Below are 57,671 nucleotides of genomic sequence, written 5' to 3' on the forward strand. Positions count from 1 at the left end.
TCTGCTGCGAGAACGGTGTGTCCGTTTTCTGCTGCGGGAACGGCGCGAACATTTTTTAGAAACCGGTTCTTGGTATAAATACTCCCCTAAACCTTCTCTTTCCGCAACGGCAACTCCATGTTCAATTTCTTTAACAGAAATAGCGTTCAATTCTGTTCACCTCCCTTTTTCTTTACAACATAACGTATGAAATGAACCCCTCACGTGTATAAGCTTATCTCTCATATGAGCGAGAAATAGTCATTTATACAACAAAAAGACCCGTGGGAACGGGCCTTTTGCAGGCATTTTGCCGGGAACAAACGCAAACTTAAGATCGATTTATTTCTTCCTCTCGCTCTCCGGCTCGGGGTGAATCATTACCTGTGCTTGTTTGAATTCATTCGTAATATCTCTTTCAATGCGGTCACACAGGTCATGCACGTCTTTAATCGTCACGTGAGAGGCTACGACCAGATGAAAATCAATATACTCCTGCGGGCCGGAGCGTCTTGTACGAAAATCGTGAATTTCAATAAATTCCTGTTGAAATGTTTCAATAATCTTTAAAATTGTTTTTTCTTCCTCTTCCGACAAACGGGTATCAATCAGCGGCGGGAATGCTTCTTTCATTAACTTAAACGCTTCATATATGATATACACCGCCAGCACCATACCTATAATGGGATCAAGTATGTACCACTCCGTTACGGTAACGACCAAAAGGCTTGCCGCTACGCCTAATGATGTGTACACGTCAGTCAGTAAATGCAGGGCATTTGATTTCATTGCCACGGAATTAACCTTTTCGGCTTCTCTTTTTACGAACTTCGAAACGATCAAATTAATGAGAGCCCCCGCAAGCATCACAACAATTCCCAATACAGGCAGATGAACCGGCGCCGGGTTCACCAGTTTTTGAACGCATTCATATATCATCCAAATCCCTGCCGCAAAAATCAGAATCGTCTCGATAGTCCCCGACAGATTCTCGACTTTTCCATGACCGTACGGATGCCCTGTATCAGCCGGCTTTTTTGAAATCCTGACGGAGATAAAGGCAATGAAGGCGGCGATCAAATCTAAAAAAGAATGAATGGCTTCAGAAAGTATCGCGACAGATCCGGTTATGATCCCCACCACTATTTTGAGCATGACGACCAGGGAATTGCTTATAACCGATAAAAAAGCGATTTTAGAGGTGTTTTCCACCGTGATCCTCCTCTTTTTAACTTCTTGAATTTATCGTATCAAACGGCATTCGTGTGGGTCTACGGCAACGTTTTTCACAAAAGCCATACATGTAACTCACCATAAACTAAGTTGGAAAGCGACAAAACAGGCGCACCTTTCTTTCAGCACTCAAGTCCCATTGACAAGATATAACCGCTTACATTATAGTAGTTTCATGAATAACCACTACGGAGGATGTTTATGGAGGATGTTCTGAAAGAATTACAGAAGTTTGGATTTTCTCAATATGAATGTAAAGCATATATCGGCTTGTTGAAACACTCGCCTGTTACCGGATATGAAATCAGCAAAAGGTCAGGCGTCCCCCGCTCAATGATCTATGAAGTATTGGGGAAATTAGTTGATAAAGGCGCTGTCCATATTGTGCCGTCTGATCCGGTTACATATGCTCCGCTTGCCGGAAAGGAATTAATCGACCGGCTCCGGCACGATTTCGAGAGCTCATTCGGCTACCTTGAGGAAAAGTTATTGGCACTGGAAAGCGAGCAGGAGATGAATGTCATCCGCCGCATCAGCACGAATGATCATGTCATCAATGAGATGAAGGATATGATTGAAAAAGCCGAGGAAGAGTTGTGGCTGTCTGTCTGGGAACAGCAGATTCCCTTTATTCAAGAAGCTGCTAACAAACGCGCCGCCGAACAATTGCCCGTCTTTTCGATTGTGTTCGGCCCTCCGGAAGTGAAGCTCGGAAATACGACAAATCATAATATGTCACCTGAAGTGGCGGAGAAACGGATGGGCGGAAGATTAACGATAGCTGCCCGCGATAATAAAGAAGTCTTAATCGCCAATTTTTCTCCGCAGACGAATGCCTGGGCCATTAAATCAGAAGATCCCGCTCTCGTTCTCGTGGCCATGGAATATATGAGGCACGATCTGATGTTCGCGGAGCTTGTGAAAGAAGTCGGGGCTGAGAAAGTTGAAGGCCTGATGAAACAAAACCATTCGTTATTTCATGTCGTCACCGGAAATCGGTTCATATAAATGTGAACCGTATTTTCTTTGATTTTTTCATTAGTCGTTATCATTATAATCTCTATGAAAGGAGTATAAAAAATGATTAACACAGAAGTGCAAAAAACCGCCGTTTCCCGGGAAATGAACGATACGTTTTTACAGGGGGTGCGGGATTGTGTGCCTACGCTGCTGGGCTATATGAGCATCGGTTTTGCTTTCGGCATCGTTGGCGTTGCCTCTCATCTAAGCATTCTTGAAATTTGTTTGTTATCTTTGTGTGTCTATGCCGGCGCCGCCCAATTTATTATTTGCTCGCTCCTTGTTTCCGGGAGTCCGATTTCCGCCATTATTTTAACGACGTTTATCGTCAATCTGCGGCACCTTCTGCTGAGCCTGACCATCGCGCCGTATTTCACGAAATACTCTTTGGCGAAAAATATCGGCTTCGGGGCTTTGCTTACTGACGAATCTTTCGGGGTAGCGGTGAACAAAGCGGCTCAGAACGGCAGGTTATACGATAAGTGGATGAACGGCCTCAATATAACCGCTTACATGTGCTGGGTTATTTCCTGCGTGATGGGCGGGCTTCTCGGACAATGGATATCTGATCCTTACGCGCTCGGCCTGGACTTTGCTTTGCCCGCTATGTTTGCGGCGCTGCTTGTGCTGCAATTGCAATCGTCCACTTCGGAAAAGCTGAAGCACAACCTATCCTTAATACTCTATATGATCATTTTTATGGTCTTGTTATCGTATTTCGTCCCGTCACACATCGCGGTCATCGTCTCAACCGTGATTGTGGCAACGATCGGGGTGGTGACGGACAAATGAGCATCAGCACACAAATGATCTGGATTATACTCGGCTGCATGATTGTTACACTTGTGCCGCGCATTGTTCCGTTTATATTTGTCCGGAACATTCAGATGCCTGAGTTGGCTTTAAAATGGCTCTCCTTTATTCCGCTTTGTATTTTGACGGCTCTGGTAACGGAAAGCATGATTGTGAAAACAAACAGCACTTTGACCTTTGATTGGAAAGCAATGATCGTTCTCATCCCGACATTGCTTTGCGCGATACGGACAAAAAGCTTATCCATCACGGTCATCACAGGAGTCGTGCTGATGGCCGCCGTCAGGCTGATATGGTGACAATCAAAAGCCTCCATTCCGCAGAATGGGGGCTTTCCCTTTATGATGTCGGATTTTCTTCTTCCGTCTCTGATTCCTCGGCTTTGGCTTCGGCGTTTATGCTTTGCTGCTGTTCCCAATGATCCCGCTGCAATCTTTCTTTTGCGATGGTAAACATGAAATTCACGGCGCAGCACCCCTTCCCTGTTTTGCTTATACTATGTACTGTACTCATTTCCCCGTGCAGTATTCACAAAACATAAAAAAGCAGCCTGCCGCATTGAGCGGCCGGACTGCTTTTTATTTTCAGTACGTGATCAGGAAGTATTTTTTCTTTCCGCGGCGCAGTACGGTAAATTGATCTTCAATGCGGTCTTCCGCAGTCAGAAGATGCCCGATGTCCGTCTGGCGCTCGCCGTTAATGTAAACAGCTCCGTTTTGAATGTCTTCGCGGGCCTGCCGTTTTGAAGGCGACAATTTAGATTCCACAAGCACGTCTACTAAAGACAGTTCTTCAGAGCGGTCTTTTTCAAACGAAGGTACATCTTTAAATCCTACCTTGACGTCTTGAGCGGAAAGCTCTTTAATATTGCCGCTGAACAGCGCCTGGGAGATATGAACGGCCTGCTCAAGCGCTTCGCGGCCGTGTACAAGAACAGTCACCTCTTCAGCGAGACGTTTCTGCGCTTCTCTTTTCTCAGGAGCCGTCTCCGTTTTTTCAGCATAACCTTCAATTTCCTCTTTTGATAAGAAAGTAAAGTATTTTAAGTATTTGACGACGTCGCGGTCATCTGTATTGATCCAGAACTGGTAGAATTCGTACGGCGATGTTTTTTCTTTATCAAGCCAAATGGCGCCGCCTTCCGTTTTGCCGAATTTCGTGCCGTCAGCTTTTGTGACGAGCGGAATGGTAAGACCGAAAGCTTTCGCCCCTTCTTCTTCTGATTTTCTGATCAGTTCAAGACCGGCCGTGATGTTGCCCCACTGGTCACTGCCTCCGATTTGGAGTTTGCAGTTCTTTTCTCTGTACAGATTCAGAAAATCGTAGGATTGCAGGATCATGTAGCTGAATTCCGTGTAAGAAATTCCGGTTTCAATTCTTGAGCTTACAGTATCTTTCGCAAGCATGTAGTTAATTCCGAAGTTCTTTCCGACGTCACGGAGAAATTCAATAATGCTCAGCTTTCCGATCCAGTCAAAGTTGTTCGCTATGACAGCGGGGTTTTCTCCGGCCTCGAAATCTAAAAATCGGGAAAGCTGATTTTTAATTTTTTGCGACCATTCGACAACGATATCCTGAGTATTTAACGTACGTTCCGCTTTTTTGCCGCTCGGATCGCCGATCAGTCCCGTCGCGCCGCCTACAAGCGCAATCGGATGGTGGCCTGCAAGCTGGAAACGGCGCAGTGTCAATATCGGCAGAAGGTGTCCGATGTGCAGGCTGTCAGCCGTCGGGTCAAACCCTGAGTATAAACGGATTTTTTCTTCGTTCAGCTGTTTATTCAGTCCTTCTTCATCCGTCATTTGCTGGATTAAGCCGCGGAATGATAAATCCTCTAATAAGTTAGTCATTTTGTCTGCTCCTTTGTTTATGAAAATAAAAAACGCCCCTTCGTTTAAAACGAAGGGACGATATAATCGCGGTACCACCCTACTAATAAAAGCATAAAAAAGCTTTTATCACTCTTTTTGATAACGGACCGTGTCCGTTCTTTCACTACTGAAAGCCTTGGAATAGCTTTGTTCGCAAAAGCGGTTCATGAGTGTATTCGGCATATCTTATGTGCTGATTTTCACCGGCCATCAGCTCTCTTGAACAATCAGATATCCTACTTGTCTCAATCAAAACCTTTTCGTATGAAGCTTACTCATTTTTAACATAAATAAGATACGATGTCAACGCCGTCTTTAATCTTCCATTGTGGACAGGTCGCCTGCCGGCAGGTTCAGCTCCCACGCCTTCAGCACACGTCTCATGATTTTTCCGCTCCGTGTTTTCGGAAGTTTATCTTTGAATTCAATTTCCCGCGGTGCGGCATGCGCGGCAAGCCCCTGTTTTACAAAGAGGCGAATGTCCTCCTTCAGCTGATCGGATGGCTCATGCCCTTCTCTGAGCGCGATAAACGCTTTAATAATTTCTCCCCGGACAGGGTCCGGCTTTCCGATGACGCCGGCTTCGGCAATCGCCGGATGTTCAACAAGTTTGCTTTCGACTTCAAACGGGCCGACGCGCTCGCCGGATGTCATGATGACATCATCGACTCTGCCTTGGAACCAGAAATAACCGTCTTCATCCATATAAGCAGAATCTCCGGAAACATACCAGCCGCCCGGCATGAAATAAGAATCATATTTCTCTTTATTGTTCCAAATGGAATCCATCATCGACGGCCAGCCCTTTTTAATGGCGAGATTTCCCATTCGGTACGGCGGAAGCTCATTTCCCTGATTGTCAACGATCGCCGCTTCCACTCCCGGAATCGGTTTCCCCATTGAACCCGGCTTGATCTCCATGCAAGGATAATTGCAAATGAGCTGTCCGCCCGTTTCTGTCATCCACCACGTGTCGTGGATGCGCTTGCCGAATACTTTATGTCCCCACTTGATGACCTCGGGGTTCAAAGGTTCTCCGACACTCAGGACGTGACGAAGTGAAGTAAGGTCAAATTTGGATGCCATTTCATCTCCGGCGCCCATAAGCATTCTGAAAGCCGTCGGAGCGCTGTACCAGACGCTGACACCGAGCTTCTCGATCGTGCCGTACCAGTTTTCCGGACTGAACCTGCCGCCGATGATCACATTCGCCGCTCCGTTCAGCCACGGCGCAAATATCCCGTACACCGTCCCGGTCACCCAGCCCGGGTCCGCAGTGCACCAGTAAATATCGTCTTCTTTAAGATCAAGCACCCACTTGCCGGTCTGGTATTGCTGAATCATGGCTTCATGAACGTGGAGCACACCTTTAGGCGTTCCGGTAGATCCTGATGTGTAGTGAAGCAGGTAGCCGTCTCTTCTGTCCATCCATTCGATATCAAGTCTCGTGCTTTCTCCCTCAGCCGCTTTATCATAATGAATGATTTTATCTCCCGCTTCTTTGCTGCCGCCGACAATGAAAATATGCTCGAGGTCGGGCAGGCTGTCCGCCGGAATCCGTTCGGCCAGTTCAGGTGTTGTCACGACAACCTTTGCCTGGCTGTTCAAGAGGCGGTCTTTGACGGCGCCTTCCATAAACGCTTCAAATAAAGGACCGGCGATCGCACCGATTTTAATTGCGCCGAGCATGATAAAGTAAAGCTCCGGCGAACGCGGCATGAAAATAAAAACGCGGTCCCCTTTTTCCACGTTTCCATACCGTCTCAGTACATTTCCCGCCCGGTTCGATTCCTCCATCATTTCTTTAAATGTGTATTTTTCATCCCGGTTTGCGTCCTTGTAATATAGCGCTACTTTGTTTTTTCGAAATGATTCGGCATGACGGTCAATCGCTTCGTACGCCGCATTCAGCTTCCCCGTCTGATGCCAGGAAAATGCCGCTTCGACCTCTTTCCAATCGAAGCTGCGGTACGTTTCCTCATAATTTCGCAGATGATAATTCCCCTTTTCCGCCGGCAACGCTTTCAAATTCATGCAACATCCCCCTTTGCTTATCTATAGACTAATTATAGTAGATGTTCACAGTTTTCTCAATTTTTAAAATATAAATTACAACACTATTGAAAACGCTTTATATTTTGTTATGCTTAAAAGAGATGTGTTTTTATTAAGAACCGACAGGCGGTGAATCAGTGAAACATCATAAAACGTACCATTCTTCATCAATTCAGACAGCAGCCGGCCCTCTTTTAGTAGAAGGGCCCGTTCCTCCAGGGGATCTAGCACAGTATGAGTTTCATGAAGGCCTGACAGCCTTTCGCCTTCCTCATGAACAGCACAAAGCGTTAATCGAGATCGCCGGGCTTCCTGAAGGTCGGATCATTATTGCCAGGGACGGACAGACGATTATCGGCTATGTGACGTATTTATATCCTGATCCGCTTGAACGATGGTCTGACGGAAATATGGAAGACCTCCTTGAACTCGGGGCGATCGAGGTCGCTCCCGGCTACAGGGGCTGTTCTGTCGGAAAAACTTTGCTGACAGTCAGCATGATGGATGAACAGATGGAACGGTACATCATCATGACGACGGAATATTACTGGCATTGGGATTTAAAAGGAATGAAAAAAGATGTGTGGGAATACAGAAAGATCATGGAAAAGATGATGAATGCCGGGGGTCTTGTCTGGTTCGCAACGGATGAACCGGAAATCAGCTCTCATCCGGCCAATTGTCTGATGGCCCGCATCGGCAGGCACGTCAGTCAGGAGTCAATTGAACAGTTCGACAGGCTTCGTTTTTATCAGCGATTTATGTATTGACTGACATACAAAGGGGATAAAAAGATGATTGCAGAACAAATCATGAAACGGGACGTCATCACCGTCTCAAAACACGACTCCATTGAAACAGCCGTCCGTAAAATGAAGATATATCATATCCGCCATCTCCCTGTCATCGACGACGAGCTGCACGTCATCGGTATTGTCACAGACAGAGACATTAAACAGGCCGGCCCCGGCAGCTTTGAACAAAAGGAACGCGGCGCGTTTCTGACAAACAAAGTGGAGACCATTATGAAGCGCAATGTCATCTGCGCCCATCCGCTTGACTTTGTGGAAGAAATATCCGCTTCCTTTTATGAGCACGGCATCGGCTGTCTGCCGATTACGGTAAACCATAAGCTGACGGGCATTTTAACGAAAACCGACGTGCTCCGGACTTTCGTCAGCCTGACAGGCGCGGCCCAGCCGGGATCACAGGTGGAAATCCTGGTGACGGATATGACAAAAAGCCTTGCTGATCTCAGCTGCATGTGCCGTGATCTTCAGCTGCAAATCCTGAGTGTGCTCGTCTATCCCCATGAGTCCGCCGGGTCGAACATTCTCGTCTTCCGGGTGAAGACGATGAATCCGCTCCCTTTTATCCGTGCCGTTCAAGAAGCCGGATACAATGTCTTATGGCCGAAACATTTGAGGGATCAGCCATGAGAGACAGCGTTTTTGTTTACTCGCCTTCTTATCAGACGTATCAATTTCATCAGGAACATCCGTTCAATCAGCGTCGTGTGCTTTTAACATACGATCTGCTTCAGGCGGCGGATGCGTTTGACGAAGGAGATATCGTCACACCGCGCGCGGCCGCTAAAGAAGAGCTGGCTCTCGTTCATACGGAGGATTATATACAGGCGGTGGAACTAGCGGGTGCGGGCCGGCTCCCTGCCGCAGAAGGAGAAAGCTACGGTCTCGGAACGGAAGACACCCCCGTTTTTGCCGGCATGCATGAAGCCGCGTCACTTCTGGTGGGCGGCACCTTAACGGCGGCTGATTATGTCATGACGGGACAAGCAAGGCACGCCTGCAATTTAGGAGGCGGCCTTCACCACGGCTTCCGCGGCAGGGCCTCAGGCTTTTGTATCTATAATGACAGCGCCGTGGCCATCCAATACATCCAGAAGAACTACGGGGCAAAAGTGTTATACATTGATACAGACGCTCATCACGGCGACGGCGTTCAATTTACGTTTTACGACAGGTCTGATGTCTGCACTGTTTCTTTTCACGAGACCGGGCGTTATTTATTTCCCGGGACGGGACAGGTACTGGAAAAAGGAAGCGGGCAAGGCTACGGCTATTCTTTTAACATTCCGCTGGACGCTTTCACAGAGGACGATTCCTTTCTTCACGCTTACAATACGGCCGCCTCAGAAATCGCGGCTTTTTTCAAGCCGGATGTGATTCTTACCCAAAACGGTGCGGACGCCCATTATTACGACCCATTGACACACCTGTCCAATACAATCTCCATTTATCAGGAGATCCCGCGGCTCGCTCATTCATTAGCCCATCAATATTGCAGCGGCAGATGGATCGCGGTCGGCGGCGGAGGATACGATATTTGGAGAGTCGTCCCGAGAGCATGGAGCCGCATTTGGCTTGAGATGAAAGGGATTGATCCCGGGGAGCGCATACCGCAGAAATGGATTGATAAATGGCAGAAGCACTCCCCCTGCACGTTGCCCGCTTTTTGGAGTGATCCTGAACAATTATATCCTCCGATTCCCCGCAAAGAAGAAATTTCAGAAAAAAATGCCCAAACCGTGGAAAAAGCACTTTTTGCCATCCGGTCTGAGCAGCGGTATAAGACTAAATAAAAAACGACCTTATGAGGAGGTCGTTTTTTTGATCACAATTTCTACACGGCGGTTTTCTTTCATATGTCCGGGACTTTTGTTGTCCTTCACAGGTTTCGTATCCGCATACCCGGCAGAGATAAACCGTTTGGCGGAAAAGTCTTCATTCGCGGTAAAATACCGGATCACACTCGCCGCTCTTGCAGACGACAGCTCCCAATTTGACGGAAATTGATAGGTGGAAATCCGGCGGCTGTCCGTATGGCCTTCTACCTGTATGTCATTCGGAATTGTTTTTAAAAGCACCGCGATCTGATGCAGAACCGGCTCGGCGTTTTTCAGCACATCCGCTTTTCCCGTCTGAAACAGAACGGCCTCCTGCAGCACCAGAACCACTCCGCGCTCATCGCGCTTCGCCGTCAATTTCGAACTCAAATGATGCGCTTTTATGTATGTCTTCACGTTTTGTAACAGCAAATCCTGTTCTTTATTTTCGTTTGCTTTGTCTGATGACGCCGGTTCACCCCCGCTGCCGTTTGTATGAATCGATGAAACGGCAGATTGAAATTTTTCCGCGTCTATTTGCGACATCGAAAAAAGCAATATAAAGAACACGAGAATGAGCGTGATCAAGTCAGCGAACGTCACCATCCATCTCGGTGAACCGCCGGAATGTTCCGGTTTGTTTCTTCTTTCAAAACGCTCTTTTCTAAGCTTCATGGACAGCGCCCTTTTTCTTGTTCGCAGGCTGTCCTTTACGCCAGTCTTCTCTTGAGCTGAAGACGACGAGCTGACTTTCGAGGTTGCGGGGATTTTTGCCCGATTGGATGCCGACAACCCCTTCGATCATGACCTGTTTGATGAAAATTTCACTTTCCGTTTTTTCTTCAAGCTTTGCCGCGATTGGGATAAACACCAAGTTGGCAAGCAGCGCTCCGTACAGCGTCGTCAATAGCGCAACAGCCATGTTCGGTCCGAGGGTATGCGGGTCATTTAAGTTTTTGAGCATGAGAACGAGTCCGACGAGCGTCCCGATCATTCCCCAGGCGGGTGCGAAATCACCGGCTTTTTCAAAAACGCGTCTTCCTTTTCTGTGTCTTTCTTCCATCGCGGCGATCTCAGAATCCATCACCAGCCGGATCGTTTCCTCGTCCCAGCCGTCAATCGCAAGCAAAAGCCCTTTTTTAAAAAACGGATCCTTGATCTCACGCGCCTGGTCATCCAGAGACAGCAGCCCCTGCCTGCGCGCCTGCTCCGAAAGGCTGACAAATACTCTGACAAGCTCTTTCACATTGTCATCCTGACGGGAGAATACCTGTTTCAGAACAGAAGGGGTTTTCTTTAAATCCCTCGGCGGAAAGCTGATAAAGATCGCCGCAGCAAGGCCGCCTGTGACGATTAAAAAAGAAGTCAGATCTAAAAATGAACTGATTCCCGCCAGTCCCGTCCCTGACAGAATACCGATTGCGACAATAATACAGCCTAACATAAAGCCAACGGGCGTCAGATAATCAAAACGTTTCATATCTTCTCCTTACTCAAGTAAAAAAGCAAGATTCCACCCCTCAGAGTGAAGCTTGCTTTTCCGTTTTTTTATGACTTGGTTGATTGTCTTAATTCGATGCGGTGAGGCAATTCGACGATATGCTCTTCAACCGGCTCTTTGTTCATCAGTTTTGTCAAAAGTCTCATCGCCACGGCGCCGATATCGTACGTAGGCTGCACGACTGTTGAAAGCTGAGGGCGGACCATCAGGCTCAATCTCGTATTGTCAAAACCGATAATATCAAGATCATCAGGAATCGAAAGACCTTGATCTTGGGCCGCATGGATAATGCCGAGGGCCATTTCATCCGTCGCAGAAAGAATCGCCGTCGGTTTCCGGTCAAGGCCCATCAAGCTTTGAAGCGCCTCCATACCGGAATCATAGGTGTAATCGCCTTCCGCTACGAATTGCTCGTTAAACGGAATCGCCGCTTCTTCAAGCGCCCGTTTGTACCCTTGCAGTTTTTTCGAACGGTTGATCGGCTCTTGCATCGGTCCGGAGACGAGTGCAATATCGCGATGCCCTTTATCAATGAAAAGCTTAACGGCATCATAAATCGCCTGTTCATAATCAATGGCGACAGAAGGCGTCTCGCCCTGTTCTTCCACTGATGCCGCCAAGACGATCGGCACAGGAGAGCGCTTAAATTCTTCGACATGCTCGTCCGTAATGTTGCCGCCCATAAATACGATACCGTCCACTTGTTTGCCAAGCATCGTATTTAACAGATGCAGTTCTTTCTCAAGATTTTGGTCCGAGTTGCTTAAAATAATATTATATTTGTACATCGTCGCGATATCTTCAATTCCACGCGCAAGTTCAGAGTAGAAAATGCTTGAGATATCAGGGATGATGACGCCGACCGTAGTCGTTTTTTTGCTTGCAAGCCCTCTTGCCACCGCATTCGGGCGATAGCCGAGCCGATCAATGGCTTCCAATACTTTTTTTCTGGTCGTCGGTTTTACATTCGGGTTGCCGTTCACGACGCGGGAAACAGTCGCCATACTGACATTTGCTTCTCTGGCCACATCGTATATCGTAATGTTGCTCACTGAAACCACTCCTTTTACTGGATACACTTATCCTTATCTATAGCATAAACACTTTATGTAAAGAAATGTCGTACGATTTCGCATTCTGTCGTTTATGATTGTAAGCGTAAGTCAGTAGTGTACATTATTTTTCATTATTCATCAAATTTAAATATCTCTCATGAAATTATACACGTTTTTCCCAGTGATGAAAACGTTCACTTTCATTTTATAATTAAATAAAATGAAGATACGAAAAAAAAGCCGCGCGTGGCGGCCTTTAAAGAGCGGAACGTTGTATTATGCTTTTACTTTCAGCATTGGCTTTAATTCGTTCAGCCATTTCTCGAATTCAGGTATATCCATCTGCTGCGCAGAGTCTGAAAGGGCAACGGAAGGATCAGGGTGAACTTCGGCCATCACGCCGTCAGCGCCGATCGCAAGCGCCGCTTTTGCTGTCGGAAGCAGGAGATCGCGGCGGCCTGTTGAGTGTGTGACGTCAACAAACACCGGCAAGTGAGTTTCCTGTTTCAAAATCGGCACGGCAGAAATGTCGAGTGTGTTTCTCGTTGCCGTTTCGTACGTTCTGATTCCGCGCTCACAAAGTATGATCTGGTCGTTTCCTTGTGACATGATGTATTCAGCTGCATTGATGAACTCTGAAATTGTTGCAGCAAGACCGCGTTTTAACAATACCGGCTTTTTAACGGAACCGGCGGCTTTCAGCAATTCAAAGTTTTGCATGTTCCGCGCGCCGATCTGAATGACGTCAATGTAATCAATCGCTTGCTCAATGTGGGCGGGCGTTACGATTTCACTGATCACTGCGAGGTCATATTCATCAGCGACGCGTTTGAGAATTTGCAGGCCTTCTACGCCGAGACCTTGGAAATCATACGGACTTGTGCGGGGTTTAAACGCGCCCCCGCGCAGGATTTTAATGCCTTGTTTTTTCGCTGCGGCCGCGACTTCGGCAACCTGCTCATAGCTTTCGACGGCACAAGGTCCGACGATGAATCTCTGATCGCCGTCACCGATTTTTTCACCTTTAATATCAACGATCGTATCTTCTGCTTTTTTCTTCCGGGAGACGAGCAACGCTTTGCTGTGATCCTCTTCTTGAAGTTCAAGTCCGGCTTTGAAAATTTCTTTGAAAATATGCTGGATCGTTGAGTTTTCAAATGGGCCGTCATTGCTTTCAATTATGCGGTTAAGCATTGTACGCTCTCTGACAGGGTCAAATCGGTTGACACCCTGTGCTTCCTTTGCTTTACCGATTTCTTTTACAACGGCTCCGCGTTCATTGATTAATTTAAGGATTTCTAAGTTTAGTGCGTCTGCCTGCTGTCTTAGGCTCTCTAATTCCTTGTTGCTCATCTTTTTCATCCCTTCTATGCTATGTTTTATTTTAATGGTTAACATGCATCTTACTACAGTTATGCGAAAATAGGAATATGAAATAATAAATTTTTTCACATTCGGCTTTATCACCAAAACGCTTTTAAGCTTTTATGCGTTGAAGCAGTATATATTGATATCCTACATGATCCGGCTGAAATGATCAATAGTTTTTTTCAAAAAAAAAAACCGCCGGTATCAACCGGCGGCCAGCAATTATGAAAGGTGCTGCTCTATTGCGTTTTTTGTGATTTGTGAATGAGACGCGTGCCATTTCACTTCGCCGTTTGCAATGACGAATACTTGCGGGCTTTCATGTTTCACGCCGTATGTCTCGGCGATATAGTTTGAAAGCGGCCGGCTGTCCTGCACCTGCAGGTAATAAGAAGGCACTTCCGAATGCGCCGATGCAAAGGCGTCAAACTCCTGAAACGCGGCTTGGCTGATCGGGCAGGTTGTGCTGTGTTTCAAAAACACGAGCGTGTTTTCTTTCTCAGCGGCATTTTTGAACTCTTCTTCAGACGATATCAGCTGTTTTGTCATGTCGGTTATCTCTCCTTATTGAAGATCAGCGATTTGCCTGACCGGCTTTTTCCCCGGCGTCTTCCGCTTCGGCCTTGATGCTTTGGGCCGTGTCCTGCATTTCGCTTCTCGTCTCTTCGGCTTTCTCGGTTAGTGTGCTCTTAGAACGGTCTTTTAAATCCTTCACTTTATTCATAATCTGGCCTGACTGATCAGCTACCAGCTGGGTGATATTAGATGTTTTGTCCTTGGCGATGCTGACATATTGAGAGCCTTTTTCTTTCGCGTCGGCCGTCATTCTGTCCGTCTTATCCTTTAACGCAGAAGCCTGACTGCCGAGATCGTCGCGCAGCTCCTTACCTGATTTAGGCGCCAGAAACAACGCCGTTGTCGCGCCGATAATTCCCCCGATCAGCGTTCCGATTAAAAAATCCTTACTATTGATTCCATCTTTGCTCATTATGATTCCTCCTTAGTGGATTTTTCTTATGATTAAAGCGATGTTTTTTTCTTTTGCTTCCACTTGTCCCATATTTCCATAGCGGCCTGGCTCCAGGTGACAACCTGACTGATCTTATCCTGATTCTCTCTTACAGAGGCCGTAACGGAACCTGCTGCCTGCTTTATGGATGTATTAAACTGCTGGACGGAAGTTCCCACTTCCTGGACAGCATGGACAACCGTATTTAATTTCTCTGATTTTTCCTGAATGTCTTCCGCGAGACGGTTTGTCTTATGTAACAGCTCGGTTGTCTCTGCGGTAATACCTTTCATCTGCCCTTCAAGGCCGTCTAAAGTCGAGGCAACGTTTGTTAAAGTCATCTGCACGGACTTTAATGTTTTGGACAGATAGATGACGAGGATGAGAAATGCAACGGCAATGAGTGCGACACTTAAGTAAAGAATGATGATCATCTAATACCTCCTTAATGCAGGATATAGTGGTATATACCCAATTCTTAAAATGATAAACATATATGAAAGATCTGTATGTATACTATTTCTCCGTTTCTCGGTAAATCCCTTTGCAGCACGCGCAAAAAAGCAGTGAGAGCCCCACTGCTTTTTCGTTACGCTATGACGTTTTCATAGGCTCTCATATATTTTTGAATGTCTCCGGCGCCCATGAAGATCAGCACTGCGCCTTCATGCGCTTTTAACACGGATGTGTCATTTTCTTCAATGAGTTCTGCGTTATCGATTTTTTCCTGAAGATCCGTGATCGTGAGCTTGCCGACGTTCTCGCGGGCTGAGCCGAAAATGTCACACAGATACACGCGATCGGCCGCGCTTAAACTTTCTGCGAATTCATCAAGGAATGATTGCGTCCGTGTAAACGTATGCGGCTGAAATACCGCGATAATTTCACGTTCGGGATATTTTTGGCGCGCCGCCTCAATCGTGACTTTGATTTCAGTCGGATGGTGGGCGTAGTCGTCGATCAGTACCTGGCTGCCGATCACTTTTTCATTGAATCTGCGTTTGACGCCGCCGAATGATTCAAGTCCGCGCTTAATCATGTTCACGTCTATCTCTTCATAGTGGCAGAGCGCAATAACCGCTAAGGAATTGAGGACATTGTGATGCCCGTATGCCGGGATGTAGAACGTATCGTAAAACGTATTGCGGACAAAGACGTCAAATGTCGTGCCTTCCGTATTTTTCACGATGTTTCTCGCTTGAAAATCATTTTCTTCTCCCGTGCCGTAATAAACGACAGGCACATTGGCGTGAATTTTCGGCAGGTACTCGTCATCACCGCAGGCAATGATGCCTTTGTTGACTTGAAGCGCCATGTTTTGGAAAGCATCAAACACATCGTCAATGTTGGCGAAATAATCAGGGTGGTCAAAATCAATATTCGTCATAATCGCATAATCAGGCTGATAGCTTAAGAAATGACGGCGGTACTCGCAGGCTTCAAATACAAAGTATTCGCTGCTTTCATTTCCTCTGCCCGTTCCGTCCCCGATAAGAAACGAAGTCGGCTTCGCCTGCTGCATCACGTGTGCCAAGAGGCCCGTTGTGGACGTCTTGCCGTGTGCGCCCGTTACCGCGACACTTGTGTATTTTTTCATATATTCAGCTAAAAATTTATGATATCTGATGACAGGAATCCCTTCAGCGAGCGCCTTTGCGATTTCCGGATGAGAATCAGGGAATGCGTTTCCGGCGATTACCGTTAAGCCGGGTTTGATGTTATCGGCGCTGAACGGATAGATCGGGATATTTCTTTTTTCAAGGGCAGCCTGAGTGAAAATCTGCTTCTCGATATCCGATCCCTGCACCTGATACCCTGTATCATGCAGGATTTGAGCAAGCGGGCTCATACCTGTCCCTTTTATTCCAACAAAATGATAAACAGTCATAATCGTACCTCCAACAAACGTCTATCTGTTCCCCAGTATATGACGCTCATTTCATTTTGCGACCGCCGCGGGCGAAAAGCCCGCACAGCGGCGCTTCCATTTATTTTTACGTTATCGTCAGTATCTGTAACTTTCTTTTTGATTAAACCTGCCGCATGATATTTCAGCGCGTGACAGTGATGCAGTTTTGATGGTCCATCCACTATCATACCATGTTTGTGAGAAAAATGAACGATATTCTTATTCTTGAGCAATGTCAGCGGCCGTAATCAGCACTTCACGGGGTTTGCTGCCCTTCGCTTCTGAGATCATGCCTTCGGCTTCCATCATGTCAATCAGCCTCGCGGCGCGATTATAACCGATTCTGAACCTTCTTTGAAGGCTTGAGGTGCTGGCGCTGTTTTGCTCCACGACGAATTGGCACGCCTCAGGAAACAGTTCGTCTTCTTCCTTGAGGGCGGTTCCCTGCCTGATCAGTTCTTCCTGTTCAAACAAATAAGAAGGCGGCAGCTGCTTTCTGACATGAGAGACGACGCGGTCAATTTCTCTGTCGGATACAAAGTTGCCCTGCAGGCGCACCGGTTTTCCGGTACCGTTTTCCCAGTACAGCATGTCGCCTTTTCCGAGCAGCTTTTCCGCTCCCGCCATGTCGATGATCGTTCTGGAATCTACCTGGCTTGAGACGGAGAATGCAATCCTCGTCGGTATGTTTGCCTTGATCATTCCGGTAATGACATCGACAGACGGACGCTGTGTCGCGACAAGCAGATGAATGCCGCAGGCTCTCGCTTTCTGCGCGATTCTGGCAATGCTTTCTTCCACATCGTTCGGCGCGACCATCATTAAATCAGCAAGCTCATCAATGACCACTACGAGGTACGGAAGCTTTTCGCCTGTCTTATGATCGGCGGTTAATTCATTAAAGCGGCCGATATCTCTCACACCCGAATGGGCAAACAGTTCATATCGCCGTTCCATCTCTTCCACAACCCATTTTAACGCGGCGGTCGCGGCTTTGGCGTCCGTGATGACGGGGCTGACCAAATGCGGAATTTGGTTATAAGGCGCAAGCTCGACCATTTTCGGATCAATCAGAAGCATTTTGACATCACTCGGATCCGCCTTATAAAGCAGACTGACCAAAATGGTATTGATGCAGACGCTTTTTCCCGATCCTGTCGCACCCGCTATCAACCCGTGCGGCATCTTTTTCAAATCAATGACGACCGGGTTTCCGGAAATATCGACACCGAGCGCGGCTGTAAGCGGAGACGGATTCGTCCTGAAAGCGGCGCTTCTGATCATCTGCCTTAAATCGACGACTTTGCTTACGCGGTTCGGAACTTCAATGCCGATCGTGTTTTTACCGGGGATCGGCGCCTCAATCCGAATATCCTTGGCAGACAGGCTCAGTTTAATATCATCTGCTAAGTTTGTAATTTTGTTTACTTTCACTCCGGGCTCAGGATGCACTTCAAAACGTGTGACGGACGGGCCTTGTGTGACATGAACGACTTGGGCGCGCACATTAAAGTTTTTCAGTGTAACGTTTAAAAGCTCGCGCTGTTCTTCAATCCACGATTGGTCGTCATGTCTTTGCGCCGGCGGTACGTCCAGAAGCGACAGATTCGGAAAGACATAGCTCGCTCCGCCCTCTGGCGTCTTCGCCTGCTTGTGTTTATCGCTTTTAAGCATCATGACGTTAAACGGAACATTGCGCTCTTTCGGCCGCTCCGCTTTTTTCACAGGCTGAGGCTGTCCGTGATGCTCCGTTTTTTCTTCGGCAGGCCGGGACGGGGCATCGGCCGTCTCGATGCTTGCAGGTTCAGGCTCGGGGTCTGAATGCCGCGTGACTTCATTGTACTCAGGCTGAGAGTCTGCTTCCTGTTTCGCGTCGGTTTCAGCTGATTCGGGCTTGTCTTCAGCCTGCGGCTGAACTTCCTCTTCGTATCCGGGTTCTGTGTATGTATACACCGGTTCTTCCGCGGTTTCAAAAGGCGGTGCTTTTTCCGGCTCAGGCTCCTGATATTCCTCCTGCGGCGCAGCTTGTTCCTCTGTGTTGTCAGCCGTTCGGGATGCTTCATACTCAGGCTCTTTAATAGGCTGCGGGCGGGTTTGTTCATGCTCTTGTTCTTCTGTAAAGCCGGCAGACTCCGCGCTTTCCGTGTGCTCCCGCTCTTCAGTCTGCTGCGGTTCTGCTGCTGCAAACACTTGCTCTTTTGCATTCTCAGCCTCGGTGTGAAGCTCCTCTTTTTTAACGGCCGGGATTTCTTCCGTTTCTTGTTTCGCAAACGGTTCTGGCCGGTCATTCGTCTGTTTTGTTATGCCGTATGTTGTGAAGACGGGCTCTTTTTCTGTTTCCTGACCGGCTTTTAGCGGAACAAATTGCTCCTCTGACAGCAATGTTACGTTCTCTTCACGCCGCTTTTCGGATATAGGCGCTTTTTTTATGCTGTGCTGAGATTGAAAGCCGTAAACCGGTGAAGGAATGGATGACGGTTTAAAGGGCTTTTTCACCGTTTCAGGCTCTTTATGTGTATGCTGTTTCCGCTCGGTTTGCTCCTTCCCGGCGGCATAATCCCGGGACGGCTGGCGGCGTTCGTGCCTTTCCCGCTGTCTTTGGTTTTGCTCCGTTCGCTTATAGCCGTCCGGAACGACGGGGAAGCGGAAATTCCCTTTCGGATATTCGTAATATATTTTAGGATCTTCCATGCGCGTGAATTTGCCTTCTGGCTGATCCGGTATCTGCTGTTTCGGGATTTGGGCATGCGTGTTTGGTTCATGTTCATGCTCTTCTTCTTTTTCACCTAAAAATAAGTCAAAAAATTTATTCAGCCAACTCATGTTTAATCACTCTCTAACTCCCTTTTTAGTAGTCTGGGACGATATTTAGTATACCATTGCCGGGCGGCTCAGAAAAGATTAAGCTCCCAACTGAAGAAAGCCGTTAAGCAGGCCTGCTTAACGGCTTTCTCTCACATCATTCGATTCTGTGCGCTTATTTATGGGAGTTAGAATTGAAATGCTTCGCCGGCCTCGCGGCTGTCTTCAAGAACAAGAATCCCTTTTTCCGCCGGCGCATCCGGCAAAGCGAGTTCTTTCGCGGAGCAGATCATGCCGCTTGACGGAACGCCTCTTAATTCAGCGTCTTTAATCACAAGTCCGCTCGGCATCACCGCGCCGACTTTAGCGACGACGACTTTTTGCCCTTTGTCCACGTTCGGCGCGCCGCAAACGATTTGGAGGGTTTCCTCTCCGACATTCACTTGGCAGATATTCAGTTTATCCGCATTCGGATGTTTTTCTTTCGATTCAACGTGACCGACAACAAATTTCGGAGAAAGGTCAACCGTCAGCGTTTCTGAAACGCCGTTTCTGTTCAGTATTTCATTCACATCCTGTACGAATGTCTCAGACAAAGCGACGGGGCCGTTGTCCTCAATCTGTAAGTAAGAAGACACGTTAAAAATGTTAAAGCCCGTCGTTTCTTTTGTTTCTTTGTTAAAGATTCTGACGACATCGCCTTCTCTTTCATAGCCGATTTCTTCGCGTGCTGCATCTTTAAGAGAGATCAGAAGCGTATCTCCCACACCTTCTTTATTGTAAAAAGCGTTCATAAGAAAAATCCTTTCTAATCCTTTTTCGGCCGGCTTTTCGCCATGATAAACACAGGTTCCAGTCTGCCTTCATTATACAGAAATGAAAGGGCCGTAATCGGCACCTTGCCGCTTGCAAAGAAGCTCATGGACATTTGCCCTAAAATATCATAACCCGATTCATTTCGAATGTCAGCAAGTATTAATACATCCTGATGCGGAACGGAAATCGCTAATTCGCCTTCAGCGGCCTGCTTGTATTCATGAAGAATCGAATCATTGAGAATCCGGCTGGCGTCATAGCCGTCATTCGCCCTGAAAAAATAAAAATAATTATCCGCAACCGTATCCTGTTTCACGACCGAAGGAAGAGAGCGGAGATTGAATGACGCCGTCTCCCTGATCCGTTCTTTTGTCCAGTTTTCTTTCTCGAGCATACGGCTGTCAATTAAGCGGTACGTCTTGCCGAGGTCAAGCGCGTAGTAGATTCTCGTTTCGGCCGTATGGTCATCATACACGAGCGGAATGCCGTCACTCGTTTGATCGGGAAATGATGTGGAGCGGATGACCGGATAGATTCCGGCTTCCTTTCCGGACATCTCCTGTCCGCTTCCTTCCATCGCCTCCATCGCTTCTGACACATAGTAGACGATTTCGTCGATCGCTTCTTCTTTTTTCGTCTCCCACTTCGCAATGATCGGCGGGAGCTCCAATGTGATGCCTTTTTTGGTCGTTTGATCCTCAACACGGAGGGTGTCTTTTTCTCTGTCAAAAAAGAAGGATCGGTTCTCGTGCTGCAGGCGCTGTTTTAATAAATCCGCCAGCTTCCTTGACGTCATTTTCAAAGCCCGTGGCCTCCTTTATGCTTTAGCAAGGGAATCGGTTAAAAATTGCTCAATTTCTTCTTTTGTTTTACGGTCTTTGCTGACGAAGCGGTTCACTTCTTTTCCTCCGTTAAACACAACAAAGCTCGGAATGCCGTAAATTTCCCATTCTGCGCATGTATCAATAAATTGATCGCGGTCTACGTAGTAATAAGTGAATTCAGGAAAGTCCGCTTCCAGCTCAGGGAGAAACGGCTCCACAAAGCGGCAGTCCGGGCACCAATCCGCTGAAAACATAAATACCGCCCAATCGTCTTGTACCGCTTTTTGCAATTCTTCCGTGCTTTCAATCTTTTTCATTGTCATTCCTCCATCTGGATTATGAGTTTTTTATATGCTGATGTTTGTCCAATTGGATCATACCAGACTGTTTACGGCAAGACCAACTATATGCAATATCATTATCATATTTCATTTGCATTATCAAGCAAGTTTCGTTTACCATTTTGCTTGTAGCCGTACGAAAATATGAATATGTACATAAGGAGGGGCAAAAGATGCAGTTTGTCGTGTATTTAGCGGGTGAAATCCACAGTGATTGGCGGGACGAGATCAAACAAAAAGCAACAGCGCTGGACCTGCCGATTACGTTTGTCGGCCCGATGGAAAACCATGAACGCTCAGACAATATCGGAGAAGAGATTATGGGCGTGCAGCCCGATTCTGTTTTAAAAGACGCCAGAGCTTCTGATATCAACAATTTCCGTACAGAGGTGCTGATGGAAAAAGCCGATTTTGTGATCGCCCTGTTTGGCGAGAAATATAAGCAGTGGAATACCGCGATGGATGCTTCTTATGCCATCGCAAAAGGAAAGCCGCTCATTCTCATCCGTCCGAAAGAACTTCATCATCCGCTGAAAGAGCTTTCCGGAAAAGCGAATATCACGGTCGAAACCGTCAATCAAGCGATGAAAGCACTCTCTTATTTATTTGAAACAGAATAAGCAGGCCGCCTTTATGCGGTCCTGCTTATTTTTTTACACATTTTCTCTGATCGTTTCGACCGTCTGTTTGTCACTCGCCATGACCAGCTTAATGAGCATTTCTTTCGCCGCGGCATAATCATCGACATGGATGATGGCGGCATTTGTATGAATGTATCTTGAACAAATGCCGATGACGGCAGACGGAACCCCGCTGTTTGATATGTGGACCCGTCCGGCATCCGTTCCCCCGCCTGAAGCGAAATATTGATAAGGGATATTGTGCGTTTCCGCCATATCAAGGACGAACTCTCTCATCCCGCGGTGCATGACCGTCGTTCTGTCGAGAATGCGGAGCAGCACCCCCTCGCCGAGACGGCCGAACAGCTCCTTATCGCCGCTCATATCATTTGCCGGGCTGGCATCAAGCGCGAAAAAGAGATCAGGCTGAATCATGTTGGCCGCTGTCTGCGCCCCTCTCAAGCCGACTTCCTCCTGAACGGTGGCCCCGGCGTACAGATTGTTCGGCAGGTCTTTTCCGTGCAGCTCTTTTAATAGTTCAATGCTTAACCCGCAGCCGTAGCGGTTATCCCACGCTTTGGACAATATTTTCTTCTCGTTGGCCATCGGGGTGAACGGGCAGACAGGCACGACCTGCTGTCCCGGTCTGATCCCCATTTTGACCGCGTCCTCTCTGTCATCGGCACCGATATCAATCATCATATTTTTGATCTCCATCGGCTTTGCGCGCTGGGCATCCGTTAAAATGTGGGGCGGGATGCTTGAGATGACGCCGATAATCGGTCCGTTATCCGTCTGCACCTCGACGCGCTGGGCAAGCAGCACCTGACTCCACCAGCCGCCGAGCGTCTGAAATCTCAGCATGCCGTTATCCGTAATCTGCGTTACCATAAACCCGACTTCGTCCATATGGCCGGCTACCATAACGGTCGGCGCATCTTCAGCGCCGCGCCTTACTCCGAAAACACTTCCGAGTCTGTCCTGCACGATGTCATCCGCATATTTCGCAAGCTCCCGTTTCATAAAGGAGCGGACCTGATGTTCATTTCCCGGTGCACCGGGAAGCTGCGTCAGCGTCCGGAAAAGCGTTTTCGTTTCCTCATTCATATTTTCCCCTCATTTCTATGTAATGCTTTTATTTTATTAGAAAAACAACCGTTTTCCAAGCGCTCAGATTGAATGGGCTGGAAAACCGACGCTTTACTTAACACCGTCTGGCATCTTCTGTATAATAAAAACTACGACATAATTGGAGGTGCTTCATATTGAAATTACGTCATTTTCTCTTAGGTGCAGGAGTCGGATTATGCGCTGCCATCGCAGTGAAAAAGTATGCGATGAAACCTTATATCTCTTCAGAAAAAGCGCTCCGTATCGTGAAAGCGGCTTTTAAACAGCGCGGGCCGATAGACGGATCATGGATTTACACAGAGCCGGAGCCCTACCAGGTAAACGGAGAAACCATCCAGGTATACAAGACCGGCGTGACACGTTCGGCATTCGGCGAACTGGAGCAATATGAAGTTATGGTCAATGCAAAAACAGGCCAGATTGTCGATGTCATTGATTCTGTCGCCTCATAATTCGGACAAGCAAAAAATAAAGCCCAAAACCATCAGCGTTTTGGGCTTTATTCGGTTACATCGGCCGAATTCGTTTATATACGGGGTGCCACATCGCGTCCTGCACCGCTTGGATCAGATCCTCGGGTTCCGTTTCCGCTACACCGTCCTGAATCGCAGCTTTTGCTACAGCTACCGCCACAGTTGCCGATACCGTCCTGAGATCCTCCACTTTTGGAAGCATCGGCGCCCCCGGCTTGCCGACGTCCACCATACCGGCGATGGCATTCGCGCAGGCAACGAACATATTGTCCGTAATGAGCCTTGCTTTTGTCACAATCGTGCCGAGTCCGAGTCCCGGGAATACGAGCGCGTTGTTCGCCTGTCCGATATGGTAGGTAACGCCGTTATACGCAACAGGCGGAAACGGACTACCCGTAGTGACAAGCGCGCGGCCTTCCGTCCATTTAATCAAATCTTCAGGTTTTGCTTCTGATAATGTCGTCGGGTTTGACATCGGCAAAATAGCGGGCCGTTTGACATGCGAGGCCATTTCTTTGACGATTTCTTCCGTAAATGCGCCTGATACGGTGGATGTGCCGATCAGAATCGTCGGCTTGGCCTGACGCACCGTCTCCGCCAGATCAATTGATCCGCCTTCACCGCTGCGGCCGTACTCTTTTACTTCATCAGCAGGGCGCGCGTACGGAACCTGAAAATCACGCAAGTCCTTCATATCATCCGTTAACAATCCGTTTCTGTCGATACACCAAAAATGGCTGTAGGATTCTTCTTCGCTTAATCCGTCATGCACCATGGCTTCGCGCAGCTGCTCAGCAATTCCGATACCGGCCGTTCCCGCGCCGAAGACGACGACTTTATGCTCTTTTAAAGGCACTTTTGATGCTTTTGCACACGCTAAAACAGCTGCAAGCGATACCGCGCCCGTTCCTTGAATGTCATCGTTAAACGTACAGACTTTATCTTTATACCGTTTTAATATGCCGCGGGCGTTAGCCGTACCGAAATCCTCCCAATGAAGCAGCGCATTCGGGAATGTTTCCCGGGCAAGCGAGACATACTCATCAATAAAGCGGTCATATTTCTCGCCGCGCACTCTTGAATGCTGGTTTCCGACATACAGCGGGTCATTTAAGAGGCTTTCCTGATTTGTCCCCGCGTCCAATACGACCGCAAGCACTCGTGACGGATCAATTCCTGCCGCCGCCGTATACACCGCAAGTTTTCCGACAGAAATGGCGATGCCGCCGACGCCCCAGTCACCGATTCCCAGAATGCCCTCGGCATCTGTCGCAACGATTAAGTCAATGTTTTCATTTTTTCCGAACTGCTGAAATGCGGCGCGCATTCCTTCAGGGTCATCTATTGACAAATACAGACCGCGGGGTTTTCTGTACTCATGGCTGTAACGCTGGATCGCAGTGCCGACGGTCGGCGTATATACGATCGGCAGCATTTCGCCTAAATGATCATTTAACAGCCTGTAAAATAACGTTTCATTCCGATCATGGAGAGCGGTCAAGTACACATTTTTGCTCAGCTCATCAGGCTGCGAACTGAATTGTTCGTAGGCACGCCTCGCCTGCTCTTCGATTGTCAATACTTTCGGCGGCAGAAACCCCTCGAGCCCGAGTTCCTTTCTTTCCTCCTGTGTAAAGGCCACCCCTTTATTTAAAAAAGGCGTAGAAAGCACTTCTAATCCGCGCAGAGTTGTTTTGATTTCTCCATCTTTGGTCACTTGAAATTGATTCACCTGTCTCTTCCTTTCAAAGCAATTTGTCTTAGGTTTGCTTTTATTCCCGAAATTCATACAGGCAAATCATCGATCCGCTTATTTTCTCTCCCGTTTGACAGATGCAGCCACTTCGCCGTCTTCTCCCCATTTTACCGCTCTGTAAATCGCGTCGTGATAGAAAATCAGCCAGGCGTCTTTTTCTGCCGCGAACGTCTGCCATTTCTGCTTTTCTGGAATAGAGGTCATCGGATAATCATCATAGGCCAGCACCCATAACGGATTTTTATGCGCATTCGTCGGCATCAGGTCGGCAAAATGCACAGCCGCCTCCCCACCGTCTTCTAAGACGATGACGCTGTGGCCGTCGCTGTGGCCGCCGGTGTGGTGCATCGTAATGCCTTCTGTCAGCTGATACTCGTTTTCAAAGGTTTCGACCTGATCTTGTACCGCCTCCCAATTTTCTCTCCAATATGTATTTTTCGATCTGATATTAGGGTTTCTCATTTCGCGCCACTCTGTTGCAGAAGTGATAATGCGGGCATTCGGGAAAACAGAGACAAGCTCCTCTCCGCTGTACTCCGTCAGGCCGCATGCATGGTCAAAATGAAGATGGGTCATCGCGGCAATATGAATGTCCTCACAAGAAAGCCCGAGGTCACGAAGAGATTGTTTCAGATTGGATTCCTGTGTTACGCCGTAATTCCTTTTTTGTTTATCAGAGAATTTCCCTCGGCCGATTCCCGCGTCAACCAATATATTCAGGCCGTTTTTTCTGATCAGAATCGGGTCTGTTCTTAATTCAATCTGGTTTTTGTCATTTACGGGGTATTTTCTCGACCATAAAGGTTTCGGAACAACGCCGAACATCGCTCCGCCGTCCATATGCGTCACACCGCCGTCCAGCCATGTTAATGAAATATTCCCAATATTCAATGTCTCCATCTTGATCCCTCCTGATGTAATGGTAGCAAATGGCGGCATAAAAAAACAGACTCCCGCATCAGAGTCTGCCTTTTGTTCTCCATTCAACTTCGGCCCGGTAAATCGGCTGGCCGAGCGCGGAGAATTTTTCTTCGTATTCTGTCATAATATTGCCCTTCGGATCGCTGTTGTGCAGATCAAGGCTGACTTCCGTCAGAAGCAGGCCGTATTCGGAAAAGCTTTTCAGAGAGTATTCGAATAAACCGCGGTTATCGGTTTTAAAATGAATCTCACCTGTTTCGCCCATCACTTCTTCGTATTTTTTCAAGAACGTTTTAAATGTTAAACGGCGCTTTTCGTGGCGGTTTTTCGGCCACGGGTCAGAAAAGTTTAGATATACGCGCTTGATTTCTCCCCGTTCAAATACGTCATTCAGTGTTTCCGCGTCTATATTTAACAAACGGACATTGTGAGCCCCGCTGTCCTTGACTTTTTGGACGGCAGTGACGATGACGCTTTTAAACAGCTCAATGCCGATATAGTTGATATCCGGATTCTGCTTGGCCATTCCTGAAATGAACTGCCCTTTTCCCGTACCGACTTCAATGTGGATCGGGTTGTCATTGCCAAAGACCGTGTTCCATCGCCCTTTATACTGGGCCGGATCACTGATGGCGATGTCAGCGTTTTCTGCCAGAAAATCATTCGCCCAAGGTTTATGGCGCATTCTCATATGATTGACACCTCTATCTATAATTTCGAGTAACAACATACCATGAAACATAAAGAGCCGCAAGCGCCTTTTAAAGGCGCCGGCTGCATAAAAAAAGAGGCTCCCCGGTCCGGAACACTCATGTGATGCATAAAACCGCACCGCTTTGCACAATGTATGACACAGAAAGGATGTGTATATGAATCATGGGCTTAACAAGCGAACATCAGGTCCGGTTATTAAAGGACATATTGGCCGACCATCAATTGGATTGCTGCGGCACGGTTGCCGAGTATGAACAGCTGGAGCGCGTCATCAAATCACTGATGGCCAACACCGGGCTTGATTCAAATATAAAAAACGTGCTCGAGGATGTCTACCGCTACAGCCAGTCCGGCATCACGGCCGATTCCATCGACACGCATATTCAGGAGCACCAAAACCATTTGTCCCAATGGGTGGAGCAGATGGATTCGTACTCCTGACTACTTGACAATCCGCTTCATCAGGGCATGAAGCTCTTCCATGGCATCATGATACGCTTTGTCGTTTCCTTTTGATTTGTGCCAGGCGATGAAGGTGATGGTCTCCGATAACATGTACCACGCCATCCTCAGCCGAAGCCCTTCCGTGAGCTTCATGCCGTACATCCCAAGCCAGCTGTCCCACGCTGGCTCTTCGACGTAATGATACAATAAAGGGCCGAGATCCATGGCCGGATCAGCTATCATGGCGCCGTCCCAATCTATTAAATACAGCTGGTTGTCTTCAGACAGAAGCCAGTTATTATGATTCACATCACAATGGCAAACGACTTTTTCACCGAATTGCACCTGATCCACATGAGCTTCCAAATAAGCAAGGCCTTCCTGAATAAGCGGCGAAAATTGCCGCACGGCAAAGACGGCCTGCTTCAGCTGCGACAAAAGGGCGCCCGGATCAAGCGGTTCTTTTCCCAATCTTTTCAGCATGTCGAGCAAAGCTTTTGATGTGTGGATTTTGCGGAGCAGCTCAGCCACCGGGCGTCCGCTCATATCCTTTGCCTTCAGCTCCCTGCCCGCCATCCAATGCTGAGCCGTAATGACGTCTCCGTTTTCCATCCGTTTTGTCCAAACCAGCTTCGGAACAATGCCTTCGGCGGATAACACGGCTAAAAAGGGCGAGCTATTACGTTTTAAAAAAAGCTGTTGGCCGTTATGTTTCGCATAATATGCATCTCCTGTAGCTCCTCCGGCGGGGAAGATCTCCCAATCGCTACCTAGTAATTGTCCCAACCAGTTCATATCAATGTTCAACCCATCATTTCTTAAAATATTTTAGAATAGGCCTCCAGCCTTTCTCTATTGGCGGAGCGGCCTGTCATAAACAATTTCATGAGAATAAAAAAGACAGCTATTGAGAGTCTCATATGCTAATCAATAGCCGTCCTATAAATTTTAGCGCTACAGCACAAACTTCGTCAAGCAAAACTAGCAAGAACACCTGTGAATTCTGAAGATTTATGCCGCGAACCGCTCTTTGCCGTGAAACATTTGACGGGTTTCATTTGTTTATTATGTTTTTATTTTCAACAGCGCACCGCCCGGCATAAGCCGAAACGGCGTCGTTCCGATCAGCTCGCCGTCAGCGTGAAACGGAATTTTCCCATCTGTTTCAAAAACGAATTCCTTCCCCTTTATCATCGTCACTCCGTCCATTTTGATATGCCGGCCGAAGCTCATCGCCCATAAAAAACGATACAGCGAGAAAAAGGACAGGTTTTCTGCGATGACAATATCAAAATGGTTTTGACGGGGATTTGCTGAAGGCGCCGCTTTCATGCCGCCTCCGTAATAAGGGTGATTAGCCGCTATGACAAACCAGACATTGCGGAATTCTCGCCTCTGGCCGTCTGCCGTGCAAACAAATCTGAACGGCTGAAACCCCGAGGCCGTATGTAAATGCGCGAGCGGGTAAATCACAAAACCGAGACGCAAAAACCGAAGAACGCGCGATAACGGAAAATTCGCCGCTGCCTTCAAAACTGAGGCATCGAAGCCGACAGACAGGTGGTTAATAAAATAAAGTGATTGCGCTTTGTCATGAAAAAAGTTGATGTTTCCCGCAAAAAATTTCCGTGTGAGCGGGCGGTGCAGACTTTTGATTTCTTGGAGGAGCGCCGACTTCTTAATACCGAGCCCTTTGGAAAAGTCATTGTACGAACCGGCGGGCACAAAGGTCAGCTCAATCTGATCCGTTCCTTTCAGTCCGTTAATGACTTCATGCATCGTCCCGTCACCGCCGATGACGAACAGCCGCTTAAGCTTATGATCCTGCATCATTGAAATCTGCCTCGCCAGCACCTCCGCATGTCCGGGATGCCCGGTCAAAAAAGAGCGGTGGCTGACCCCGCGCCTGGTCAGCTCTTTTTGAACTGATTTCCAGACACGCCGGCTCCGCCCGCCTCCTGAGACCGGATTAATAATAAAAAACCATTGACTCATCGTTTGTTTTCACCTGCTTCATAGATGAAGAGACAGCCGGCAAACATCCGTTTTAATCAAGCCATTCCTGTCTCCGGCTTGAATCGCTCAAGCCGTAAGACAAAAGAGCCTTCGCCGCCTTCAGCTGGTGGTGCTTGATCGGCGCCGTATTTTTCTGCTGCTTTTCCAGCCACTCTGCGGCAGTCCGTTTATCAGCTATTTCCAGCCCGTACGGCGGCTCCGGGTAATCAATATAAGACGTTCTGCTGAGCAAAAGCTTCCGCACGGGAATGTCGGCCTGCTTTTCTTTTACGATTTGCGAAACGACCGAGCCTGTCCGGTGCAGGCTGAGAGACGGATTCAATACTTGACGCGTGCTGCCGGAGCCTCTTTCTTCCCAAAAACGGTGTTTTGATCCGATATATACGCTGTCCTCTTCCGCTTCCATAAAAGCAGCGCAGAAAATCTCCAGCGGCGAGATGATGATCATGCTCAGTTCAACGGACGCCTGCTGAATTTGCAGAACCGGATGATACATCACAAAATAGGAATCGGGCAGCTTTTGAGCCAGCATTTTTAACATCCTGTCCCTTTTGACCGCCTGCGAAAGCTCAGACTTTTGAGAAAGCGTGGAGCTCGCCCATTTTAATTGAAAGTCATACAGCTGATCTTTGAAAAAAGGCGCGAGCTCAGACTTTCGAGACGGGAGATTCCCGAACAGCGCCTCTTCTCCCTCCGGCTCATCAAACCATTGGTGCCTCTTTTCATTTATATCGGCCGTATTTTCTTCTTTTCTCTTTTTTAAGGAAAATTTTTTCCTGGCCGGCGCTTGATCGGTTTCCCCGCCTGCAGCCGTTTCCGTTTCTTTTTCTTCCGTCATCCGGTCAAACGCTTCAAGAAGCGCCTCAAAGCGTTCTTTCTTCAGCCGGATAAACTGGTTCATATAATGATATGGATCAAGTTCATATCTGGATATGCAGTCGTGAATTTTGATGATCTGTGCCATGTGATTTCTCCACTCCGAATATTTGTTTATGTCAATTGAAACTGTGCGATTTCTTCGTATTTAGGCGACCGGTCAAGATGGGTCTGAAACAGGGAAAACCGGCTGACGGCACTTTGCACCCTGCCGCTTTCAAACGGCACATCGTCAGGAAACGGCCGGTCTCCCGCCCACTTCCGCGCCATCGTCATATGAGGGTGATAAGGCCGTTTTTCCACTTGAAAACCGGCTTTCAAAACAGCCTGTTTTGTTTTTTCCCGCAAATCAAAGAGCAGTTCATTCCGTTCGGGCTCAAGGTGAAGCACTCTCGGCTGTCTGCGGTCGCCGAAAATATCCAGATGCTGAAACTGTACGGTAAACGGCTGCGCTGCCGACGCAGCATCTGCGAGCAGAGACGATAATTTCGCAAGCCGTTCTTCATCCGCGGCTCCGAGAAAAATGAGTGTAATATGATAGTCATGCGGGTGCACCCATTTTTTGAATGTTAACGCCGGCTCCTTTTTGGCTGCTTCCCAAATCGGTTCAGCAATGTCAGCCGGAATCGGAATGCCGATAAAATAATGCGGCAATGAAGCTTTCATACGAGGATCTCCCCCTCTTTGGTTATGGTGTTATTATAAAACGGATAAGCGGAGAGGAGAACCCTGTCCGCTCATTATGATAGGATATTATGTACCGAACGTTTTATACAGAAAGGAATGAGCCGGCCTTGAAAATCGTAAACAGCACGGCGGAGCTGATCGGCGGCACACCGATCGTAAAGCTCAACCGCCTTCAGCCAGAACATGCAGCACAGGTCTATTTAAAATTAGAATCGTTTAACCCTAGCGGCAGTGTCAAAGACAGAGCGGCTTACAATATGATCATTGAGGCGGAAAACAGCGGGCATTTAAAACCCGGCTCTGTCATCATCGAACCGACAAGCGGCAACACAGGCATCGGCCTGGCGATGAACGCGGCGGCGCGCGGCTACAAGGCAATCCTCGTCATGCCTGACACGATGACGAAAGAACGCATCAACCTCCTGAAAGCGTACGGAGCGGAGGTTGTGTTAACACCGGGGGCGGAAAGAATGCCCGGAAGCATCAAAAAAGCGAAAGAACTCGCCGAACAGATTCCGGGAAGTTTTATCCCGATGCAATTCGATAACGGCGCAAATCCAGATGCCCACCGAAAAACGACCGCCATTGAAATCTATCAGGCCGTTCAGCAGCTCAACAGACCGCTCGGTGCTTTTGTGGCAACGGCGGGAACGGGCGGAACCATTACCGGAACCGGAGAAACGCTGAAGGAGCTTTTCCCGGATATGATTGTTCATGTCGCCGAGCCCGCGGGATCTCCCGTCCTGTCTGGCGGAAAACCCGGCGCTCATAAGCTTGTCGGGACAAGCCCCGGATTTATTCCCGGCATACTGAATCAGGACGTTTACGATGAAATCATGAAAATATCTGATGAAGATGCGTATACGACAACACGTCGTCTGGCCCGGGAAGAAGGTATACTCGTCGGCCCGTCTTCAGGCGCCGCCTGCTTCGCCGCCATTGAAACCGCAAAACGCCTCCCTTCCGAACAGATCGTCATCTGTATGACGGCCGATACGGGAGAACGTTATTTATCAACGGATTTATGGTCATTTGAATGATAAAAAGGGATGCCGCTTTCGGCGTCCCTTTTTATTATCACTTGGCAAGCTCATAAATGGCTTCGGCGTATAAAGCGGTTGACCGGAGAAGGTCATCGATTTCAATGTACTCATCCTTTTGATGCGCGCTGTCAGGCCGGCCGGGGAACAGCGGCCCGAACGCGACGCCCGCCGAAAGGGATCTCGCATACGTTCCTCCGCCGATTGAAATCAGATCCGCTTTCTTTCCCGTCTGTCCTTCGTAAACCTTTTGAAGCGTCTTTACGAGCGGATGATCGGCAGAAACGTGGTGCGGTTTGCTGTCTTTAAATTCTTCAAGCCGGAATTCTTCAGCAGACGTAAAAGCATCACGGATGACTTTGCTGTCTGAAGTGACGGGATAACGGATGTTGATGCCGAGTTCTCCTTCCTCACCCTTTCTGTATGTAAAGGTGCCGACATTCAATGTAAGCTCTCCGCTGATGTCATCCCTGCAATCAATTTTCAGTTTTTTGCCTCGTGTATCATTTAAAAAATAGTCACTGACGGTTTTGACAAAGTGCTTTCCGGCTTCATCCAGCTCTGTTCCGTTAAGGCATTCAGCAAGCTTTAAGCCGGCATTGACACCATTATCCGGTTCCATCGCGTGGCATGATTTTCCGTATACCCGAAGCGTCAGTTTTCCATTTTCCGAAATTGCTTCACCTTGTGTTTTTGACTGCTCAAGCCATTTGCTGAAATATGCGTGCACGGCATCAAGACCGTCCCCTTCAATAACCGCTTCAGCCGCATCCGGCACCATGTTCAAGCGCAGTCCTGAACGGAATGACAGAAGCCCATTTTTTGCGTCTTTGTCAGAAGCGCTTTTTACAATGCGCAGTGATGCATCTATAATTCCTTTTTCCGCGTTAATGATCGGAAAATCCGCGTCAGGAGCAAAGCCGATGTCAGGCATTTTTTCGTGTTTGAAGTAGTGATCCACGCATCTCCAATCACTTTCTTCATCCGTTCCGATGATGATTCTCACGCGTTTGGATAAAGGGAGCTGCATGTCTTTGACGATTTTCAGCGCATAAAACGCCGCCATTGTCGGCCCTTTATCATCTATGGCGCCTCTGGCATATATCCGGCCGTCCCTGATATCGGCTGAAAACGGATCGCTCGTCCAGCCGTCTCCGGGCGGAACGACATCGACGTGGCACAAAACGCCGACGATTTCGTCACCCGTTCCCCATTCAATATGGCCCGCATAGCCATCAAGATTCTTTACGGTGAAGCCTTCTTTTTCACCGAATTCCAGCAGTGACGTCAGGCTGGCATTGACGCCTTCTCCAAACGGCCGGCCGGGACCGGCTGTTGATTCGTCCATTACGCTGTTGATCTGCAAAAACTTCTGCGTGTCACGGATCAGATCTTCTTTGTTTCTGATGACTTCAACTTCCCAGTTCATCACAAATCCCCTTTCTTGATAAAGACTTGCAAAATGTCGATAAAACGAATAATATAGATGATGTTTTGAAAAAATGTTCGTCATTGGAGGTACTTATGTTTCATCTCGACAAGCATCAAACGACAATAAAAAGAGAAATTACCGCGGGATTGACCACCTTTTTCACAATGGTGTATATCATTGTCGTCAATCCGGTGATCCTTTCCAATGCGGGAATTCCGTTTGACCAGGTGTTCACCGCGACGATTATCGCTTCCATTGTCGGAACTTTATGGATGGCTCTCGCTGCGAATTTTCCGATCGCCATTGCCCCCGGCATGGGCTTAAACGCGTATCTCGCCTTTCACGTTGTCGGCACAGGCAGCGGCATTACGTATCAGACGGCTTTCAGCGCCGTTTTTATCGCGGGAGTCATCTTTATTATTTTATCGTTAACGCCTTTAAGAAAACAACTTATAGAAGCGATTCCGGACAATTTAAAATACGGAATTACGACCGGCATCGGCTTATTTATCGCTTTTATCGGCTTACGCCAATCCGGAATCATCACGGCTGATAAATCTAATCTGGTCGCACTCGGCGATCTTCATTCGCCCGCCGTCATTTTAACGCTTATCGGGCTTATCATCAGTATTGTACTGATGGTGCTGAATGTTAACGGGGCTCTGTTCATCGGAATGGCGCTGACCGCTATCATTGCCTTTTTGACCGGTCAGATTCATTTCACGAAAGGATTCATGTCCTTCCCGCACCTGCCGGAGGGGCTTTTGATCACAAATCCGTTCGGAGCCCTCGGGGATGTCGTGCATCACGGTCTGTACGCCGTTGTGTTTTCTTTTCTTCTCGTTACGATTTTTGACACGACCGGCACCATGATCGGTGTCGCCGAACAAGCGGGACTGATCAAAAACAATCAGCTGCCGAATGCCAGAAGAGCGCTTTTGGCTGATTCGACCGCTACGACGGTGGGAAGCATCTTCGGCACCAGCCCGACGACCGCGTTCGTTGAATCTTCAGCAGGTGTGGCGGCCGGCGGAAGAACGGGTCTGACGGCGCTGACGATTGCGGTTATGTTTGCCGTTTCCATGTTTTTCAGCCCGCTTGTCAGCGTCTTATCGGAAGTGTCCGCGATTACGTCACCGGCTCTGATTATTGTCGGCAGCCTGATGATGGGTGCGGTATCGAATATCCGCTGGAATGAGCTTGATGAAGCGTTCCCGGCCTTTCTCGTCATTTTGGCGATGCCTTTAACGTCCAGTATTTCAACCGGAATCGCACTCGGCTTCATTTCATATCCGCTTGTTAAAGCAGCTAAGAAAAAATGGCGCGAAATCCATCCTTTAGTCATCATCTTCGCCGTGCTGTTTTTTATTCAGCTTTTTATTTTGAACGGACATTAAGAAAAATCCCTTTCCTTTTTCGGAAAGGGATTTTCACATATAAAGAACGGAAAGAATCGCGGCAATGAGACACCAGGCGGAACAGATGACTTGGATGACGGTTAATGCGCTGTTTCGCGCCCTGAAATAGTCATCACTGTCTCTCTTGATACCGCTTAAAACCGGTTTATCCGTGATCCGGTCAAATAAAAGTGACGCGGCATAGCGGCTGACGATTGCAAACAAAATGAGGACTGCCGGCTTCACTAAGAGCGGAAGAACGAGAATAAGAGCCGTAAAAGCCGCGGTTAAAAGGTAAAGCTGCCGGAGATACCCGCCGTTTCGGATCAGCACTTTAAAGAACAATTCTTTCCACGCCGTATACGCCGACCGTTTTGTAAAGATGTGCTTTGAGCCGGGATATAAAAACGGCTTGCTCCGCCCTTTATGTTTACCATTCGGGAGCTGCACATCATGGCTGAGCATCAAAACAGAGGCCGCGAATGAAAGCTTGCGCCTGTTCTCCTCAAGCACTTCTTCCTCAAAGGCCGATAATGTCTCCGTCCCTTTCCAAGTCAAAAGAGCGGAACAGATGAACAATATACATCCCGCCGGCCAAAGCCAATACCATTCGGCGGCAAAGACGATCATAAAAAACGCACCCGCCATCAGAACCATCACTTTCAGCCAGCCTGCCGCCTGATTCCCGAATGTCCGCCTGCTGTTTTTTCTGTGTCGGTGCACCGCTAATATTGCAGTATGGAAGCCGAACAGACAGCAAAACATACCCGAATATGCCGGTAAGGTACAGTCACCGTATTGGCGCCATAAGGGAAATAACAATACGGCAAGCGCACCCCATTTGATAAGGGAAAGGAACATCGAATACAAAAGCGCGTACCGTTTCAGCTTTTGCATCAGATGTTTTGCATGCACCAAAAATACGTGATCCGCTTCCAGCAAAAAGGTATGAATAAAACCCGTGCACAATAGCAGGGCACTGAATACATACAGCCAGCCCCATCCTAATACTCCTGCCGCTCCATTAAGAAGCCCCCTGCCGTTCAGCCAATCAGCATATTGATAAACGGCAAATGCGGCAGCGGGAAGAACGATATACAGCGCGACCGTCCAATCAATGACCGTCTGAAACACCTTCCATTGATACCGCCAATAATGAAACAGCCTTTGAAAAAACAAAGCCCGCCCGGTCATCGCTGACTGCTCCGAACCGCTGAATAAAAGCAATCCAGCAGTGAACGGCTCCCCGTTTTTTCCTGAAGCTCCTCTAACGTGCCTTGAAGAAGCAGAGCGCCCTGATCCAGCAAATAAAACCGGTCGCAGATTTTTTCCGCCGTATCCAGAACATGAGTGCACATCAAAATCCCCGCGCCCCTTTCTTTCTCAGCAATCAGCATGTCGGTAAACAGCTTCGTTGAGATCGGATCAAGTCCGATAAAAGGCTCATCAATGATGTAAATATCCGGCTTCGCCAAAAATGCCTGTATGAGCATCAATTTTTGCTGCATCCCTTTTGAAAAACCGGAAGGCAAATCATGTTTTACAGACGTCAGCGAAAACTCTTCAAGCAGCCGCCCTGCCCGCTCACGGCACTCTTCCCCTTCCATGCCCCGCAATGACCCGGTCAGCTCGAGATGCTCCCAAAGCGTCAGTTCATCATAAAAACTCGGACGCTCCGGTATGTAAGCATAAGATGAATCATTCCACTCAATTCCGCCCTCTATATCCCGGGACAGCCCGAGAACCGCCTTTATCACTGTGCTTTTCCCCGCGCCGTTCGCTCCGATTAAACCGGTAATTTCACCAGCGTTGACTGACAGAGATACATCAGAAATCACCTTCGGCCTGTCAGCATAACCGGCGCAGACAATGTTTGCATTCAATAATTCTCCCAAACTTCTCACTCCCCCGTTTTCATACGGACATGTATAAAAAAAGTTTCAGTTTCCATAATAATAAAAGCGGACCGGGCATAGTAATGCACCAAGGCGGCACCCATTTGGAAAAAATTATCTGCGCTTATTCCTAGATTCATGTTGTCCATATCGTGTATAATGGAGGCAGTTAAAAGAGAAAAAACAGAATGTCATCCTTTGTTGCTTATTCGTACGAAGTTTTAGAGTCGAAAGTTGTGGTATATCAAGTCCATCCGATCTTATGATAGGGAGTGGTTTTTTGAAACCTTCAACAAATCGTATGCTGACTCGGATTAAATCAGTTTACATGTTCATCCAGGAAAAAGGCCTTGTGACAACACAGGAACTGGTTGATGAATTCGGCATTACACCTAGAACCATTCAGCGAGACTTAAATGTGTTAGCATACAATGATCTTGTTCATAGTCCTAGCCGAGGCAAGTGGGAGACAACACGAAAAAAAGTGAAAATTACATCTTAAGCGAACAATTACATAAGGCCCTTTTCGGCCTGACATGCTGCAAGGCAAAGCAGCGTCTTTGCCTTGTTTTTTGTTCCTCTATATAAAAAGCCCAAAACAAATCTGTTTTGGGCTTTTCTGATATCGATTACACTTCAGCGCCTCTCAGCGTTTCGAGCTCTTCTTCAGTCAGCTCGCGGAATTCTCCCGGTTTAAGATCCGGGTCAAGAGAAACAGCCCCCATCGAAAGCCGCTTCAAATAAGCCACTTCATTTCCGACAGCCTTTGCCATCAGCTTCACCTGATGATATTTGCCTTCTGTAATGGTCAAGTGAATCACCGTTTCATCCGGGCTTTCTGTAATGATTTCAACGGCTGCCGGCTTCGTCTTATAGCCTCCTTCAATGACGACGCCTCTTTCCAGATGAACGATGTCTTCCGGTGACAGAGGCGAGGTTAACCGGACCTCATATGTTTTAGGCACATGCTTTTTCGGAGAAAGCAGGCGATGAGCGAGCTGCCCGTCATTGGTCAGAAGCAAAAAGCCTTCCGTATCCTTATCAAGACGTCCCGCCGGAAACGGTTCAAATCGCTGTTCTTCAGGCGTCAGCAAATCAACCACCGTTTGCTGGCGGCTGTCTTCGGTAGCGGACAGCACTCCTTGCGGCTTATTCATCATGACATAAATAAATTCACGATAGTCTGCCGGCTCTCCGTATACCGTGATGTCCTGTTTTTCCGGATCGACATGGGTTTTCACATCTTTCGCCGGCTCTCCGTCAATCATGACAGCCCCAGCCTTGACGATTTTTTTCACATCTTTTCTTGAGCCGAATCCGCTGTTGGCAAGCAGCTTATCAAGTCTCATCCTGATCCTCTCCTTTAAAAAGAAAAGCCCGCGATAAGCGGACTATTCATTATTTCTCAATGGGCGGAATGCCTGCCTCTCCTCAAAACGCGGGGCAGACGGTTTCCAAACATTTTCTGTAAAAATCCGATTCGGTACGCGGCAAACATGTACACCGCACCGCCGACAGCGGCGCAGACAAAGACGACAATCGCCGCATGCACCTGGCCGCTTTGGTATGTTACAAAGAAGCTGAGCAGCCATTGAGTCAGCTTGACCGCGACTCCCATCACGACGGACAGGACCGCGATTAAAATGACCCGTTTTATAAGTACCGTATACGAATAGCCCGCATGGCGCTTAATCATAATAAAACCGTACAGAAGAGAAGCGATATAACCGAGCGCCGTTGCCAAGATGGCCCCGTCTCCCTGAAACAGCTTGATCAGCGGCACGTTCAGCACCACTTTTATAATAACGCCGATGAAAAGACTCACGACAGCAAATTTCTGCTTATTAATCCCTTGCAGGATCGCGGCGTTTACGGTAAACAGAGAAAACAGTATCGCGACAGGCGCGTACCAGAACAATATATCCTGTCCGATATCCGGGCGAAGACTTTCAGAGCCGTAGAAAAACGTATAGGCCGGACCCGATAACACGGACATCCCGACAACGGCGGGAATAACCAAAAACAGAATGATTTGCATCGTCTGGTTAATCTGCTGGTTCAAAAGCTTATAATTCCTGCTCGTAAACGATTCAGTAATCGTCGGAATCAGCGTCAGACCGAAAGCGGTCGCCAGAGAAACCGGGATCATCACAAGCTTCGGCACATAAAGGGTGACAATCGCAAGCATGTCCTGGCTGATATCCTTATGGCCCGCCGCAATCATCGCTTTATTAAACGTATTCGTATCGATATACGAATACAAAGGAATCGCCAGTCCGACAAATACGTAAGGAGCGGCATAACTGAAAAGCTCAATGAACATTTTTTTATAACTTAAGTTCGCAGACCGGACGAGATTCGGCTTCATCGCCAGAAGATCGCCCTTCCGCTTATTCCAGTAAATATAAAGGACGACAAGCCCTCCGAATGATCCGATCAGCGCCGCGAAAGTCGCGTATCCGACTGCGATGACAAGGCCGCCGTTGATCACTCTTAAAATCAAATACGTTGCGCCCAATAAAAAGATGATCCGGGCAAGCTGCTCCACAACCTGTGAAACGGCTGTCGGCCCCATCATCTGATGACCTTGGAAAAAACCGCGCACAAGACTCATAATCGGCACGACCAAAAGTGCCAGACTGACCATCCGGATGACATAAACGACGTGGTCAATCGTAAGTCCGTTGTTACTCGTGCCGCCGAGAGATGTTTCCGCAAAAAACGGCGCCGAAATATAAAGAATTGAAAAAGCGATCATCCCGGTTACGAGCATAACCGACATTCCCGCTCTCAGCATCCGCCTGCTTGTCTCATAGTCTCCCTTGGAATTATATTTCGAGACAAATTTTGAAACCGCGGCGGGAAATCCCATCGTGGCAATGTTTAAAAACAGTGTATATTGATTATATCCGTATTGAAACAAAGCTCCGCCCGTCGCTCCGACCATCGCTCCGAACGGGATCAGATAAATCATCCCTAAAATCCGCGATATATAGGTGCCGAGCGTCAGCACGAACGTGCCCCTTAACAATTTGCTTGACATGTTTCCTCATCACCATTTTCTACGAAGATTCAACTTTTCTATTTTAACACAACTGGGCAATTAGACGGTAATAATTACAGCGGGAAACTTTTTGGGAAAACTCTTTAAAAAACAAAATACGTTTAAGGATTCCCTTTCTTTCGCTATAATAGCAGAAAGCGGACATTTCCGCCTATTATACGTGAAAAAGAAAGTTGTTGATGAAAGATGAAACATTATGACGTGATTGTGATCGGCGGCGGCCCGTCCGGTTTAATGGCTGCGATTGCGGCAGGCGAAGAAGGGGCGGACGTATTATTAATCGATAAAGGAAACAAGCTGGGACGGAAGCTGGCGATTTCCGGCGGCGGGCGCTGCAACGTGACCAACCGCCTCCCCGTTGAAGAAATCATCAAACACATCCCCGGCAACGGCCGCTTTTTATACAGCGCGTTTTCCGAATTTAATAATGAAGATATCATCGCCTTTTTTGAAAAACTCGGCATTCAGCTGAAAGAAGAAGACCACGGGCGCATGTTCCCGGTGACGGACAAAGCGCAAAGCGTTGTCGATGCGCTTTTAAACCGATTAAAACAACTGAATGTCACCATCCGCACAAATGAAAAAATCAAAGAAGTGCGGTACGAGAACGGCAGGACAGCAGGCATTACGACAAACAATGACGAACACATTAACGCAGACGCCGTTATTATCGCGGTCGGCGGAAAATCAGTCCCGCATACCGGCAGCACCGGAGACGGCTATGCATGGGCGGAAGCGGCCGGTCATACCGTGACCGAACTCTTTCCGACGGAAGTGCCGGTTACGTCGTCAGAACCGTTTATTAAACAAAAAACACTTCAGGGGCTGTCTCTTAGAAACGCGGCCGTCAGCGTCCTGAATAAAAAAGGCAAACCAATCGTCACACACGTGATGGACATGCTGTTCACCCATTTCGGCTTGTCAGGCCCCGCCATTCTCCGCTGCAGCCAGTTTGTCGTCAAAGAACTGAAAAAGCAGCCAGAGGTCAAACTCCGCATCGATCTGTTTCCCGGCATCAACGAGGAAGAGTTATTTCAAAAGATGCACAAGGAACTGAAAGACGCACCGAAAAAAGCGCTCAAAAATGCGCTGAAGCCGTGGATGCAGGAACGGTACCTGCTTTTTCTTCTGGAACGGAACGGTCTTGATCCGCAGACAAGCTTTACGGAACTGCCGAAGGATCAATTCAGGGCTTTTGTCAAAGACTGCAAACAATTTACGGTTGCCGCTGACGGAACGCTTTCTTTGGACAAAGCGTTTGTCACAGGCGGAGGTGTTTCCGTAAAAGAGATTGAGCCGAAACAAATGGCGTCAAAAAAAATGGAAGGCTTATATTTTTGCGGAGAAATACTCGACATTCACGGCTATACCGGGGGCTACAATATCACTTCAGCCTTTGTCACAGGGCGTCTCGCCGGTTTGAATGCAGGACGTTTCTCACGCTCGCTCTAAATGGTTTAAAGCGCATTTACCTGAGCGTCCCCATTGATAATTGACCAAAAACATGATAGAGTTTTCTGCGTTTTGTTTCACCTGATTGAGGGAATAGGAAGAAAGGATTGATCTGCAATCGTACGACCATACTAAAACAAAATGGCGTATTGAAAAAAATAGTCAGAGGGTGAGAACGTTTGAAGAAGAACATCTCCAGTGTTTTTTGGATTGTGATTGTCATCACAGCCGCTGCGGTTTTATGGGGGGCCATTTCTCCTGACAGCCTGCAGCAAGTCACTGATACGGCACAAAAATTTATTACGGATTCTTTCGGCTGGTATTATCTGCTGGTCGTTTCTATATTTGTCGGTTTCTGTCTCTTTCTCATTGTAAGTCCGATCGGCACAATAAAACTCGGAAAACCCGGGGAAAAACCGGAATTCGGCTTATTATCATGGTTTGCCATGCTTTTCAGCGCAGGCATGGGAATCGGTTTGGTATTTTACGGGGCTGCGGAACCGATCAGCCATTACGCCATCAGCTCTCCCTCAGGTGAAACAGAAACGCCCCAAGCATTTCGGGATGCGCTCCGGTACACATTTTTCCACTGGGGGCTGCACGCTTGGGCCATCTATGCGGTTGTCGCTTTATGTATCGCATATTTTCAATTCAGAAAAGACGCGCCCGGTTTGATCAGCAGCACACTGACACCGCTTTTGGGCGATAAAGTAAACGGCCCGATCGGCAAAGCGATTGACTGTATCGCCGTGTTTGCGACCGTTGTCGGTGTGGCGACAAGCTTAGGGCTCGGAGCGACTCAGATCAACGGCGGTTTGCATTATTTATTCGGCATTCCGAAAACATTTTCCGTTCAGCTGATCCTGATCGCTGTCGTGACCGTGTTATTTTTGATTTCTGCGTGGAGCGGAATCGGCAAAGGGATTAAATACTTAAGCAATACCAACATGGCGCTCGCGGCTATTTTAATGATCTTTATGCTCATTGCAGGTCCGACGGTGCTGATTATGAACTCATTTACCGATTCTATCGGCCAATACATCCAAAATATCGTGCAGATGAGCTTTCGCTTGTCTCCGAATGATCCCCAAAAACGCGAATGGATTAACAGCTGGACCATTTTCTATTGGGCCTGGTGGATATCCTGGTCGCCGTTTGTCGGCATTTTTATCGCCCGTGTATCAAGGGGCCGGACGATCCGGGAATTTTTAATCGGGGTGTTGGTGACACCTTGTATATTGGCTTTCTTATGGTTTGCGATCTTCGGTGTATCCGCGATGGATCTTCAGCAGAAAGGCGTATTCAATGTCGCGGGAATGTCAACGGATACGATGCTGTTCGGCGCACTCAGCCACTATCCGCTGACAATGGTGACATCCGTATTAACGCTTGTTCTGATCGCTGTATTCTTTATTACATCAGCGGATTCAGCGACATTTGTGCTTGGAATGCAAACGTCTTACGGCTCTTTAGACCCGTCAAACCGGGTGAAAATCATCTGGGGCGTCATCCAGTCCGCCGTGGCAGCGGTTTTGTTATATTCCGGCGGTCTGGCCGCACTGCAAAACACGGCCATTCTCGCCGCGGTTCCGTTTTCAGTCGTGATCCTTCTGATGATCGTGTCTCTGTACAAGTCATTAGCGAGCGAGAGAAAAGGAATCAAACAAGCGGAGAAATACCAAAAACCAAGAAGTCCCCGCGTCAAAAAAGCATAATGAACAACGAAGCCCGGCATTTCGTCCGGGCTTTTTTATTTTCGGTATAAAATGAGAGCGGAAAAACAATAAAGCTGCTCACCTTCAGGATCACAGGCCGCCGCTACCGTATATTTAATATCAACGAGCTGTTCATCAGAAATCCCCTTTAAAAATGTATTGACTTCAGTCTGCAGATCCTTTTCATGCTCCTCATCAAAAACAGCTATCTTCAGCACATCACCCTCTCCTTTCTCTATCAATTTATTCCGGTTCAATTGAAATATGATAGAGAAAAACAGATTTTCTTTTTTACTGATTTTTACTAAAAGTAACCAAAAATAGTTATTGAAAACGCTTACTCTCGTATGATAATATCATTTTAACAATAACCAGGTCATTTCTGTTTAGTAAATATTTAGTAAAAAGGAGATGCGAAATGGTCCGTCTCAAAGATATTGCCTTACAGGCATCTGTATCCAGCGCGACAGTATCGAGAATTTTGAATAAGGATGACTCTTTGGCTGTGACTGATGAAACAAGAGAAAAAGTTCTGAGGATCGCCGATGAGCTGGGCTATCAGCCGTCGGCAAAAAAACGGAAGAACCGCAGCCGCAGCGATTCAGCGCCCCTGATCGGCGTTGTCAGCTGCCTGTCACCGGAAGAAGAACGGCAGGATCCTTATTTTTCGGCGATCCGAAAAGGCATTGAAGAAGAATGCTTTCGGCAAAAAATTTTTATCACATCTTCTATCCATCTCGGTTCTTTTCAAGAGCATATGTTTCACGAACTGGACGGCGTCATCGTCATCGGCAGCCTGCAAGACGAGGCGCTTACGAATATCAGCGCCGCTTTCAGGCACGCGGTATTTGTTAACGGCACCCCCGATCCCGCCCGCTACGATTCCGTCAGCGTGGATTTTTATGCCGCAGCGCAAAAGGCGATAGAACATCTACTGTCGCTCGGTTACCAGCGGCTCGGTTATATCGGCGGCCGGGAGCGGGAACATACCGTCATAGACGGTGTAAACAGCAATAAAACGATTGAGGATAAGCGTCTGACCGCTTTCTTACAAATGGCCGGCGCCGAGCCGGAGCATGTACTGATCGGCGAATACAGCATGCACGAAGGGTTCCGGCTGATGAATGAAGCCGTCAAAGGCGGAAGTCTCCCCGATGCCTTTTTTATCGCAAGTGATTCGATGGCTGTCGGCGCTTTAAAAGCCTTGCAGGAAGCCGGCCTTCAAGTCCCGCGCGATACGGCGGTTGTCAGCTTCAACGGAATTGATGAGGCAGAATACGCCAGCACGCCGTTATCAACGGTAAAAGTATACACGGAAGAGATGGGCCGGACGGGTGTCAAATTGCTTCTCGACCGTTTAAACGGCAGAACCGTCCCGCTGGCCGTGACGCTCCCCACTTCATTGATTGTCAGACAAAGCTGCGGCTCACAAGAAAGGTGGTGACGTGTCCCGCAGCGTTTATATCATATTTAAAGGAGGAAAAGATGAAACGCTTACTGGCTTTGTTTCTTTCTTTTACTTGCATGATACTTCCCGGCTGCTCGGCAGAACAGAGCGGCGCCGGAGAAAAGCAGAAAACATTGACAGTCTATTCCACCATATCCTCAGACAGCGAACGCGCCGTATTCAGAAAGTTGGCTGATTCATTCCAAAAAGAACATCCGGACATTCAAGTAAACGTTCATTTCCCAGGCAATGACTACGAAAATATGATGAGGGTCAGGATGGCGGCCGGTGATATGCCCGATCTTTTCGACACACACGGCTGGGCCAAAATCCGCTACGGAGAATATACCGCCGACCTCAGCGGCATGTCTTGGACGAAGCGGCTCGATCCGAATTTAAACAGCATGCTCAAAGACGCCAAAGGCAGAATATACGCCTTCCCTCTGAATCAGGCAAAGGACGGACTGGCCTACAATCGTACGTTGTTAGAAAAATACGGAATCAAACCGCCGGAAACAATGGATGATTTTATGAAGGCACTGCGACAGATTAAAGAAAAAAGCGGCGGAACAGTCACCCCCTTCTGGTTTGCCGGCTATGAGAAAAGCTCATTTGCCCAATATTACGATCAATTCGCCGCACCGCTTCTCATCACAGATCCCGCACACCGTTACAAAAAACAACTGTTAAACGGAACCTTCCGCTGGACACACTTCACCTATTTATCTGACAAACTGAAAGAGATGCAAAAGGAAAACCTGCTCAATATAGATGCCGTGACGGCAAAACGGTCCCAGCTCATTGAACTGATGGCGCAAAACAAAATCGCCTTTACGCTGCAGGGCGGCACCCTCGGCCAAGACGTCGCTCAAATCAATCCGAAGGTAAAAGTCGGCATCATACCGACCCCGGCCGTCCATAAGGGAGACGCGCCGGTTTGGATCGGAGGCGAACGTTACACGCTGGCGGCATTCAAGGATTCCCCGCGGCTTGAAGAAGCGAAACAGTTTATCGCATTTATGGCCCGACCCGAGCATGCAAAATCAATTGCCGAAGCGACCTCGCTTCCGGCCGGATTAGTGAATGTGCAAACGGACATTTTCTACGCAAATGACTATAAGCGCTATCAGCATATTAAGGTGCAGCCTTATTTTGACCGCCTTTATTTGCCGAACGGAATGTGGGATGTGATGGGAACAGCCGGGCAGGAGCTGATGGCCGATATCTTAACCCCCGCTGAAATTTCAGCGAAACTCGGCAGGGAATATAAGCGGCTTCGGCTTCAATCTGATTCATGGGGAGCTGAAAAAGAATGAGTGATCTTGCAAAAGAAACCCAAGGATTTCAACATCAAAAGCCGGTAAAACCCGCGTCACTGTGGTGGATGTACGTTCCCGCTCTTGCCACGGTTTTTATTTTCATGATTTTTCCGTTTGTCAAAGGCGCTTTTATCACATTTACAAACTGGAACGGCTTCTCACAGACGTATCAATGGGTGGGGGTTACTCAATATAAAAGGCTTTTTACAGATCCGGACACGTGGCTTGTTGTGAAAAACACTTTGCTTTACGGCATCGGAAGCACTTTTTTTCAGAATATGCTCGGACTTTTATATGCGCTGCTTTTGAATCAGAGCTTAAAAATGAAGGCGCTCACAAGAACGATCGTCTACCTGCCCGTCATTATCAGTCCGCTGATTATGGGATACATTTGGTATTTTATTTTCTCATATGACGGGGGTGCGCTGAATGATGTGCTTGGCGCACTGGGAATCGGTCCTGTCAACGCCTTGGCAAGCCCTGCGGCAAACCCGTGGATTATCGTCATGATTAACACATATCAATACGCAGGCATTGCGATGATTGTATATTTGGCGGGGCTGCAAAGCATTCCGAAAGATTATTACGAAGCCGCAAAAATGGATGGCGCGGGAGGTCTTCAGCCGTTTTTCACCATCACCCTGCCTTTATTGATGCCGGCTGTCACCATCAACATGGTCATCAATATCATCGGCGGGCTGAAGCTGTTTGATGTCATTTTCGCGCTGACCGCAGGCGGGCCGGGCAATTCCTCTCAATCGATGTCAACGTTTATGTATGATTTATATTTTAAACGGCAGGATGCGGGATATGCCGCCGCCCAAGGCGTGTTTATGTCCGTCATTATTCTTGTCATCAGCTTTTCGGCTCTCGTGTATTTCAAGCGAAAGGAGACGGAAATGTCATGAAAACAGCCCGAATGCGGATTTTTACGCTGTTGGCAGCCGTTATCTCGTGCGTTCATATTGTCCCCTTTTATATTTTGCTGACCACGTCATTAAAAGCAAAAGGTGACTACAGTTCAAAATGGTCGCTGCCATCCGCCTTTTCATTTCAGAATTTTCGTGAAGCATGGGAACGTGCCTCTCTCGGGCAATCCTTTCTGAACACGATTATCATTACAGCCGTTTCCGCCGCTTTATTAATTTTCATGGGTTCGCTTGCCGCATACCCGCTCGCAAGAAGAAATACAAAGCTGAACAAAATCGTCTTCGGCCTTTTGATTTCAATCATGATCATCCCGCCTTTGACTTCCATGGTTCCTTTATACAAGATGGTCGCTGATGCGGGGCTGATCAATACGCATGCCGCAGCCATTCTCATTAATACGGCTGCATATATGCCGCTGACCGTTTTCTTATATTCGGGGTTTATCCGCTCTTCCATTCCGAAAGAGCTTGAGGAAGCCGCCAGGATGGACGGCGCGGGATTGATCAGGACTTTTTATACAATCGTGTTTCCTTTGTTGAAACCGATTACCGCAACGGTCTGCATTATTTCCTGTGTGTTTATCTGGAACGATTACCAATTTGCGATTTTCTTTTTACAAGATCAAAAGGTGCAGACATTGACTGTGGCCATGGCGGGATTTTTCGGCGAAAACGCGAACAATCTTCACTTAGTCGCCGCAGCCGCAATTATGGCGATGCTGCCGATGGTCGTATTGTTTTTGGCGCTTCAAAAATATTTTATCTCAGGGCTGTCCTCCGGGGCGGTCAAAGGCTGAGAAGAAAAGGGAGGAATTTCTGTTGAAGAAAATTACGTTTATCGGAGCGGGGAGCACGATTTTCGCAAAAAATGTACTGGGGGACTGCTTACTGACTGAAGCATTAAACGGGTTTGAATTCGCGCTTTATGATATTGACGCTGTACGGCTGAAAGAATCCCAGCTCATGCTGGAAAACATGAGAGACCGCTACAATACGAGTATATCCATCATCTCCTACGATGACCGAAAACAGGCGCTGAAACACGCCGGCTATGTGATAAACGCCATTCAGGTCGGAGGCTATAAACCCGCGACGGTCATTGACTTTGACATCCCGAAGCGGTACGGTCTCCGCCAGACGATTGCCGATACCGTCGGAATAGGCGGCATTTTCCGTTCCCTTCGCACCATCCCCGTTTTATTTGACATCGCAAAAGACATGGAAGAGGTCTGCCCGGATGCGTGGCTGTTAAACTATACAAATCCGATGGCCTCTCTGACCGGAGCGATGCTCAGACATACGAATGTCAAAACGGTCGGCCTGTGCCACAGCGTCCAGGTATGTACCAAAGATCTGTTTGACTCACTCGGCATGGATCACGAAGGGACGGAAGAACGCATTGCCGGCATTAACCATATGGCTTGGCTTTTGGAGATTAAAAAAGACGGAATTGATTTATATCCTGAAATTAAAAGACGGGCACGCGAAAAACAAAAGACGAAACATAAGGACATGGTGCGGTTTGAGCTGATGGATAAATTCGGCTGCTACGTAACGGAATCATCTGAGCATAATGCCGAATATCACCCGTATTTTATAAAAAGCCGGTATCCTGAGCTGATAGATGAACTCCAAATTCCGCTTGATGAATATCCGAGGAGATGCGCGGAACAAATCAACAATTGGGAAACGATGAGAGACGGCATCATCAACAACCAAAACCTGACGCACGAACGCTCAAAAGAATACGGTTCGAGAATTATTGAAGCGATGGAGACGGGCAAACCGTTCACATTCGGCGGCAATGTGCTGAATACCGGGCTGATACCGAATCTGCCGGCGAAAGCGGTCGTTGAAGTGCCTTGCACAGCCGTCAAAAACCACATTATGCCGTGCTATTCGGGCGAACTTCCGGAGCAGCTCGCGGCGCTCAACAGAACAAACATTAACACACAGCTTTTAACCATCGAAGCGGCCGTTACATTAAAAAAGGAAGCCGTATATCAGGCGGCCATGCTTGACCCGCATACAAGCGCCGAGCTTTCCATGAATGACATCATATCTTTGTGCGATGACTTATTTGAAGCGCACAAAGACCGGCTTCCGGCTTATCACTGACCATTTGGGCGGGCCGGACGCTTTTATATGTTCAGTACCAGTTTGACCGTCTGTAAAGTGTGTCCTTTAAAATCTTCTTCAAATTCACATACCCATTGAAACCCTTTCGCTTGATAAAAGGATAAGGCAATGCGGTTCTCTTTTTCTGCATGGACATAAAGCTTTTTTACCCCGCCGGACTGCCTGATGCTTTCTTTAAGGAGTGCCGTGCCTATCCCGCTTCCCTGGCAATCCGGGTCAATATAGATGGCGGTCAGCTCCGCATTTCCGTCTTTTTGAACCGGGGTGGCATTTGCAAAACCGAGCACTCGCCCCTCTTCTTCTGCCACAAAGAACAGAGAATGCAAGAGCCGGCGTTCCATCATCTCATCCTGATAGGCGGATTCGAGAAACTGATCTTGAATGTGTCTGGGAATAATCCCTTCATACGTATGATGCCAGCTTCGTTCTGCGACTTGCCGGACCTGTTTGATATCGTTTGTTTTCATCGCGCGGATCATCGGTTTCACCTGATTCGCCTCCCGTTTTTTTATAAAAAAAGAAGAAAAAGACGCACGTCCCTTTTCTTCTTTCACTTCAAAGCGTTATTTCTTCGGCTTTGTTTCGCCTTCCCACTCCAGCATGCCGCCTTCAACATTAACCGTACGGAAGCCCTGCTCATGTAAATACATACAAACGTTCATGCTTCTTTTTCCGGAACGGCAGATAAATACATATTCCTTGTCCTTGTCTAACGCATCCATCTTCTCAGGGATGTCCCCCATGCGGATGTGAACGGCCTCCGGAATCATTCCTTCGGCAACTTCTTCGTCTTCTCTGACATCAATCAGATACAGCTCTTCTCCCGCTTTTAATTTTTCTTCCAGTACGGCTGTGCTGATTTCATTTATTTTCAATGTGTGACACTCCCATTCATCTTTATGGTGTTAAGTATACCAAAGCCCGCTGTGCAATTTCTATGATAGAGGCTGATAAAAAAGCCCCTCTCTGTAGGAGAGGGGCTTCGCCCGGTCAGTTTGCCACGATATTGACAAGCTTGCCCGGTACGGCAATGATTTTTCGGATCGTTTTTCCTTCAAGCTGCTCTTTTACTTTTTCGTCAGCTTGTGCGAGCTGTTCCAACGCTGCTTTATCAGCATCAGCCGGAACCATTAATTTCGCTTTTACTTTTCCGTTCAGCTGGACGACGATTTCCACTTCATCGTCCACCAGTTTTGATTCGTCATAAGCAGGCCAAGCCTCGTATGCAATCGAACCTTCGTGGCCGAGTTTTTCCCACAGTTCTTCCGCCAAATGCGGCGCAATAGGAGAAAGCAGCTTCACAAAACCTTCGATATATTCTCTCGGCAGTTCATTCGCTTTGTAAGCTTCATTAATGAAGACCATCAGCTGAGAAATGCCCGTATTAAAACGAAGGGCTTCGAAGTTTTCTGTCACTTTCATGACCGTTTCATGATAGACGCGCTCAAGAGTTTCGCCCGCGCCTTCTGTCACTTTGCCCGTCAGCTCGTCGTTTTCCTCGATAAACAAACGCCATACGCGGTCAAGGAAGCGGCGCGCTCCGTCAAGACCTGATTCAGACCAGGCGATAGATGCATCAAGCGGCCCCATAAACATTTCGTACAGGCGGAGCGTATCTGCTCCGTGAGACGCCACAATTTCATCCGGATTGACGACGTTTCCGCGGGATTTACTCATTTTTTCATTATTTTCCCCGAGAATCATTCCTTGGTTATACAGCTTTTGGAACGGTTCTTTCGTCGGCACGACACCGATATCGTAGAGGAATTTATGCCAGAAACGCGCGTACAGAAGGTGAAGCACGGCATGCTCCGCTCCTCCAATGTAAATATCAACGGGCAGCCATTTATCCAGTTTCTCAGGTGAAGCGAGCTGATCCGGATTTTTCGGGTCGATAAAGCGGAGGAAATACCAGCAGCTTCCCGCCCATTGCGGCATCGTGTTCGTTTCTCTTCTGCCTTTTTTGCCCGTTACAGGATCAGTGACTTCCACCCACTCTTTAATGTTGGCAAGCGGTGATTCACCTGTTCCGCTCGGTTTGATCTCATCGGTTTTCGGCAGAATCAGCGGCAGCTCTTCCGCCGGAACGGCTGTTGACGTGCCATCTTCCCAATGAATGACCGGAATCGGCTCGCCCCAATAGCGCTGGCGGCTGAACAGCCAATCACGCAGACGGTATGTCACTTTTTTCTCACCGTTTTTCGTTTCTTCAAGCCAGGCGATCATTTTTTCAATCGCTTCCGCTTTATTCAGTCCGTTCAGAAAGCCGGAATTGACATGCTCTCCGTCCCCCGTGTACGCTTCTTCTTCCGTATTTCCGCCTTTTACGACTTCTTTGACAGGCAGGCTGAACACTTTTGCGAATTCAAAATCACGTTCATCATGCGCCGGCACGGCCATTACAGCGCCTGTTCCGTAAGAGGCGAGGACATAATCCGCTATCCAGATCGGCAGCTTTTCCCCATTTGCAGGGTTTACGGCATATGCGCCCGTGAAGACGCCCGTTTTTGTTTTCGCAAGATCCGTCCGTTCCAGGTCACTTTTCGCCTGAACTTCTTTAACATAAGCGTCTACCGCTTCTTTTTGTTCAGGCGTCGTGATGGCCTCCACAAGCTCATGCTCAGGAGCCAGTACGGCATAAGCCGCGCCGAACAGCGTGTCCGGTCTTGTCGTAAACACGGTAAACGTGTCATCAGTGCCGTCGATCGCGAAATGCACGTTTGCGCCTTCTGAGCGTCCGATCCAGTTGCGCTGCATGTCTTTAATGCTTTCTGGCCAGTCAAGGTCTTCTAAATCTTCAAGAAGCCTGTCCGCATAAGCGGTGATTTTCAGCATCCATTGTCTCATCGGACGGCGTTCAACCGGATGGCCGCCCCGCTCGCTTTTGCCGTCAATGACCTCTTCGTTCGCAAGCACCGTTCCGAGCGCCGGGCACCAGTTGACCGGCACTTCGTCTACGTAAGCGAGCCCTTTTTCGTACAGCTTGGTGAAGATCCACTGCGTCCACTTGTAATAGTCCGGATCAGTCGTATTGATTTCACGATCCCAATCATATGAAAATCCGAGCGATTGAATCTGGCGGCGGAAATTATCTATATTTTGTTTTGTGAACTCAGCCGGATCATTCCCCGTGTCAAGCGCGTATTGCTCGGCAGGAAGCCCGAACGCGTCCCATCCCATCGGATGAAGCACATTGTATCCTTGCATGCGTCTCATGCGCGAAAGGATATCGGTTGCCGTATAGCCTTCCGGATGTCCGACATGAAGGCCGGCTCCTGAAGGATACGGGAACATGTCAAGCGCGTAAAACTTCGGCTTGTCATTCTCTTCACTGACGGCGAACGTTTTATGATCCAACCAGTAATTCTGCCATTTCTTTTCTATTTTTTCGTGCTGAAAACTCAACGTAAAAACCTCCTTCTGATTGAATACGGCGTATGTAGTCCAAGTATTGACGGGATGAGAAAGATTATATTCAGATTATTCTAAAACTAAAAAAACTCCCTCATCCCAAAAAGGGACGAGAGATTTTTATTTCCCGCGGTACCACCCTCGTTAGCACGGTTTTGAGCCGCACTCACTTGATACTTTTAACGCAGTTATGCGTCAGCGGTTTTGCCGCTGCAACTCTGAGGCGAGTTCGGAAACAGACTTGATTGACTTGCACCGGCCGTCAACTCTCTGATTGCAAAATCTGCTTCTTACTGCTCCTCTTCACTGTTCTTATCGCTACCGTAATCTTACCTGTATTTTATAGAATTCTGTTCATAAGTGCAAGCAGGTTTGTATACAATGGGAATGTACCCGGAACGGGTCATGAGCGGGGATATTATTTTGATGGAGGATTTTTTTGCTGGTGTGGTTTTGCTTCGGCCGAATTACTGTTTTGTTCTCTGACAAAATCAAAGCTCCTGAGAACAGCTTCTCCGCCGTAGCCTGCGATTATGGATAAGATGACGAGTTGAATTCCTGAATCGGGGTCAGCGGATAAGACAAGTAAGATGGAAGCAGCCATTCCGATAAAACCATCTTCCAAAAAACCGAGATAGATAAACCGCTTTGTCATTCTGGGTTTCTCCAGCCTGCCTCTCTTTTTCACATGACCGAGAACCCCCATGATTCCTCCAATTACACAAGCAATTATTACCTGATGCAGCATCTTCATCACCTTCCTAAAGCCCTTATTTAGTAAAGCGACTTCAGGCCATCCAGCCCCCTTACGAATACGATGATTTTCGATATCTACATACCGGCGATTGAGCAGGAAAGTAAAAAGCTTGTTTCTTCCATTATATGTGAACACATGATCGGTAAGCTTGATGCATTAGATTCATTTTTCACCCAGTGACAATGACCTAGTCACTTACTTAGCGATGATGTGCCTTCCCCTTATATATTCAGTGTATATGAGGACAAGCCCGAATGACAAATTGCAAACTTCGGCTGCTTGAATCAGAACATATGTTATGCTACGGTTACTGTAGATTCATTTAAAAAGGGGAGAAACAATGGCTGAAAAAGCGCGCAGCTTTACGGCCAAAAGGGGGTTTTACATGGCTGACTCAAATGTATTCGGAAAACTGGAGCAGCTGGAGCTTATCAAAAAGGCGCTTGATCACGCACGCATCGGCGTGGTGATTACAGACCCCTCTCTTGAGGACAATCCCATCATATATACAAATCAGGGATTTATGGATATGACAGGCTACTCTTCCGAAGAGATATTAGGTAAGAACTGCAGATTTCTGCAAAGCAAAGAAACCGACCGTCAACAAGTCGCGAAAATCAGAAAGAGCTTAACCCAGAAAGAAAAGATCACGGTGCGGCTGAAAAATGTCAAAAAAGACGGCACCCCGTTTTGGAATGAACTCAACATTGATCCTCTTTATGTTGAAGACAAGCTCTATTTTGTCGGTTTTCAAAAAGACATTACAGAGCAGAAAGAATACGAAAAGCTCCTTGAGGATTCCCTCACAGAAATCACGACGCTGTCTACACCGATTGTTCCGATCCGAAACGGCATCTCCGCCTTGCCGTTAGTGGGAAACTTAACGGAAGAACGATTTGATTCAATTGTGACAACTTTGACGGACATATTAACCGCATCTAAAGATGATTACTTAATTATAGACTTATCAGGTCTGGCCGAGGTAAACGAACAGACCGCAGACCGGATTTTCAAATTGCACCACCTGCTTAAATTAATCGGCACGGAATTGATTATCACCGGGATCAAGCCTACCCTCGCCATGAGAATGAATCAGCTTGATGCCAGCTTTTCTTCATTAAAGACGTATTTAAACGTTAAGGACGCGGTCAACGTGCTTCCGGTCGTATAAACAAAAAAATCCCGCCGAAACAGCGGGATTTTTTTATGTCGTCATCGCACTTGGACGTTTTGTTTATTAACGGTTTTCAGGCGTTTGTCGTACAGCACCGTCGCTGCGATGCTGACAACAAGAAGCACCATCAGGATCAACAGCAGCACGCTCATTCCGTACTGATCAACCAGCACGCCGCCAAGGAGCGGCCCGATCATTCTGCCGCCCGTCGCCGCACTGTTGACGAATCCTTGGTAAAATCCTTCTTTCCCCTTAGGCGCAAGCTGATTGGCAATGGTAGGCACGGCAGGCCAGACAAGCATTTCTCCGAAGGTTAAAATCACCATTGCGGTGAGGTACATCGGAAATTGCTTGGCGCTGAGAAGCACGCCGAACGAGACGATAAAAATACAAAAGCCGATGACCATCTGCGTTTTTAACGCACCGGACCATTTTTTCAGAACAGCTCCCATGAGAGGCTGTCCGGCGACAATTAATATTCCGTTTACGGTCCAGAGCACACTGTATAATGAAAGCGGCATACCGATGCTTTGAGTATGTGACGCAACGGTTGTGGACCACTGCGAATAGGCGATCCACCCGAGAACATACCCGCCGCTCAATATGAGAAGCGCCGTAAATTTCGTTCTGCTGCTGACAGGCTCGTAGTCCAGAACAGAAACCTGGCTCGCATTTTGGGTTTTGATATTTCGAAACCCGAAAAATACGATAAGGAAAAACAGCACATACAGCATAGCATTGGCTAAAAACACGTACGTAAACGAGTACGCCGCAACCATCCCGCCGAGTGCCGAGCCCACGGCGACACCTGCGTTCTGAGCTACATAAATCGCATTAAAAGCTCTCCGCCCGCCTTCTTTCCATACCGCTCCCGCCATGGCGTAACTGGCCGGAAACACGATACCGGAACCGAAGCCGACAATGATGAGCAGCCAAATATAAACGGGCCATTGATGAAACAGAACGAGTCCGAGAAGACTTGCCAATGTGATCATAATGCCCAGCATAATGGATTTGAATCCGCCGATTTTATCAAACAAAAATCCGCCGCATAAATTCCCCGCCACACTGGCCCCGGAATTCAGCATCAGAACAACCCCCGCAACAGTCAGCGATTTCCCTAAATGATTATGAATATAGATCGTATTCAGCGGCCACAAAAAAGATGCGCCCGTCACATTGATAAACATTCCGATGATTAATATCTTCAAAGCGCGCGGCATACCGATCCCCCTCTCTCTATAAAAAACCCCATGAAAAAACGGAAACCGCAAGCCGCGGCTCCGTATCGAACACGTTATCATAGCACATTCATTCTATCGCCGCGGACGTCTTTTTTCAACATCAGAATCTGAAAAAAATAATGCCGGAATGTTGAAAAAATTACAAATGATTGGATTCACAAAAACAGGCCGGCCTCATGCTCTTTTCCGCAGCAGCCAAAACGGAATATACAGAATGAAAAAGCTCAATATCACCGCCGCTTCCATTGATAGAAGATACCACGGCCAAGGTCCGAAAACGTTCAGAAGCGAAGCGGTCTTCGGTTTTTTCATTAAATATAAGTAATTCGCATTCAGCACACGATCAATAAAAAAGACACACGCCCCGTACAGATTTACGATCAGCACAGACACCCACAGTCCGCGCGCCGACGGTCTGTACCTTTCTGAAGCGGCCATGAATAGGCAGGTAAGAAAAACACAGCCGTGGGAGACGAAAAACACGATGTACCGAAAATGAGGGAAAGAATACGCCCCTAAATCAGGTGTTGCCATCGCCTGTACGGCGCTGCCCAAACCGGCAAAATAGAGGAAGGCGAACAGTTTTTTGCTTTTTGTCATGACCATCAGCATTGCCAAATAGACGGAAAGGTCGCTCAGCTGCAGCGGCAGAGCTGTTTTCAGCGACCAGGCATGATGACAAAGCAGCCATATATGATAGCTGATCTGCGACACGGCAAGGAGAATGAACAGTACATAGCGGAAAACGCGACTCGGCCGGCCGTGATTGAGCTGTTTCCGGAATATGATCACGCACACCCCAAGCAATCCGATGACCAAAAGCGTGAAAATGTGTTCCTTGGAAAAAAGATGAAAGGCTCCTGTTTCAGATTTCAATTGAAAATACTTCTGCATAAGGCTCCCCCGCGCGAGAAAATGACGTATGTCTATTCTTTTAAAAATCGCTTTCTTCTATTCATACAAAAAAAGCCTCCGCTTATGCGGAGGCTCCTCAACTTGTTTTACAATGCGGATTGAATGACCTTTTTATAGTATAGCACCGACAGCATGCCGAAGATGGAGTACAGCAGCGTATACAGCGCCATGACGATGATCATCGGCGTCCACACTTCCGTTCCGAATAAAAACCATCCTGACTGAACGGCAAAATAGCTGTGGAACAGCCCGAGAACGAGCGGAATCCCGAAATGATACGCCTGCTTCCGGCGGATGCCTTTCAGCAGATCCCCCGTTGTGAAGCCGAGCTTCCGCAATATCGTGTAATCAGCCTTCTCATCCTCACACTCGCCCATTTGTTTAAAATAAAGGATACAGCCTGAGGTGATCAGAAAGGTTAACCCCAAAAAGCCGACAATAAACATGATCAGCCCCATGTTTTTCTTTTGGGTGTCAGCCGTTTCAAATTGTGAAAGCGCGCCGTCAGAATAGTGCTGCGCCTGAAACAGACCATCAGCTTTTTGGATGTCCTCTTCACGTTTGAGTGTAATGCCGAAAAACCGATTTGATTTTCCCTGAATGGACGGGTCGATATCTTTCTCGATCCGGTCAAATACCTGCTGCGTGACGATAACGGTCGGCAGCCCTCCGCTTGTAAATGTATATGACAGAAGGAAGTCGTTCTTCAAGCCCTTATACGCCAGCGGTATTTTATCCGTTTTGCCGTTTATATCAATGGAACCTGACGTTTTCAGGTCGAGAAATCTTTTCATCATATCATTATATCCGGTAAACACGGCTTCTCCGTCAGAAAGCTCCGTCCCTTCTGCGTCTTTCTCGCTTATAATCGGCAGCGCCAAGCTGGACGGGTCTTGTTGAAAGCTTTTCATGTCGCCGTTTATGATGTTCTTCATATTGACACCGGCTTGAATGGTCTTGATTGTTTTCACTTTGTGTTCAATTCCATTTTTCTTCAATAAAGCGGTAAATGAGTCAGTCTCCTTTTGGTTATCAAACGCAAAGTCCGCGGCTGTATTTTGCTCAGCCGATTTTTCCGCGGAATAGTACGAGATATAGCTTAAAGACAGCAAACCGATTGCCAGCGCCGAAAGAGTCGTAATAATCGTCAGCAGGACGGCGTTTGACTTCATCCGGAACATGATGGATGACAAAGACAGCACTTCACTGACATTCAGATACCCGCCTTTTGATTTCCGGATGAGATTTGCCAGAAAGCTGACCGAACCTTTATAAAACAGATAGGTTCCGATAATGACCGAGCCGAGAATAAACACCATGGCCGAAAACAGTTCATTCATGCTCGTAAAACTGCCTCCGAATAAATCCGCGGACACGGCATAGCCGGCGATAATGGCCGCAATACCGACAACACCGATCGACATCTGCACCCAAGAAAGCCGTCTTATGCCGCTTTCTGACGATGACGCGGTTTTAAATAA

At 47.8% G+C, this 57,671-nt stretch carries 58 protein-coding genes and 2 other annotated features (1 of these 60 cut by a window edge); of the genes, 20 read left to right on the forward strand and 38 right to left on the reverse strand.

All coding sequences use genetic code 11. The features are described from left to right. The coding region (locus D5S11_RS20500) for a CotG/ExsB N-terminal domain-containing protein (RefSeq protein ID WP_374707824.1) at positions 1–150 on the reverse strand (150 nt) is incomplete at its 3' end. Between the two features lie 171 nt (positions 151–321). Continuing rightward, positions 322–1,191 (reverse strand): cation diffusion facilitator family transporter, encoded by an 870-nt coding sequence (locus D5S11_RS15585; protein ID WP_014418648.1) that lies wholly within the window; start codon positions 1,189–1,191, stop codon positions 322–324. Positions 1,192–1,413: 222 nt separating this feature from the next. Here D5S11_RS15585 and D5S11_RS15590 point away from each other — a divergent pair, with 222 nt between their 5' ends. The 3 genes from D5S11_RS15590 (at position 1,414) to D5S11_RS15600 (ending at position 3,344) form a co-directional block, all read left to right on the forward strand. Next, complete coding sequence (locus D5S11_RS15590) at positions 1,414–2,220, forward strand: TrmB family transcriptional regulator (protein WP_007408765.1); 807 nt, start codon at positions 1,414–1,416, stop codon at positions 2,218–2,220. A 72-nt stretch (positions 2,221–2,292) separates the two neighbouring features. Then, on the forward strand, positions 2,293–3,024 hold the full coding sequence (locus D5S11_RS15595; protein ID WP_108724779.1) for an AzlC family ABC transporter permease: 732 nt from the start codon (positions 2,293–2,295) through the stop codon (positions 3,022–3,024). After that, on the forward strand, positions 3,021–3,344 hold the full coding sequence (locus D5S11_RS15600; RefSeq protein ID WP_108724778.1) for an AzlD domain-containing protein: 324 nt from the start codon (positions 3,021–3,023) through the stop codon (positions 3,342–3,344). The genes D5S11_RS15595 and D5S11_RS15600 overlap by 4 nt, the downstream gene beginning before the upstream one ends. Before the next feature lie 40 nt (positions 3,345–3,384). Here D5S11_RS15600 and sr7p read toward each other — a convergent pair whose 3' ends face one another. The 3 genes from sr7p to acsA form a co-directional block, all read right to left on the reverse strand. After that, complete coding sequence (gene sr7p, locus D5S11_RS20370; protein WP_007408768.1) at positions 3,385–3,510, reverse strand: small protein SR7P; 126 nt, start codon at positions 3,508–3,510, stop codon at positions 3,385–3,387. A 119-nt stretch (positions 3,511–3,629) separates the two neighbouring features. Beyond that, positions 3,630–4,895 (reverse strand): tyrosine--tRNA ligase, encoded by a 1,266-nt coding sequence (tyrS, locus tag D5S11_RS15605; RefSeq protein WP_015240395.1) that lies wholly within the window; start codon positions 4,893–4,895, stop codon positions 3,630–3,632. A gap of 50 nt (positions 4,896–4,945) precedes the next feature. Continuing rightward, positions 4,946–5,178 (reverse strand) — a binding site (T-box leader). Between the two features lie 53 nt (positions 5,179–5,231). Continuing rightward, entirely contained in the window at positions 5,232–6,950 is a 1,719-nt protein-coding gene (gene acsA, locus D5S11_RS15615; protein WP_061581294.1) for an acetate--CoA ligase, read from the reverse strand. 158 nt (positions 6,951–7,108) lie between these two features. Here acsA and D5S11_RS15620 point away from each other — a divergent pair, with 158 nt between their 5' ends. From D5S11_RS15620 to D5S11_RS15630, 3 genes are read left to right on the forward strand one after another with little or no spacing between them, the layout of a single operon-like run. Next, positions 7,109–7,741: a GNAT family N-acetyltransferase gene (locus tag D5S11_RS15620; protein ID WP_007408771.1), complete on the forward strand. Its 633-nt coding sequence runs from the start codon at positions 7,109–7,111 to the stop codon at positions 7,739–7,741. Positions 7,742–7,765: 24 nt separating this feature from the next. Continuing rightward, positions 7,766–8,410: an acetoin utilization AcuB family protein gene (locus D5S11_RS15625; protein WP_007408772.1), complete on the forward strand. Its 645-nt coding sequence runs from the start codon at positions 7,766–7,768 to the stop codon at positions 8,408–8,410. Further along, complete coding sequence (locus D5S11_RS15630; protein WP_007408773.1) at positions 8,407–9,573, forward strand: acetoin utilization protein AcuC; 1,167 nt, start codon at positions 8,407–8,409, stop codon at positions 9,571–9,573. The genes D5S11_RS15625 and D5S11_RS15630 overlap by 4 nt, the downstream gene beginning before the upstream one ends. A 9-nt stretch (positions 9,574–9,582) precedes the next feature. Here D5S11_RS15630 and motS read toward each other — a convergent pair whose 3' ends face one another. From motS to D5S11_RS15690, 12 genes are all read right to left on the reverse strand, one after another. Next, the gene (gene motS, locus D5S11_RS15635; RefSeq protein ID WP_003152387.1) at positions 9,583–10,272 is read right to left on the reverse strand and encodes a flagellar motor protein MotS; all 690 of its coding nucleotides are present in this window, start codon (positions 10,270–10,272) and stop codon (positions 9,583–9,585) included. After that, positions 10,262–11,077: a flagellar motor protein MotP gene (motP, locus tag D5S11_RS15640; protein WP_038464183.1), complete on the reverse strand. Its 816-nt coding sequence runs from the start codon at positions 11,075–11,077 to the stop codon at positions 10,262–10,264. The genes motS and motP overlap by 11 nt, the downstream gene beginning before the upstream one ends. A gap of 68 nt (positions 11,078–11,145) precedes the next feature. Beyond that, a complete protein-coding gene (gene ccpA, locus D5S11_RS15645) occupies positions 11,146–12,150 on the reverse strand; it encodes a catabolite control protein A (RefSeq protein WP_032871678.1) in 1,005 nt (334 codons plus the stop codon). A gap of 279 nt (positions 12,151–12,429) precedes the next feature. Then, on the reverse strand, positions 12,430–13,506 hold the full coding sequence (locus D5S11_RS15650; RefSeq protein WP_003152383.1) for a bifunctional 3-deoxy-7-phosphoheptulonate synthase/chorismate mutase: 1,077 nt from the start codon (positions 13,504–13,506) through the stop codon (positions 12,430–12,432). Positions 13,507–13,743: 237 nt separating this feature from the next. Beyond that, positions 13,744–14,070 (reverse strand): bacillithiol system redox-active protein YtxJ, encoded by a 327-nt coding sequence (ytxJ, locus tag D5S11_RS15655; protein WP_007408776.1) that lies wholly within the window; start codon positions 14,068–14,070, stop codon positions 13,744–13,746. 25 nt (positions 14,071–14,095) lie between these two features. Beyond that, positions 14,096–14,509, reverse strand: a complete 414-nt coding sequence (locus D5S11_RS15660) for a YtxH domain-containing protein (protein WP_003152380.1) — start codon at positions 14,507–14,509, stop codon at positions 14,096–14,098. Positions 14,510–14,541: 32 nt separating this feature from the next. Further along, positions 14,542–14,964 (reverse strand): DUF948 domain-containing protein, encoded by a 423-nt coding sequence (locus tag D5S11_RS15665; RefSeq protein ID WP_007408777.1) that lies wholly within the window; start codon positions 14,962–14,964, stop codon positions 14,542–14,544. A gap of 155 nt (positions 14,965–15,119) precedes the next feature. After that, on the reverse strand, positions 15,120–16,418 hold the full coding sequence (gene murC, locus D5S11_RS15670) for a UDP-N-acetylmuramate--L-alanine ligase (protein WP_032871677.1): 1,299 nt from the start codon (positions 16,416–16,418) through the stop codon (positions 15,120–15,122). Between the two features lie 240 nt (positions 16,419–16,658). Further along, a complete protein-coding gene (locus tag D5S11_RS15675; protein ID WP_108724777.1) occupies positions 16,659–19,262 on the reverse strand; it encodes a DNA translocase FtsK in 2,604 nt (867 codons plus the stop codon). Positions 19,263–19,429: 167 nt separating this feature from the next. Then, a complete protein-coding gene (ytpR, locus tag D5S11_RS15680) occupies positions 19,430–20,035 on the reverse strand; it encodes a YtpR family tRNA-binding protein (RefSeq protein WP_003152375.1) in 606 nt (201 codons plus the stop codon). A 14-nt stretch (positions 20,036–20,049) separates the two neighbouring features. Further along, positions 20,050–20,859, reverse strand: coding sequence for a DUF1444 domain-containing protein (locus D5S11_RS15685; protein WP_108724776.1), 810 nt, complete (start codon positions 20,857–20,859; stop codon positions 20,050–20,052). Positions 20,860–20,874: 15 nt separating this feature from the next. Then, a complete protein-coding gene (locus D5S11_RS15690) occupies positions 20,875–21,198 on the reverse strand; it encodes a thioredoxin family protein (RefSeq protein WP_003152373.1) in 324 nt (107 codons plus the stop codon). 197 nt (positions 21,199–21,395) lie between these two features. Between D5S11_RS15690 and D5S11_RS15695 the strand changes: the two genes are divergently transcribed. Then, entirely contained in the window at positions 21,396–21,842 is a 447-nt protein-coding gene (locus tag D5S11_RS15695) for a YtoQ family protein (protein ID WP_014418659.1), read from the forward strand. Between the two features lie 33 nt (positions 21,843–21,875). Here the strand turns inward: D5S11_RS15695 and D5S11_RS15700 are convergent, their stop codons facing one another. Then, positions 21,876–22,949, reverse strand: coding sequence for a M42 family metallopeptidase (locus tag D5S11_RS15700; RefSeq protein ID WP_003152370.1), 1,074 nt, complete (start codon positions 22,947–22,949; stop codon positions 21,876–21,878). A 158-nt stretch (positions 22,950–23,107) separates the two neighbouring features. On the opposite strand from D5S11_RS15700, the gene D5S11_RS15705 reads away from it, so the two are divergent. Next, positions 23,108–23,425: a PepSY domain-containing protein gene (locus D5S11_RS15705; protein WP_003152366.1), complete on the forward strand. Its 318-nt coding sequence runs from the start codon at positions 23,108–23,110 to the stop codon at positions 23,423–23,425. A gap of 55 nt (positions 23,426–23,480) precedes the next feature. Here D5S11_RS15705 and D5S11_RS15710 read toward each other — a convergent pair whose 3' ends face one another. The 3 genes from D5S11_RS15710 to trmB form a co-directional block, all read right to left on the reverse strand. Next, positions 23,481–25,178, reverse strand: a complete 1,698-nt coding sequence (locus D5S11_RS15710) for an NAD-dependent malic enzyme (protein WP_007408782.1) — start codon at positions 25,176–25,178, stop codon at positions 23,481–23,483. Between the two features lie 78 nt (positions 25,179–25,256). Then, the gene (locus D5S11_RS15715) at positions 25,257–26,102 is read right to left on the reverse strand and encodes a YtnP family quorum-quenching lactonase (RefSeq protein ID WP_020956223.1); all 846 of its coding nucleotides are present in this window, start codon (positions 26,100–26,102) and stop codon (positions 25,257–25,259) included. Between the two features lie 58 nt (positions 26,103–26,160). Then, entirely contained in the window at positions 26,161–26,814 is a 654-nt protein-coding gene (gene trmB, locus D5S11_RS15720) for a tRNA (guanosine(46)-N7)-methyltransferase TrmB (RefSeq protein ID WP_020956224.1), read from the reverse strand. 185 nt (positions 26,815–26,999) lie between these two features. Between trmB and D5S11_RS15725 the strand changes: the two genes are divergently transcribed. Beyond that, positions 27,000–27,278, forward strand: coding sequence for a YtzH-like family protein (locus tag D5S11_RS15725; protein ID WP_003152357.1), 279 nt, complete (start codon positions 27,000–27,002; stop codon positions 27,276–27,278). Here D5S11_RS15725 and D5S11_RS15730 read toward each other — a convergent pair whose 3' ends face one another. The 4 genes from D5S11_RS15730 to thpR all read right to left on the reverse strand — a co-directional run bounded on the left by D5S11_RS15730 (position 27,279) and on the right by thpR (position 30,839). Beyond that, entirely contained in the window at positions 27,279–28,076 is a 798-nt protein-coding gene (locus D5S11_RS15730; protein ID WP_003152355.1) for a phosphotransferase family protein, read from the reverse strand. It abuts the gene before it with no gap. Positions 28,077–28,346: 270 nt separating this feature from the next. Continuing rightward, positions 28,347–29,276, reverse strand: a complete 930-nt coding sequence (locus D5S11_RS15735) for a YegS/Rv2252/BmrU family lipid kinase (RefSeq protein ID WP_108724775.1) — start codon at positions 29,274–29,276, stop codon at positions 28,347–28,349. Positions 29,277–29,328: 52 nt separating this feature from the next. After that, the gene (locus D5S11_RS15740) at positions 29,329–30,261 is read right to left on the reverse strand and encodes a hypothetical protein (RefSeq protein WP_108724774.1); all 933 of its coding nucleotides are present in this window, start codon (positions 30,259–30,261) and stop codon (positions 29,329–29,331) included. A gap of 26 nt (positions 30,262–30,287) precedes the next feature. Further along, a complete protein-coding gene (gene thpR, locus D5S11_RS15745) occupies positions 30,288–30,839 on the reverse strand; it encodes an RNA 2',3'-cyclic phosphodiesterase (protein WP_015418027.1) in 552 nt (183 codons plus the stop codon). Positions 30,840–30,928: 89 nt separating this feature from the next. Here thpR and cysK point away from each other — a divergent pair, with 89 nt between their 5' ends. Continuing rightward, a complete protein-coding gene (gene cysK, locus D5S11_RS15750) occupies positions 30,929–31,900 on the forward strand; it encodes a cysteine synthase A (protein WP_020954278.1) in 972 nt (323 codons plus the stop codon). 37 nt (positions 31,901–31,937) lie between these two features. Here cysK and pepV read toward each other — a convergent pair whose 3' ends face one another. After that, positions 31,938–33,329 (reverse strand): dipeptidase PepV, encoded by a 1,392-nt coding sequence (gene pepV, locus D5S11_RS15755; RefSeq protein ID WP_020956228.1) that lies wholly within the window; start codon positions 33,327–33,329, stop codon positions 31,938–31,940. A 95-nt stretch (positions 33,330–33,424) separates the two neighbouring features. On the opposite strand from pepV, the gene D5S11_RS15760 reads away from it, so the two are divergent. Beyond that, complete coding sequence (locus D5S11_RS15760) at positions 33,425–34,729, forward strand: NCS2 family permease (protein WP_015240410.1); 1,305 nt, start codon at positions 33,425–33,427, stop codon at positions 34,727–34,729. Positions 34,730–34,762: 33 nt separating this feature from the next. Here D5S11_RS15760 and D5S11_RS15765 read toward each other — a convergent pair whose 3' ends face one another. After that, the gene (locus D5S11_RS15765; protein WP_108724773.1) at positions 34,763–35,923 is read right to left on the reverse strand and encodes an ABC transporter permease; all 1,161 of its coding nucleotides are present in this window, start codon (positions 35,921–35,923) and stop codon (positions 34,763–34,765) included. Further along, positions 35,920–36,624: an ABC transporter ATP-binding protein gene (locus tag D5S11_RS15770; RefSeq protein ID WP_020956230.1), complete on the reverse strand. Its 705-nt coding sequence runs from the start codon at positions 36,622–36,624 to the stop codon at positions 35,920–35,922. The genes D5S11_RS15765 and D5S11_RS15770 overlap by 4 nt, the downstream gene beginning before the upstream one ends. Before the next feature lie 280 nt (positions 36,625–36,904). Here D5S11_RS15770 and D5S11_RS15775 point away from each other — a divergent pair, with 280 nt between their 5' ends. Continuing rightward, complete coding sequence (locus D5S11_RS15775; RefSeq protein WP_003152337.1) at positions 36,905–37,126, forward strand: DeoR family transcriptional regulator; 222 nt, start codon at positions 36,905–36,907, stop codon at positions 37,124–37,126. A 127-nt stretch (positions 37,127–37,253) separates the two neighbouring features. Here the strand turns inward: D5S11_RS15775 and D5S11_RS15780 are convergent, their stop codons facing one another. Both D5S11_RS15780 and D5S11_RS15785 read right to left on the reverse strand, forming a co-directional pair. Next, positions 37,254–37,973: a pseudouridine synthase gene (locus D5S11_RS15780; RefSeq protein ID WP_007408795.1), complete on the reverse strand. Its 720-nt coding sequence runs from the start codon at positions 37,971–37,973 to the stop codon at positions 37,254–37,256. A 56-nt stretch (positions 37,974–38,029) separates the two neighbouring features. Further along, positions 38,030–39,667: a putative polysaccharide biosynthesis protein gene (locus tag D5S11_RS15785; protein ID WP_108724772.1), complete on the reverse strand. Its 1,638-nt coding sequence runs from the start codon at positions 39,665–39,667 to the stop codon at positions 38,030–38,032. A gap of 207 nt (positions 39,668–39,874) precedes the next feature. Here D5S11_RS15785 and D5S11_RS15790 point away from each other — a divergent pair, with 207 nt between their 5' ends. Continuing rightward, on the forward strand, positions 39,875–41,140 hold the full coding sequence (locus D5S11_RS15790; RefSeq protein ID WP_007408798.1) for a BaiN/RdsA family NAD(P)/FAD-dependent oxidoreductase: 1,266 nt from the start codon (positions 39,875–39,877) through the stop codon (positions 41,138–41,140). Positions 41,141–41,319: 179 nt separating this feature from the next. After that, complete coding sequence (gene opuD, locus D5S11_RS15795; protein ID WP_007408799.1) at positions 41,320–42,855, forward strand: glycine betaine transporter OpuD; 1,536 nt, start codon at positions 41,320–41,322, stop codon at positions 42,853–42,855. A 35-nt stretch (positions 42,856–42,890) separates the two neighbouring features. On the opposite strand, the gene D5S11_RS15800 is transcribed toward opuD, so the two are convergent. After that, positions 42,891–43,073: a sporulation protein Cse60 gene (locus tag D5S11_RS15800; protein WP_003152309.1), complete on the reverse strand. Its 183-nt coding sequence runs from the start codon at positions 43,071–43,073 to the stop codon at positions 42,891–42,893. A 200-nt stretch (positions 43,074–43,273) separates the two neighbouring features. Here D5S11_RS15800 and D5S11_RS15805 point away from each other — a divergent pair, with 200 nt between their 5' ends. The 5 genes from D5S11_RS15805 to melA are packed head-to-tail and all read left to right on the forward strand — an operon-like array spanning position 43,274 to position 48,668. Further along, a complete protein-coding gene (locus tag D5S11_RS15805; RefSeq protein ID WP_032868337.1) occupies positions 43,274–44,299 on the forward strand; it encodes a LacI family DNA-binding transcriptional regulator in 1,026 nt (341 codons plus the stop codon). A gap of 41 nt (positions 44,300–44,340) precedes the next feature. Continuing rightward, positions 44,341–45,618: an ABC transporter substrate-binding protein gene (locus D5S11_RS15810; RefSeq protein WP_032868339.1), complete on the forward strand. Its 1,278-nt coding sequence runs from the start codon at positions 44,341–44,343 to the stop codon at positions 45,616–45,618. Then, positions 45,615–46,529 carry a carbohydrate ABC transporter permease gene (locus D5S11_RS15815; RefSeq protein WP_015240414.1) on the forward strand — a complete coding sequence of 305 codons (915 nt, stop codon included), beginning with the start codon at positions 45,615–45,617 and terminating at the stop codon, positions 46,527–46,529. The genes D5S11_RS15810 and D5S11_RS15815 overlap by 4 nt, the downstream gene beginning before the upstream one ends. Further along, positions 46,526–47,347, forward strand: coding sequence for a carbohydrate ABC transporter permease (locus D5S11_RS15820; RefSeq protein ID WP_007408803.1), 822 nt, complete (start codon positions 46,526–46,528; stop codon positions 47,345–47,347). Before D5S11_RS15815 ends, D5S11_RS15820 begins: the two co-directional genes overlap by 4 nt. Positions 47,348–47,369: 22 nt before the next feature. Then, positions 47,370–48,668, forward strand: a complete 1,299-nt coding sequence (gene melA, locus D5S11_RS15825) for an alpha-galactosidase MelA (RefSeq protein WP_007408804.1) — start codon at positions 47,370–47,372, stop codon at positions 48,666–48,668. A gap of 23 nt (positions 48,669–48,691) precedes the next feature. On the opposite strand, the gene D5S11_RS15830 is transcribed toward melA, so the two are convergent. The 4 genes from D5S11_RS15830 to D5S11_RS15845 all read right to left on the reverse strand — a co-directional run bounded on the left by D5S11_RS15830 (position 48,692) and on the right by D5S11_RS15845 (position 52,854). After that, the gene (locus D5S11_RS15830) at positions 48,692–49,168 is read right to left on the reverse strand and encodes a GNAT family N-acetyltransferase (protein WP_079978510.1); all 477 of its coding nucleotides are present in this window, start codon (positions 49,166–49,168) and stop codon (positions 48,692–48,694) included. Between the two features lie 84 nt (positions 49,169–49,252). Next, entirely contained in the window at positions 49,253–49,564 is a 312-nt protein-coding gene (locus D5S11_RS15835) for a rhodanese-like domain-containing protein (RefSeq protein ID WP_038464197.1), read from the reverse strand. Between the two features lie 115 nt (positions 49,565–49,679). Beyond that, positions 49,680–52,094 (reverse strand): leucine--tRNA ligase, encoded by a 2,415-nt coding sequence (leuS, locus tag D5S11_RS15840; protein ID WP_108724771.1) that lies wholly within the window; start codon positions 52,092–52,094, stop codon positions 49,680–49,682. A gap of 108 nt (positions 52,095–52,202) precedes the next feature. After that, positions 52,203–52,416 (reverse strand) — a binding site (T-box leader). 102 nt (positions 52,417–52,518) lie between these two features. Next, the gene (locus D5S11_RS15845; RefSeq protein ID WP_020954281.1) at positions 52,519–52,854 is read right to left on the reverse strand and encodes a DUF4257 domain-containing protein; all 336 of its coding nucleotides are present in this window, start codon (positions 52,852–52,854) and stop codon (positions 52,519–52,521) included. Positions 52,855–53,242: 388 nt separating this feature from the next. Here D5S11_RS15845 and ytvA point away from each other — a divergent pair, with 388 nt between their 5' ends. After that, the gene (ytvA, locus tag D5S11_RS15850; RefSeq protein WP_007408808.1) at positions 53,243–54,028 is read left to right on the forward strand and encodes a YtvA family blue-light photoreceptor; all 786 of its coding nucleotides are present in this window, start codon (positions 53,243–53,245) and stop codon (positions 54,026–54,028) included. A 41-nt stretch (positions 54,029–54,069) separates the two neighbouring features. On the opposite strand, the gene D5S11_RS15855 is transcribed toward ytvA, so the two are convergent. The 3 genes from D5S11_RS15855 to D5S11_RS15865 all read right to left on the reverse strand — a co-directional run. Next, positions 54,070–55,254 carry an MDR family MFS transporter gene (locus D5S11_RS15855; RefSeq protein WP_108724770.1) on the reverse strand — a complete coding sequence of 395 codons (1,185 nt, stop codon included), beginning with the start codon at positions 55,252–55,254 and terminating at the stop codon, positions 54,070–54,072. Between the two features lie 195 nt (positions 55,255–55,449). Further along, positions 55,450–56,169, reverse strand: coding sequence for a YwaF family protein (locus D5S11_RS15860; protein WP_108724769.1), 720 nt, complete (start codon positions 56,167–56,169; stop codon positions 55,450–55,452). A gap of 107 nt (positions 56,170–56,276) precedes the next feature. Then, a protein-coding gene (locus tag D5S11_RS15865; protein WP_032868344.1) for an FtsX-like permease family protein crosses the window boundary here: on the reverse strand, positions 56,277–57,671 show its 3' portion. 546 nt of this gene lie beyond the right edge of the window; 1,395 of the gene's 1,941 nt are visible here — the last part of the coding sequence; the start codon falls outside the window, past its right edge — the gene reads right to left on this strand; the stop codon is at positions 56,277–56,279.

It is taken from the genome of Bacillus sp. L75, from assembly GCF_003676355.1.
GTDB classification, from domain to species: Bacteria; Bacillota; Bacilli; order Bacillales; family Bacillaceae; genus Bacillus; species Bacillus velezensis.

Excerpts from the sequence above, each read along its gene's own strand:
- D5S11_RS15590 (WP_007408765.1), top strand. The coding sequence starts at position 1,414 with ATGGAGGATGTTCTGAAAGAATTACAGAAGTTTGGATTTTCTCAATAT.
- D5S11_RS15595 (WP_108724779.1), top strand. The coding sequence starts at position 2,293 with ATGATTAACACAGAAGTGCAAAAAACCGCCGTTTCCCGGGAAATGAAC.
- D5S11_RS15600 (WP_108724778.1), top strand. The coding sequence starts at position 3,021 with ATGAGCATCAGCACACAAATGATCTGGATTATACTCGGCTGCATGATT.
- tyrS (WP_015240395.1), bottom strand. The coding sequence starts at position 4,895 with ATGACTAACTTATTAGAGGATTTATCATTCCGCGGCTTAATCCAGCAA.
- acsA (WP_061581294.1), bottom strand. The coding sequence starts at position 6,950 with ATGAATTTGAAAGCGTTGCCGGCGGAAAAGGGGAATTATCATCTGCGA.
- D5S11_RS15625 (WP_007408772.1), top strand. The coding sequence starts at position 7,766 with ATGATTGCAGAACAAATCATGAAACGGGACGTCATCACCGTCTCAAAA.
- D5S11_RS15630 (WP_007408773.1), top strand. The coding sequence starts at position 8,407 with ATGAGAGACAGCGTTTTTGTTTACTCGCCTTCTTATCAGACGTATCAA.
- motS (WP_003152387.1), bottom strand. The coding sequence starts at position 10,272 with ATGAAGCTTAGAAAAGAGCGTTTTGAAAGAAGAAACAAACCGGAACAT.
- motP (WP_038464183.1), bottom strand. The coding sequence starts at position 11,077 with ATGAAACGTTTTGATTATCTGACGCCCGTTGGCTTTATGTTAGGCTGT.
- D5S11_RS15650 (WP_003152383.1), bottom strand. The coding sequence starts at position 13,506 with ATGAGCAACAAGGAATTAGAGAGCCTAAGACAGCAGGCAGACGCACTA.
- ytxJ (WP_007408776.1), bottom strand. The coding sequence starts at position 14,070 with ATGACAAAACAGCTGATATCGTCTGAAGAAGAGTTCAAAAATGCCGCT.
- D5S11_RS15660 (WP_003152380.1), bottom strand. The coding sequence starts at position 14,509 with ATGAGCAAAGATGGAATCAATAGTAAGGATTTTTTAATCGGAACGCTG.
- D5S11_RS15665 (WP_007408777.1), bottom strand. The coding sequence starts at position 14,964 with ATGATCATCATTCTTTACTTAAGTGTCGCACTCATTGCCGTTGCATTT.
- murC (WP_032871677.1), bottom strand. The coding sequence starts at position 16,418 with ATGACTGTTTATCATTTTGTTGGAATAAAAGGGACAGGTATGAGCCCG.
- D5S11_RS15675 (WP_108724777.1), bottom strand. The coding sequence starts at position 19,262 with ATGAGTTGGCTGAATAAATTTTTTGACTTATTTTTAGGTGAAAAAGAA.
- ytpR (WP_003152375.1), bottom strand. The coding sequence starts at position 20,035 with ATGAACGCTTTTTACAATAAAGAAGGTGTGGGAGATACGCTTCTGATC.
- D5S11_RS15690 (WP_003152373.1), bottom strand. The coding sequence starts at position 21,198 with ATGAAAAAGATTGAAAGCACGGAAGAATTGCAAAAAGCGGTACAAGAC.
- D5S11_RS15695 (WP_014418659.1), top strand. The coding sequence starts at position 21,396 with ATGCAGTTTGTCGTGTATTTAGCGGGTGAAATCCACAGTGATTGGCGG.
- D5S11_RS15700 (WP_003152370.1), bottom strand. The coding sequence starts at position 22,949 with ATGAATGAGGAAACGAAAACGCTTTTCCGGACGCTGACGCAGCTTCCC.
- D5S11_RS15715 (WP_020956223.1), bottom strand. The coding sequence starts at position 26,102 with ATGGAGACATTGAATATTGGGAATATTTCATTAACATGGCTGGACGGC.
- trmB (WP_020956224.1), bottom strand. The coding sequence starts at position 26,814 with ATGAGAATGCGCCATAAACCTTGGGCGAATGATTTTCTGGCAGAAAAC.
- D5S11_RS15725 (WP_003152357.1), top strand. The coding sequence starts at position 27,000 with ATGGGCTTAACAAGCGAACATCAGGTCCGGTTATTAAAGGACATATTG.
- D5S11_RS15730 (WP_003152355.1), bottom strand. The coding sequence starts at position 28,076 with ATGAACTGGTTGGGACAATTACTAGGTAGCGATTGGGAGATCTTCCCC.
- D5S11_RS15735 (WP_108724775.1), bottom strand. The coding sequence starts at position 29,276 with ATGAGTCAATGGTTTTTTATTATTAATCCGGTCTCAGGAGGCGGGCGG.
- D5S11_RS15740 (WP_108724774.1), bottom strand. The coding sequence starts at position 30,261 with ATGGCACAGATCATCAAAATTCACGACTGCATATCCAGATATGAACTT.
- thpR (WP_015418027.1), bottom strand. The coding sequence starts at position 30,839 with ATGAAAGCTTCATTGCCGCATTATTTTATCGGCATTCCGATTCCGGCT.
- cysK (WP_020954278.1), top strand. The coding sequence starts at position 30,929 with ATGTACCGAACGTTTTATACAGAAAGGAATGAGCCGGCCTTGAAAATC.
- pepV (WP_020956228.1), bottom strand. The coding sequence starts at position 33,329 with ATGAACTGGGAAGTTGAAGTCATCAGAAACAAAGAAGATCTGATCCGT.
- D5S11_RS15760 (WP_015240410.1), top strand. The coding sequence starts at position 33,425 with ATGTTTCATCTCGACAAGCATCAAACGACAATAAAAAGAGAAATTACC.
- D5S11_RS15765 (WP_108724773.1), bottom strand. The coding sequence starts at position 35,923 with ATGACCGGGCGGGCTTTGTTTTTTCAAAGGCTGTTTCATTATTGGCGG.
- D5S11_RS15780 (WP_007408795.1), bottom strand. The coding sequence starts at position 37,973 with ATGAGACTTGATAAGCTGCTTGCCAACAGCGGATTCGGCTCAAGAAAA.
- D5S11_RS15785 (WP_108724772.1), bottom strand. The coding sequence starts at position 39,667 with ATGTCAAGCAAATTGTTAAGGGGCACGTTCGTGCTGACGCTCGGCACC.
- D5S11_RS15790 (WP_007408798.1), top strand. The coding sequence starts at position 39,875 with ATGAAACATTATGACGTGATTGTGATCGGCGGCGGCCCGTCCGGTTTA.
- D5S11_RS15805 (WP_032868337.1), top strand. The coding sequence starts at position 43,274 with ATGGTCCGTCTCAAAGATATTGCCTTACAGGCATCTGTATCCAGCGCG.
- D5S11_RS15810 (WP_032868339.1), top strand. The coding sequence starts at position 44,341 with ATGAAACGCTTACTGGCTTTGTTTCTTTCTTTTACTTGCATGATACTT.
- D5S11_RS15815 (WP_015240414.1), top strand. The coding sequence starts at position 45,615 with ATGAGTGATCTTGCAAAAGAAACCCAAGGATTTCAACATCAAAAGCCG.
- D5S11_RS15820 (WP_007408803.1), top strand. The coding sequence starts at position 46,526 with ATGAAAACAGCCCGAATGCGGATTTTTACGCTGTTGGCAGCCGTTATC.
- D5S11_RS15830 (WP_079978510.1), bottom strand. The coding sequence starts at position 49,168 with ATGATCCGCGCGATGAAAACAAACGATATCAAACAGGTCCGGCAAGTC.
- D5S11_RS15845 (WP_020954281.1), bottom strand. The coding sequence starts at position 52,854 with ATGAAGATGCTGCATCAGGTAATAATTGCTTGTGTAATTGGAGGAATC.
- ytvA (WP_007408808.1), top strand. The coding sequence starts at position 53,243 with ATGGCTGACTCAAATGTATTCGGAAAACTGGAGCAGCTGGAGCTTATC.
- D5S11_RS15855 (WP_108724770.1), bottom strand. The coding sequence starts at position 55,254 with ATGCCGCGCGCTTTGAAGATATTAATCATCGGAATGTTTATCAATGTG.
- D5S11_RS15860 (WP_108724769.1), bottom strand. The coding sequence starts at position 56,169 with ATGCAGAAGTATTTTCAATTGAAATCTGAAACAGGAGCCTTTCATCTT.